At 68.0% G+C, this 57,671-nt stretch carries 51 protein-coding genes (2 of these 51 running past the window's edge); 30 read left to right on the forward strand and 21 right to left on the reverse strand.

All coding sequences use genetic code 11. The features are described from left to right. The 7 genes from ABN273_RS02265 to ABN273_RS02295 form a co-directional block, all read left to right on the forward strand. Window positions 1-950, forward strand: the final stretch of a protein-coding gene (locus ABN273_RS02265) for a TIM-barrel domain-containing protein (RefSeq protein ID WP_349446894.1). 1,339 nt of this gene lie to the left of the window's left edge; the window shows 950 of its 2,289 coding nt (coding positions 1,340-2,289); the start codon falls outside the window, past its left edge; the stop codon is at window positions 948-950. A gap of 17 nt (window positions 951-967) precedes the next feature. Further along, on the forward strand, window positions 968-2,275 hold the full coding sequence (locus tag ABN273_RS02270; protein WP_349446895.1) for an ABC transporter substrate-binding protein: 1,308 nt from the start codon (window positions 968-970) through the stop codon (window positions 2,273-2,275). Then, entirely contained in the window at window positions 2,276-3,139 is an 864-nt protein-coding gene (locus ABN273_RS02275) for a carbohydrate ABC transporter permease (RefSeq protein WP_349446896.1), read from the forward strand. Further along, the gene (locus tag ABN273_RS02280) at window positions 3,136-3,957 is read left to right on the forward strand and encodes a carbohydrate ABC transporter permease (RefSeq protein WP_349446897.1); all 822 of its coding nucleotides are present in this window, start codon (window positions 3,136-3,138) and stop codon (window positions 3,955-3,957) included. The genes ABN273_RS02275 and ABN273_RS02280 overlap by 4 nt, the downstream gene beginning before the upstream one ends. 14 nt (window positions 3,958-3,971) lie before the next feature. Beyond that, a complete protein-coding gene (locus ABN273_RS02285) occupies window positions 3,972-6,848 on the forward strand; it encodes a glycoside hydrolase family 3 protein (protein WP_349446898.1) in 2,877 nt (958 codons plus the stop codon). A 60-nt stretch (window positions 6,849-6,908) separates the two neighbouring features. Beyond that, window positions 6,909-7,340, forward strand: a complete 432-nt coding sequence (locus tag ABN273_RS02290; RefSeq protein ID WP_349446899.1) for a DoxX family protein — start codon at window positions 6,909-6,911, stop codon at window positions 7,338-7,340. 192 nt (window positions 7,341-7,532) lie between these two features. Next, the gene (locus tag ABN273_RS02295; RefSeq protein ID WP_349447176.1) at window positions 7,533-10,181 is read left to right on the forward strand and encodes a cellulose binding domain-containing protein; all 2,649 of its coding nucleotides are present in this window, start codon (window positions 7,533-7,535) and stop codon (window positions 10,179-10,181) included. A gap of 112 nt (window positions 10,182-10,293) precedes the next feature. On the opposite strand, the gene ABN273_RS02300 is transcribed toward ABN273_RS02295, so the two are convergent. Then, window positions 10,294-10,725: a MarR family winged helix-turn-helix transcriptional regulator gene (locus ABN273_RS02300; RefSeq protein ID WP_349446900.1), complete on the reverse strand. Its 432-nt coding sequence runs from the start codon at window positions 10,723-10,725 to the stop codon at window positions 10,294-10,296. 99 nt (window positions 10,726-10,824) lie between these two features. Between ABN273_RS02300 and ABN273_RS02305 the strand changes: the two genes are divergently transcribed. Together ABN273_RS02305 and ABN273_RS02310 are read left to right on the forward strand one after the other, a co-directional pair. After that, the gene (locus ABN273_RS02305; RefSeq protein WP_349446901.1) at window positions 10,825-11,571 is read left to right on the forward strand and encodes an SDR family NAD(P)-dependent oxidoreductase; all 747 of its coding nucleotides are present in this window, start codon (window positions 10,825-10,827) and stop codon (window positions 11,569-11,571) included. 46 nt (window positions 11,572-11,617) lie between these two features. Beyond that, on the forward strand, window positions 11,618-12,454 hold the full coding sequence (locus tag ABN273_RS02310; RefSeq protein ID WP_349446902.1) for an SDR family NAD(P)-dependent oxidoreductase: 837 nt from the start codon (window positions 11,618-11,620) through the stop codon (window positions 12,452-12,454). Between the two features lie 226 nt (window positions 12,455-12,680). Here the strand turns inward: ABN273_RS02310 and ABN273_RS02315 are convergent, their stop codons facing one another. Continuing rightward, window positions 12,681-13,751: a hypothetical protein gene (locus ABN273_RS02315; RefSeq protein WP_349446903.1), complete on the reverse strand. Its 1,071-nt coding sequence runs from the start codon at window positions 13,749-13,751 to the stop codon at window positions 12,681-12,683. A gap of 268 nt (window positions 13,752-14,019) precedes the next feature. Between ABN273_RS02315 and ABN273_RS02320 the strand changes: the two genes are divergently transcribed. Then, window positions 14,020-14,613, forward strand: coding sequence for a hypothetical protein (locus ABN273_RS02320; protein ID WP_349446904.1), 594 nt, complete (start codon window positions 14,020-14,022; stop codon window positions 14,611-14,613). A 136-nt stretch (window positions 14,614-14,749) separates the two neighbouring features. Here ABN273_RS02320 and ABN273_RS02325 read toward each other — a convergent pair whose 3' ends face one another. Beyond that, the gene (locus ABN273_RS02325; RefSeq protein WP_349446905.1) at window positions 14,750-15,070 is read right to left on the reverse strand and encodes a hypothetical protein; all 321 of its coding nucleotides are present in this window, start codon (window positions 15,068-15,070) and stop codon (window positions 14,750-14,752) included. Between the two features lie 1,112 nt (window positions 15,071-16,182). Between ABN273_RS02325 and ABN273_RS02330 the strand changes: the two genes are divergently transcribed. Together ABN273_RS02330 and ABN273_RS02335 are read left to right on the forward strand one after the other, a co-directional pair. Beyond that, a complete protein-coding gene (locus tag ABN273_RS02330; RefSeq protein ID WP_349446906.1) occupies window positions 16,183-16,560 on the forward strand; it encodes a helix-turn-helix domain-containing protein in 378 nt (125 codons plus the stop codon). Between the two features lie 40 nt (window positions 16,561-16,600). After that, the gene (locus ABN273_RS02335) at window positions 16,601-17,821 is read left to right on the forward strand and encodes a serine hydrolase domain-containing protein (protein WP_349446907.1); all 1,221 of its coding nucleotides are present in this window, start codon (window positions 16,601-16,603) and stop codon (window positions 17,819-17,821) included. 3 nt (window positions 17,822-17,824) lie between these two features. Here ABN273_RS02335 and ABN273_RS02340 read toward each other — a convergent pair whose 3' ends face one another. The 3 genes from ABN273_RS02340 to ABN273_RS02350 form a co-directional block, all read right to left on the reverse strand. Continuing rightward, window positions 17,825-18,745: a carbohydrate ABC transporter permease gene (locus ABN273_RS02340; RefSeq protein ID WP_349446908.1), complete on the reverse strand. Its 921-nt coding sequence runs from the start codon at window positions 18,743-18,745 to the stop codon at window positions 17,825-17,827. A gap of 88 nt (window positions 18,746-18,833) precedes the next feature. Then, window positions 18,834-19,820 (reverse strand): ABC transporter permease, encoded by a 987-nt coding sequence (locus ABN273_RS02345; RefSeq protein ID WP_349446909.1) that lies wholly within the window; start codon window positions 19,818-19,820, stop codon window positions 18,834-18,836. After that, a complete protein-coding gene (locus tag ABN273_RS02350) occupies window positions 19,807-21,429 on the reverse strand; it encodes a type 2 periplasmic-binding domain-containing protein (RefSeq protein ID WP_349446910.1) in 1,623 nt (540 codons plus the stop codon). Before ABN273_RS02350 ends, ABN273_RS02345 begins: the two co-directional genes overlap by 14 nt. A 176-nt stretch (window positions 21,430-21,605) precedes the next feature. Between ABN273_RS02350 and ABN273_RS02355 the strand changes: the two genes are divergently transcribed. The 11 genes from ABN273_RS02355 (at window position 21,606) to ABN273_RS02405 (ending at window position 30,196) form a co-directional block, all read left to right on the forward strand. After that, window positions 21,606-22,805: an ROK family protein gene (locus ABN273_RS02355; RefSeq protein ID WP_349446911.1), complete on the forward strand. Its 1,200-nt coding sequence runs from the start codon at window positions 21,606-21,608 to the stop codon at window positions 22,803-22,805. 104 nt (window positions 22,806-22,909) lie between these two features. After that, the gene (locus ABN273_RS02360; protein WP_502910926.1) at window positions 22,910-25,672 is read left to right on the forward strand and encodes a glycoside hydrolase family 3 C-terminal domain-containing protein; all 2,763 of its coding nucleotides are present in this window, start codon (window positions 22,910-22,912) and stop codon (window positions 25,670-25,672) included. Continuing rightward, the gene (locus tag ABN273_RS02365; protein ID WP_349446913.1) at window positions 25,669-26,673 is read left to right on the forward strand and encodes a LacI family DNA-binding transcriptional regulator; all 1,005 of its coding nucleotides are present in this window, start codon (window positions 25,669-25,671) and stop codon (window positions 26,671-26,673) included. Before ABN273_RS02360 ends, ABN273_RS02365 begins: the two co-directional genes overlap by 4 nt. Window positions 26,674-26,802: 129 nt before the next feature. Further along, the gene (gene gvpJ, locus ABN273_RS59365; protein WP_502910912.1) at window positions 26,803-27,210 is read left to right on the forward strand and encodes a gas vesicle protein GvpJ; all 408 of its coding nucleotides are present in this window, start codon (window positions 26,803-26,805) and stop codon (window positions 27,208-27,210) included. Between the two features lie 5 nt (window positions 27,211-27,215). After that, window positions 27,216-28,025, forward strand: a complete 810-nt coding sequence (locus ABN273_RS02375; protein ID WP_349446914.1) for a GvpL/GvpF family gas vesicle protein — start codon at window positions 27,216-27,218, stop codon at window positions 28,023-28,025. A gap of 6 nt (window positions 28,026-28,031) precedes the next feature. Continuing rightward, window positions 28,032-28,262 (forward strand): gas vesicle protein GvpG, encoded by a 231-nt coding sequence (locus ABN273_RS02380; RefSeq protein ID WP_349446915.1) that lies wholly within the window; start codon window positions 28,032-28,034, stop codon window positions 28,260-28,262. Between the two features lie 4 nt (window positions 28,263-28,266). Further along, entirely contained in the window at window positions 28,267-28,620 is a 354-nt protein-coding gene (gene gvpO / locus ABN273_RS02385; RefSeq protein WP_349446916.1) for a gas vesicle protein GvpO, read from the forward strand. A 1-nt stretch (window position 28,621) separates the two neighbouring features. Next, window positions 28,622-28,939, forward strand: a complete 318-nt coding sequence (gene gvpJ, locus ABN273_RS02390; protein WP_502910913.1) for a gas vesicle protein GvpJ — start codon at window positions 28,622-28,624, stop codon at window positions 28,937-28,939. Next, the gene (locus ABN273_RS02395; protein ID WP_349446917.1) at window positions 28,936-29,730 is read left to right on the forward strand and encodes a GvpL/GvpF family gas vesicle protein; all 795 of its coding nucleotides are present in this window, start codon (window positions 28,936-28,938) and stop codon (window positions 29,728-29,730) included. Before gvpJ (ABN273_RS02390) ends, ABN273_RS02395 begins: the two co-directional genes overlap by 4 nt. Next, window positions 29,727-29,918 carry a gas vesicle protein GvpJ gene (gvpJ, locus tag ABN273_RS02400; protein ID WP_349446918.1) on the forward strand — a complete coding sequence of 64 codons (192 nt, stop codon included), beginning with the start codon at window positions 29,727-29,729 and terminating at the stop codon, window positions 29,916-29,918. The genes ABN273_RS02395 and gvpJ (ABN273_RS02400) overlap by 4 nt, the downstream gene beginning before the upstream one ends. Beyond that, window positions 29,915-30,196, forward strand: a complete 282-nt coding sequence (locus ABN273_RS02405; RefSeq protein ID WP_349446919.1) for a gas vesicle protein K — start codon at window positions 29,915-29,917, stop codon at window positions 30,194-30,196. The genes gvpJ (ABN273_RS02400) and ABN273_RS02405 overlap by 4 nt, the downstream gene beginning before the upstream one ends. Before the next feature lie 52 nt (window positions 30,197-30,248). Here ABN273_RS02405 and ABN273_RS02410 read toward each other — a convergent pair whose 3' ends face one another. Both ABN273_RS02410 and ABN273_RS02415 read right to left on the reverse strand, forming a co-directional pair. Continuing rightward, complete coding sequence (locus ABN273_RS02410) at window positions 30,249-30,869, reverse strand: histidine phosphatase family protein (protein WP_349446920.1); 621 nt, start codon at window positions 30,867-30,869, stop codon at window positions 30,249-30,251. Continuing rightward, window positions 30,866-31,162, reverse strand: a complete 297-nt coding sequence (locus tag ABN273_RS02415; RefSeq protein WP_349446921.1) for a P-loop nucleotide/nucleoside kinase family protein — start codon at window positions 31,160-31,162, stop codon at window positions 30,866-30,868. The genes ABN273_RS02410 and ABN273_RS02415 overlap by 4 nt, the downstream gene beginning before the upstream one ends. 387 nt (window positions 31,163-31,549) lie before the next feature. Between ABN273_RS02415 and ABN273_RS02420 the strand changes: the two genes are divergently transcribed. Beyond that, window positions 31,550-33,034, forward strand: coding sequence for an ATP-binding protein (locus ABN273_RS02420; protein ID WP_349446922.1), 1,485 nt, complete (start codon window positions 31,550-31,552; stop codon window positions 33,032-33,034). Window positions 33,035-33,169: 135 nt separating this feature from the next. Here ABN273_RS02420 and ABN273_RS02425 read toward each other — a convergent pair whose 3' ends face one another. The 5 genes from ABN273_RS02425 to ABN273_RS02445 all read right to left on the reverse strand — a co-directional run bounded on the left by ABN273_RS02425 (window position 33,170) and on the right by ABN273_RS02445 (window position 38,322). After that, window positions 33,170-33,637, reverse strand: a complete 468-nt coding sequence (locus tag ABN273_RS02425; RefSeq protein WP_349446923.1) for a helix-turn-helix domain-containing protein — start codon at window positions 33,635-33,637, stop codon at window positions 33,170-33,172. Between the two features lie 19 nt (window positions 33,638-33,656). Further along, on the reverse strand, window positions 33,657-35,045 hold the full coding sequence (locus ABN273_RS02430; RefSeq protein WP_349446924.1) for a hypothetical protein: 1,389 nt from the start codon (window positions 35,043-35,045) through the stop codon (window positions 33,657-33,659). Window positions 35,046-35,173: 128 nt separating this feature from the next. Further along, the gene (locus ABN273_RS02435) at window positions 35,174-35,518 is read right to left on the reverse strand and encodes a zinc ribbon domain-containing protein (RefSeq protein WP_349446925.1); all 345 of its coding nucleotides are present in this window, start codon (window positions 35,516-35,518) and stop codon (window positions 35,174-35,176) included. A gap of 307 nt (window positions 35,519-35,825) precedes the next feature. Further along, window positions 35,826-37,574, reverse strand: coding sequence for an acetyl/propionyl/methylcrotonyl-CoA carboxylase subunit alpha (locus ABN273_RS02440; protein WP_349446926.1), 1,749 nt, complete (start codon window positions 37,572-37,574; stop codon window positions 35,826-35,828). A 28-nt stretch (window positions 37,575-37,602) separates the two neighbouring features. Next, window positions 37,603-38,322, reverse strand: a complete 720-nt coding sequence (locus tag ABN273_RS02445) for an SDR family NAD(P)-dependent oxidoreductase (RefSeq protein ID WP_349446927.1) — start codon at window positions 38,320-38,322, stop codon at window positions 37,603-37,605. A gap of 130 nt (window positions 38,323-38,452) precedes the next feature. On the opposite strand from ABN273_RS02445, the gene ABN273_RS02450 reads away from it, so the two are divergent. The 5 genes from ABN273_RS02450 to ABN273_RS02470 all read left to right on the forward strand — a co-directional run bounded on the left by ABN273_RS02450 (window position 38,453) and on the right by ABN273_RS02470 (window position 48,939). Then, window positions 38,453-38,725 carry a WXG100 family type VII secretion target gene (locus ABN273_RS02450; protein WP_026214895.1) on the forward strand — a complete coding sequence of 91 codons (273 nt, stop codon included), beginning with the start codon at window positions 38,453-38,455 and terminating at the stop codon, window positions 38,723-38,725. Between the two features lie 691 nt (window positions 38,726-39,416). Next, window positions 39,417-39,800 (forward strand): YbaB/EbfC family nucleoid-associated protein, encoded by a 384-nt coding sequence (locus ABN273_RS02455; RefSeq protein ID WP_349446928.1) that lies wholly within the window; start codon window positions 39,417-39,419, stop codon window positions 39,798-39,800. Beyond that, window positions 39,797-40,096, forward strand: a complete 300-nt coding sequence (locus tag ABN273_RS02460) for a hypothetical protein (protein WP_349446929.1) — start codon at window positions 39,797-39,799, stop codon at window positions 40,094-40,096. The genes ABN273_RS02455 and ABN273_RS02460 overlap by 4 nt, the downstream gene beginning before the upstream one ends. A gap of 6 nt (window positions 40,097-40,102) precedes the next feature. Next, on the forward strand, window positions 40,103-46,321 hold the full coding sequence (locus tag ABN273_RS02465; protein WP_349446930.1) for a WXG100-like domain-containing protein: 6,219 nt from the start codon (window positions 40,103-40,105) through the stop codon (window positions 46,319-46,321). 365 nt (window positions 46,322-46,686) lie between these two features. Next, window positions 46,687-48,939 (forward strand): serine/threonine protein kinase, encoded by a 2,253-nt coding sequence (locus tag ABN273_RS02470; RefSeq protein ID WP_349446931.1) that lies wholly within the window; start codon window positions 46,687-46,689, stop codon window positions 48,937-48,939. A 238-nt stretch (window positions 48,940-49,177) separates the two neighbouring features. On the opposite strand, the gene ABN273_RS02475 is transcribed toward ABN273_RS02470, so the two are convergent. From ABN273_RS02475 to ABN273_RS02510, 8 genes are all read right to left on the reverse strand, one after another. Next, window positions 49,178-50,353 (reverse strand): transglycosylase SLT domain-containing protein, encoded by a 1,176-nt coding sequence (locus ABN273_RS02475; RefSeq protein WP_349446932.1) that lies wholly within the window; start codon window positions 50,351-50,353, stop codon window positions 49,178-49,180. Beyond that, complete coding sequence (locus ABN273_RS02480; protein ID WP_349446933.1) at window positions 50,350-50,655, reverse strand: hypothetical protein; 306 nt, start codon at window positions 50,653-50,655, stop codon at window positions 50,350-50,352. The genes ABN273_RS02475 and ABN273_RS02480 overlap by 4 nt, the downstream gene beginning before the upstream one ends. A gap of 217 nt (window positions 50,656-50,872) precedes the next feature. Next, window positions 50,873-52,186 (reverse strand): hypothetical protein, encoded by a 1,314-nt coding sequence (locus ABN273_RS02485; RefSeq protein ID WP_349446934.1) that lies wholly within the window; start codon window positions 52,184-52,186, stop codon window positions 50,873-50,875. 9 nt (window positions 52,187-52,195) lie between these two features. Further along, window positions 52,196-52,672 (reverse strand): hypothetical protein, encoded by a 477-nt coding sequence (locus tag ABN273_RS02490; RefSeq protein ID WP_349446935.1) that lies wholly within the window; start codon window positions 52,670-52,672, stop codon window positions 52,196-52,198. 20 nt (window positions 52,673-52,692) lie between these two features. Further along, window positions 52,693-54,129 carry a hypothetical protein gene (locus ABN273_RS02495; protein ID WP_349446936.1) on the reverse strand — a complete coding sequence of 479 codons (1,437 nt, stop codon included), beginning with the start codon at window positions 54,127-54,129 and terminating at the stop codon, window positions 52,693-52,695. Window positions 54,130-54,146: 17 nt separating this feature from the next. Continuing rightward, window positions 54,147-54,611 (reverse strand): hypothetical protein, encoded by a 465-nt coding sequence (locus ABN273_RS02500; protein WP_349446937.1) that lies wholly within the window; start codon window positions 54,609-54,611, stop codon window positions 54,147-54,149. A gap of 79 nt (window positions 54,612-54,690) precedes the next feature. After that, on the reverse strand, window positions 54,691-55,014 hold the full coding sequence (locus ABN273_RS02505; RefSeq protein WP_349446938.1) for a WXG100 family type VII secretion target: 324 nt from the start codon (window positions 55,012-55,014) through the stop codon (window positions 54,691-54,693). An 84-nt stretch (window positions 55,015-55,098) separates the two neighbouring features. Then, complete coding sequence (locus ABN273_RS02510) at window positions 55,099-55,566, reverse strand: WXG100 family type VII secretion target (RefSeq protein ID WP_349446939.1); 468 nt, start codon at window positions 55,564-55,566, stop codon at window positions 55,099-55,101. Between the two features lie 399 nt (window positions 55,567-55,965). Between ABN273_RS02510 and ABN273_RS02515 the strand changes: the two genes are divergently transcribed. Next, a protein-coding gene (locus ABN273_RS02515) for a hypothetical protein (protein WP_349446940.1) crosses the window boundary here: on the forward strand, window positions 55,966-57,671 show its 5' portion. The gene runs 58 nt beyond the window's last position; 1,706 of the gene's 1,764 nt are visible here — the first part of the coding sequence; it begins with the start codon at window positions 55,966-55,968; its stop codon lies beyond the right edge, outside the window.

The following is a 57,671-nucleotide window of genomic DNA, read 5'->3' on the forward strand; positions in this document are numbered from 1 at the left end:
TCGCCTGCAACGGCATGACCGGCACCGACCTGCACAACGTCTACACCCTGCTGTTCAACGACGCCGTCGCCGCCGTCACCCGCGAGGTCCACGGCCACGACCTCGTCTGGGCCCGCTCCTCGTACCTCGGCGGCCAGCGCCACAGCGCCCAGTGGGGCGGCGACACCTACACCAGCTACGCCGCCATGGGCAGCACGATCAGGGGCGGCCTCGCGCACGGCCTGTCCGGCGTCCCGTTCTGGAGCCACGACGCCGGCGGTTTCACTGGCAGGCCCACCGACGACCTGTACGTGCGCTGGGCCCAGTTCGGCGCGCTCTCCCCGCTGCTGCGCCTGCACGGCACGACCACCCGCGAGCCGTGGGAGTTCCCCGCCGTCGAGGAGCAGGCCGTCGCCGCTCTGAAGCTGCGTTACCGGCTGATGCCGTACATCTACTCGGCGGCCGTCGAGGCCGCGCGCACCGGCGCGCCGATGATGCGGGCGATGTGCGTGGACCACCCGGACGACCCGGTGGCCTGGCAGGCCGACCTGCAGTACCTGCTCGGCCGCGACCTGCTCGTGGCCCCCATGACCGCGCCCGAGGGCACCCGTCAGGTGTACCTGCCGCGCGGCGCGTGGGTCGACTACTGGACGGGCGAGGTGCTCGAAGGCGCCCGGTACGTCACGGTCAGCAAGCCGCTCGACCAGATCCCCCTGTTCGTCCGGCACGGCGCGCTCATCCCGGTCACCACCACACCGGGGGACACGGTGGACGTGCCTGCCGAGATCACTCTCGTCGCCTTCGGAAGCGGCGACGCGACTGCGGAAATCCACGACGCGGACGGCGTGACGGTCGCCGTCGCCACCAGGGACGGCGACGTGCTGCGTGTCGCCGTCACCGGCCCGAAACGCGTCACCGGGGTCGAGATCGCCCCGGTGGCCGGAGCTCCCGTACGGGCCGTCATCAAGTAACACCCCCTGGAGGGATCATGGTCAAGTCAAGAGCCGTGGCGGTGCTGGCCGCCGCGGTCCTGGTTCTGTCGGCGTGCGGTTCCGGCGGCTCGGAGACGCCGGCCGGCCAGAACAGCAGTCAGCCGCGCACACTCAAGCTCTGGCACTACGAGTCGGCCGACAGCGCCATGGGCAAGGCGTGGGCCGAGGCGATCAAGAAGTTCCAGGCGTCGCACCCGAACGTGACCGTCAAGTTCGAGGAGAAGGGCTTCGAACAGATCCAGAAGGCGGCCAGCATGGTGCTGAACTCGGACGAGGCGCCGGACATCATGGAGTACAACAAGGGCAACGCCACCGCCGGCCTGCTCTCCAAGCAGGGCCTGCTCAGCGACCTCAGCGACGAGGCCACCAAGCGCGGCTGGGACAAGCTGCTGCCCGGCGGCCTGCAGACCACCGCCAAGTACGACGACCGCGGCGTCATGGGCTCCGGCAAGTGGTACGGCGTGCCGAACTACGGCGAGTTCGTGATGGTCTACTACAACAAGGACCTGTTCGAGAAGCACAAGGTCCAGGTGCCGACGACGTTCGAGCAGTTCACGGCCGCGATGGACACGTTCGTCAAGGCCGGGGTGACCCCCATCGCCACCGCCGGCGCCGAGTACCCCGCCCAGCAGATCTTCTACCAGCTCGCGCTGACCAAGGCGCAGAAGCCGTGGCTGGAGGCCTTCCAGTCCTACAAGGGCAAGGTGGACTTCCACGGCCCCGAGTTCACCTACGGCGCCGACACGTTCGCCGACTGGGTGAAGAAGGGCTACCTCGCCAAGAACTCGTCGGGGCTCAAGGCCGAGGACATGGGCGTGTCGTTCATCAACGGCAAGTTCCCCATGATGATCAGCGGTAGCTGGTGGTACGGCCGCTTCGCCTCGGAGATCAAGAAGTTCGAGTGGGGCCACTTCCTCTTCCCCGGCGCCACGATGGCCCCGGGCTCCAGCGGCAACATCTGGGTCGTGCCGGAGAAGTCGGAGAACAAGGACCTGGCCTACGACTTCATCGACATCACGATGAGCAAGGACATCCAGAACCTCCTGGGCAACTCCGGCGGCGTCCCCGTGGCCGCCGACCCGGCTGCGATCACCGATGCGAAGAGCAAGGAGCTCATCGAGACGTTCAACAAGCTCACCAGCGCCGACGGCCTGGCCTTCTACCCCGACTGGCCCGCGCCCGGCTACTACGACGTGCTGGTCGCCGGGGTCCAGAACCTCATCAACGGCAGCAAGGCCCCCGCCGCGGTGCTGGACGAGATCGCCAAGCCGTACGAGGACAACCTCGCCGACATTGGCAACTAGATGAGAGTGCGCACGAGGGGGTACTGGCTCTACCTGACCCCCAGCCTGCTGCTGTTCCTGGTGGTCATCGTCGTGCCGTTCCTCATGAACGTGGGCGCGAGCTTCACCCGCTGGTCGGGGGTGGGCACGCCCAGGTGGATCGGGTTCGACAACTACACCAGGCTGCTGAAGGACGAGCGGTTCTGGCAGTCGTTCCAGCACAACGTGGGCCTGATCGTGGCCATGGCCATCGTGCCGACCGCGATCGGCCTCGTGCTGGCGGCCGCCCTGTTCGACTACATCGGCAAGAAGTTCGGCCCGCGCACGGCCTCGGCGCTGCGGGCCATGTACTACCTGCCGCAGGTGCTGCCGGTGGCGGTGGCCGGCGTGGTGTGGGGCTGGATGCTGCACCCGTCGTACGGCGCGGTCAACCAGATCTTCGGCCTGGACCTCGACTGGCTCGGCGATCCCGACCTGGCGCTGGCCACGGTCATGGCGGTCATGGTCTGGTTCCAGCTCGGCTACCCGGTCGTGATCTTCATGGCCGGGCTGCAGCGGGTGGACCCGGCCTACTACGAGGCGGCCGAGATCGACGGGGCCTCGTGGTGGCGCAAGTTCTGGCACATCACGCTGCCGCAGATCCGGCCGGAGGTCTTCGTGGTGCTGCTGACCTGCACGATCGCCGCGCTGAAGGTGTTCGGGCCGATCTTCGTGCTGACCCGCGGAGGGCCCGGCAACGCCACCATGGTCCCGTCGTACTTCTCGTACCTGAACTTCTTCCAGAAGAGCAACGTCGGGTATGGCTCCGCCATCGCCACGGTGCTGGCCCTGATCATCATCGTGGTGACGTTCCTGTTCCTGCGCGTCCAGGAGCGTGACCAATGAGGGGGCCGGGGCGCTGGGCGGTGCTGTTCGCGCTGGTCGTGCTGGCGGTCGTGATGGTGTTCCCGTTCGCGATCGTGGCGATCAACGCGGTCAAGTCGCCCGCCGAGTACAGCTCGCAGGGCCCGCTGAGCCTGCCCGACGGGCTCTATCTCCAGGGGATCGTCGACTTCTGGAACCGGGTCGAGTTCGGCACGAAGCTCTGGAACAGCCTGCTGATCAGCGCCTCCGTGGCGGTGCTCGCCGTCGTCCTGTCGGTGCTCAACGCGTACGCGCTGGGCATCGGCAGGGTGAAGGGCCGGCTGTCGATCCTCGTGCTGTTCCTGGTGGCCAACACGCTGCCGCAGGAGGCGCTGGCCTACCCGCTGTACTACCTGGCCAAGGCCGTCGGGCTGTACGACACGAAGCTGGCCCTGATCATCGTCATGACCGTGATCCAGGCGGCGTTCGGCACGTACCTGCTGAGCGCGGTGCTGGGCCAGTTCCCGAAGGAGATCCTGGAGGCGGCGGCGATCGACGGCGCGGGGCGGCTGCGGTCGCTCTGGCGGATCGTGGTGCCGATCAGCCGGCCCACGCTCAACGTCCTGCTGATCTTCTTCTTCATCTGGACCTGGAACGAGTTCTTCCTTCCGTTGATCTTCCTCATCTCCAACGACACCCAGACGGTGCCCGTCGCGCTGGGCGTCCTGCAGGGCGAGAAGTACATGGACGCCACGATGTCCAGCGCTTCAGCCCTGCTCGGCGTCGTGCCGGCGATCGCCTTCTTCCTGATCTTCCAGCGCACGCTGACCCGTGGTGTGACGGTCGGCGCCATCAAGTGATGGAGAATCCCCCAATGCGAAAAATCCCGATACTGGCTACCCTCACCCTCGCGGCCGCGCTGCTGGCCGCGCCCCCCGCCCAGGCCGACGGCTACCCGTTCCAGAACCCGGCCCTGCCGGTGGAGCAGCGGGTCGACGACCTGCTCGGCCGCCTCACGCTCCAGGAGAAGCTGGGGCTGCTGCACCAGTCGCAGGCGGCCATCCCGCGGCTGGGCATCGCGTACCACAAGAACGGCACCGAGGCGCTGCACGGCGTCGCCTGGTCCAACGACTTCAACGACAAGTGGAGCCAGAAGCTCGCAAGCGGCACCATGTTCCCGCAGGCCGTGGGGCTGGCCAGCACGTGGGACCCGGCGCTGATCAAGAAGGTGGGCTCCGCCGTCGGCGACGAGGCCCGCGGCTACAACGCCGTGGACCCGACCGTGTGGGGCCTGCAGGTGTGGGCGCCCGTCGTGGACCTGCTGCGTGACCCGCGGGCGGGCCGTAACGAGGAGGGCTACTCGGAGGACCCGCTCCTGACCGGGGCGATCTCCACGGCCTACGGCAAGGGCCTGCAGGGTGACGACCCCTTCTACCTGAAGACCGCGCCCGTGCTGAAGCACTACCTCGCCTACAACAACGAGAGCAACCGTAGCCTCAGCTCCTCCAACCTGACGCCGAAGCTCAAGCACGAGTACTACGAGCCGGCCTTCAAGGCGGCCATCTCGGCCAACGCCGCGACCGGGGTCATGGCGTCGTACAACCTGGTCAACGGGCGGCCCAACCACGTCAACCCCGACCTCGGCACCACGGTCAGGTCGTGGACGGACAAGACGCTCTACAACGTGAGCGACGCCTGGGGGCCGCACGCGCTCACCGACCTGGAGAAGTACTACGACACCAAGCCCGAGGCCTTCGCCGCGGTGCTCAAGGCCGGGCTCGACAGCTTCACCATCGACGACAACAACCCCGGGCCGCTGGCCGAGCACCTCACGGCCGCGCTGAACCAGGGGCTCATCACGCAGGCCGACGTGGACAGGTCCGTACGGAACGTGCTGACCATCCGCACCCGGCTGGGGCACTTCGACCCGGACGGCGGGCCGTACAAGAAGATCACCAAGGATGTGATCAACAGCCCGGCCAACCAGAAGCTCAACCGGGAGGCGGCGGGCAAGGCGGCGGTGCTGCTGCGCAACTCCGGCGCCCTGCCGTTCAAGGGGCCGAAGTCGGCTGCCGTCGTCGGGCCGCTGGCCGGGACGCTGTACCACGACTGGTACGGAGGCACCATGCCGTACCAGGTGACGCCGCTCGACGGGATCAAGGAGCGCGTCGCCGACGTGAGCACCGGCACCGGGCTGGAGCGGATCGCGCTCAAGCACCTGGCCTCCGGCAAGTACATCACCGCCACCGGCACCGGGCCCGACGACAACGCGGCCCTGGTCGACACGGCGCCCACCGCGGCCTCCGAGTGGGACCTGACCGACTGGATGAGCGGCGTGTCCACGCTGCGCAACGCGGGCAACGGCAAGCTGCTCGGCGGCGACTGGCGCTCGCTCGACACCGACGACGACCAGCCCCATGGCTGGTACGTGCAGCAGCAATTCGAGCTCCAAGCACAGGCCGACGGCAGCTACCTGATCAGGTACGCGGGCTACGAGACCGGCGATGGCTGGTACGGCCTGCCCGAGCCGTACGTCACGGTCTCCGCCGACGGCGCGCTCGGCCTGGGCACCAAGGAGCAGGCGGCGAAGTTCGGCAAGGAGGTCGTCTCCGACGGCGTCGCCGAGGCCGCCGCGCAGGCCGCCAAGGCCGAGGTGGCGGTCGTGGTGGTCGGCAGCAACCCGTTCGTCGCGGGGCGCGAGGTCCACGACCGCGCCAACCTGCAGCTCGGCGAGGGGCAGCGGCGGCTGATCGAGGCCGTGCGCAAGGCCAACCCGCGCACGGTCGTCGTCCTGGAGACCAGCTACCCGGTCATCGTGGACGCACCGAACCTGCTGTGGACCACGCACGCGGGCCCGGAGACCGGCCACGCGGTCGCCGACGTGCTCTTCGGCGCCGTCAACCCGGCCGGCCGGCTCCCCCAGACCTGGCCCGCCACCGACAATCTGCCGAGCATCTACGACTACGACCTGGCCAAGACCGGGATGACGTACCTGTACGGGAAGGACAAGCCGCTCTACGCGTTCGGGCACGGCCTGAGCTACACCACGTTCGGCTACCAGGGGCTGAGCGTCAAGGGCGACAAGGTGAGCGTCAAGGTCACCAACACCGGCAAGGTGAAGGGTGACGAGGTGGTCCAGCTCTACACCCACCAGCACGAGTCCCGCTTCAAGCAGCCGGTCAAGCAGCTGCGCGGCTTCCAGCGGGTCACCCTGAACCCGGGCGAGACCCGTACCGTGACCTTCGCCCTGAAGAAGGCGGACCTGGCGGTCTGGGACTACACCCGGGGCAAGTGGGCCGTCGAGAGCGCCACCCACGACGTCCTCGTCGGCTCCGCCTCGGACCGGATCCGCGTGTCCACGACCCTGCGCGTGTCCGGCGAGACCATCCCCGTACGCGACCTGACCAGGACCACGCGGGCCATGGACTTCGACGACTACTCGGGCGTGGCGTTCGCCGACGAGACGAAGGCCGGCGGCGAGGCCGTGGAAGGGTCGGCCGGGGACTGGATCTCCTTCACCGGCGCCTCCTTCGGCTCCCGTTTCACGGCGGGGGTGTCGTCGGTGAGCGGCGGCGCCATCGAGCTGCGCTCGGGCTCGCCGACCGGCGCCCTGCTGGGGACCGTCCAGGTGCCGGCCACCGGCGGGATCTACCAGTGGGGTACGGCGACCGCCTCGGTCAAGGCGGGCACCGGCAGCCTGTACCTCGTGTTCAAGGGCGACCTGCGGATCAAGGACTTCGCACTCTCGTAAGGAAATTCCTCCTTGGATAGTAGTGTTATCCGATAGCATCGCTATCCAAGGAGGTTCGTAATGATCGTGATCGTGCTGCTCGTCGCCGCGCTGGTGTTCCGGCTCCTGGGGCGTTCGTGGCAGTTGAGTGCCGCTCGCGGGCTGGCCGTCATGCTGGTGGTGACGGCCAGTGCGCATTTCGTACCGGCGGGCGTGGCCTTCATGCCCAACCATGCCGACATGGTGGCCATGGTGCCGCCGTTCGTGCCGTTCCCCGCCTTGGTGGTCTACCTGACCGGCGTGCTGGAGCTGGCAGGGGCGGTCGGCCTCGTGCTCGAGAGGACCCGCAAGGCCGCCGGGATCTGCCTGGCGCTGCTCTTTGTGGCGATGCTCCCGGCCAACATCTATGCCACGCTCGCCGGCCAGGACGTGACGCCGCTGTGGCTGCGGATCCCTGAGCAGGTCGTCTACATCGCGATCGCACTGTGGGCGGCGCTCGGGAGCCGTCGTTAATTCGTTGTGTATCCAAACTATTGACCTTCAACGCGCCCGTGTGTGAGCCTTCTGGTAGAGCTCATGCGCGAAGGCGCGGTGACGGTCAGGGTCCTGCACTCTGCTCGTGCATGGCGGTCATCTGAAGCCTTTGGGGCGCCTGTCGGCGTGCCTGGAAAGGAAGAGCCGCGCATGCGAAGAAGATTATTCGTGATGCTGACGACCGCGGTCGTCCTGCTCGTGGCGGCGGTCGTGCGGATGTCGCCGGTATCGGCCGTCGCCTCGGACCCGTACGCGTACAAGAACGTCAGGATCGACGGCGGCGGCTTCGTACCCGGCATCATCTTCAACCAGACGGAGAAGAACCTCATCTACGCCCGCACCGACATCGGCGGGGCGTACCGGTGGAACCAGTCGACCAAGTCCTGGACCCCCTTGCTGGACTGGGTCGGCTGGGACAAGTGGGGCTACAACGGCGTGATCAGCCTCGCCACCGACCCCGTGCAGACCAACCGGGTGTACGCCGCCGTCGGCATGTACACCAACAGCTGGGATCCCAACAACGGCGCGATCCTGCGTTCGACGGACAAGGGCGACAACTGGCAGGTCACGCCGCTGCCGTTCAAGCTCGGCGGCAACATGCCCGGCCGCGGCATGGGCGAGGCGCTCTCCGTCGACCCGAACAACAACAGCGTCCTCTACCTCGGCACCCCCAACGGCAACGGGCTGTGGCGCAGCACCGACTACGGCGCCACCTGGGCCAAGGTGGCCAGCTTCCCGAACCCGGGCAACTACGCCCAGGACCCGAACGACCCCAACGGCTACCTGAGTCACAAGCCGGGCGTGGTCTGGGTGACCTACGACCCGCGCTCGTCCGCCAAGGGCACCACCACCAAGACCATCTACGTGGGCGTCGCCGACAAGGAGAACAGCGTCTACCGCACGACCGACGCGGGCGCCACCTGGTCGCGCGTGGCCGGCCAGCCGACCGGCTACCTCGCCCACAAGGGCGTGCTGGACACGGTCAACGGCTACCTCTACATCGCGACGAGCGACACGGGCGGCCCGTACGACGGCGCCAAGGGCGACGTGTGGCGCTACGCCACGGCGACCGGCACCTGGACCCAGATCAGCCCCGTCCCGTCCGCCAGCTCCGACGACTACTTCGGCTACAGCGGCCTGACCATCGACCGGCAGAAGCCCGGCACGATCATGGTGGCCACGCAGATCTCCTGGTGGCCGGACGTGATCTTCTTCCGGTCCACGGACTCGGGCGCGACCTGGACCCGCGTGTGGGACTGGACCTCGTACCCGAACCGCAGCTTCCGCTACAAGCAGGACATCACGGAGAACCCGTGGCTGACGTTCGGCAGCAACCCGCAGCCGCCTGAGGTCACGCCGAAGCTCGGCTGGATGACGGAGTCCCTGGAGATCGACCCGTTCGACTCGAACAGGATGATGTACGGCACCGGCGCCACGATCTACGGCACCGAGAACCTGGCCCAGTGGGACGCGGGCGCCCAGTTCACCATCAAGCCGATGGCCAAGGGCCTGGAGGAGACGGCCGTCCTCGACCTGATCAGCCCGCCGAGCGGCGCGTCCCTGGTCAGCGCCCTGGGCGACATTGGCGGCTTCCGCCACACGAACCTGGACGCCGTACCGTCGATGATGTTCACGGCCCCCGTCTTCACCTCGACCACCAGCCTGGACTACGCGGAGAAGTCCCCGTCGATCATGGTCAGGGCGGGCAACTTCACCGACGCCGACCGCCCGAACGACAGCCACGTGGCCTTCTCCACCGACGGCGGCGCGAACTGGTTCCAGGGCACGGAGCCGGGCGGCATCAACGAGGGCGGCACGGTGGCGGCCGCCGCCGACGGCTCCCGCTTCGTCTGGGCGCCGAAGGGCGTCACGCCGGTCTACTCGGTGGGGTACGGCAACTCCTGGCAGCAGGCCTCCGGCCTGCCCACGGACGCGGTCGTGGAGTCCGACCGGGTGAACGCCTCGAAGTTCTACGGCTTCAGCGGCGGCCGCCTGTACGTCAGCACGAACGGCGGTGCCACCTTCACCGCCACCGCGGCGACCGGCCTGCCCACCAGCGGCAAGTTCAAGGCGGTGCCCGGCAAGGAGGGCGACCTGTGGCTGGCCGGCGACGGCGGCCTGTGGCACTCGACCAACAGCGGCGCCTCGTTCACCAAGGTCTCCGGCATCACCAAGTCCGTGAACGTCGGCTTCGGCAAGGCGGCTCCCGGGGGCACGTACATGGCGATCTTTGCGGTCGCCACGATCGACGGCGTCACCGGCCTGTACCGCTCGGACGACGCCGGCGCGAGCTGGGTGCGCATCAACGACGACAAGCACCAGTGGGGCAACATGGGCGAGGCCCTGACGGGCGACCCCAGGGTGTACGGCCGCGTCTACGTCGGCACGAACGGCCGCGGCATCCTGTACGGCGACCGCACGGGCCCACCGGTGACCGTCACCCCCACCGTCACGCCCACGGTCACCCCCACCGTCACGCCCACCGTGACACCCACGGTGATGCCGACCACCGGGTCGGGCTGCTCGGCGACGTACAAGGGCACGAACGAGTGGTCGGGCGGCTTCCAGGCGGAGGTCACGGTCAAGAACACGGGCACGGCGCAGATCTCGGGCTGGAAGGTCACCTGGACCTGGGCGGGGGACCAGAAGATCAGCCAGCTGTGGAGCGGCACCCCGACCCAGACGGGCGCCAACGTGAGCGTCGCGAACGCGGGCTATAACGGCACCCTGGCCCCGAACGCGACGACCTCGTTCGGCTTCACGGCCAGCTACACCGGCACCAACACCCCACCCGCCACCCTCACCTGCACCCCAGCGTGACAAGGCACCCCTGGGAGGCCCCACGCCGGCCTCCCAGGGCGCTCACACCCCCTTCGACCCCGCAAACCCCCGCTCGCTCCGCTCGCCGGTCAGGCCGCTGCGACCATCGAGGTCATTCCTCGTGCACGAGGCGTCGCAGCAGGTCACGTAGCGTTTTCTGGTCGGCCGTGCTGAGTCGCGTTGCAGTGGGGTTGCCGGCCAGCAGGCCTTCCTGGAGCCGTCGCTTGACAGCGGCTCCCTCACGGCTCAGCCGTACGGCTCGCACTCGGCGATCTCCCACCTGCTCATCGCGCTCTACCAGCCCACGCCCCTGGAGCCGGTCCATGGTGATGGTGACATTGGAAGGATTGGCGCCGAGAAGGTCGGACAGCGCGCGCATCGACATGGCCTCCTCTGCAGACAGCAGCATCAGGGCACGCGCCTGCGGCATCGACAGCCCTGTCTCTGCGACCTTGGCCTCGTAGTGGGCATGCGTGCGGGCATGCAACCGCCCAGCCAGCTCGATGATCTCGCGGACGCACCCGTCGTCTCCAATCCCGGTCACCCCTCCAGTTTAGCTACTACTGCATGAGTAGCATCTTGCCTGCGCCAGAAAGATACTGCTACAACATAAGTATCTTCAGTTGCTCTAAGGAGACACGTCATGGATCTGGGACTCAACGGCAAGATCGTGTTCATCACCGGTGGGAGCGGCAGCATCGGAAGGGCGCTGGTACGAGTGTTCGCCGCGGAAGGGGCCCGGGTTGCGCTCACCTACCATGCCAACGAGGTGCGCGCCAAAGAGCTGGCCGAGGAGATCGGCGGGATGGCGGTTCACTACGATCTCGGTGATCCGGCATCCATCAAGGCCGCCGTGGAGGGCGTCGTCACCGCGTGGGGACGCTTTGACGTGCTGGTGGCCAATGCCGCGTTGATGAGGCGCCCAGTGCCTGGCCGAGCCTTCGAAGACATCCCGGTCGAGGAGTGGACCCAGGCTCTGCGGGTCAACCTGGAGGGCACCTTCCACACCGTGCAGGCGGCGCTGCCCTTGATGAAGGCCGGCTGCTGGGGCCGGATCGTCTTCCTGTCCTCCGACGGCATCCGCGTCGGCATGGTCGGGCGCGAGGAGTTCGCCGCGAGCAAGGCCGCCCTGGAAGGCTTCAGCCGCAGCCTCGCCGCCGAGGTGGGACGCTCGGGCGTGCTCAGCAACGTGGTCGCGCCCGGTGGCACCATGCCCGAAGAGCAGGCCGCGCTGATGGCGGCCAACCCCATGGCCGCCAAGATGCTCGACCGGACGGCCACCGGTCGCTTCTCCTCCCCGTCCGATGTGGCCAACACCGTCGCCTTCCTCGCCTCGGCCGCCAACGGCAACATCACCGGGGCCGTGGTTCCGGTCTCGGGCGGAATGTGAACACGTGTGGGGCCGAACCTCCACCACCGAAAGAATGGAAGACATCATGAGCAAGGTTTGGTTCATCACCGGTTCGTCCCGCGGCCTGGGCCGCAATTTCGTCGAGGCCGCCCTATCCCGCGGCGACAAGGTGGCCGCGACCGCCCGCAACACCGCGCACCTTGATGACTTGGTCGCCACCTACGGCGACGCGGTACTTCCGCTTGAGCTGGACGTGACCGAAAGAGTCGCGGTCTTCGAGAGCGTGAAGCGGGCCAAGGAGCGCTTCGGCCGCCTCGACGTCATCGTGAACAACGCCGGCTACGGCCTGTCCGGCGCCGTCGAGGAGCTGACCGAGCAGAACCTGCGCGACCAACTGGAGACCAACCTGTTCGGCGCGGTGTGGGTCGTCCAGGCCGCGCTGCCCTACCTACGCGACCAGGGCAACGGGCATATCATCCAGATCTCCTCGGTCGGCGGCCTCACCGTGTTCCCACTCGGCGGCGGATACGTCGCCTCCAAGTGGGCACTGGAAGGCCTGAGCGAAACCCTCGCCCAAGAAGTCGCCGCCTTCGGCATCAAGGTGACCCTGGTCGAGCCCGGCTCCTACGCCACCGAAGGAGCCGCCGGCGCCGTCCACGCCGACGCCAACCCGCTCTACGACGGTCTGCGCGAGAGCTTCGCCGAGTTCGCCAAGACGCTCGACGTCGGCGACCCGGCCGCCGCGGGCCGGGCACTGCTCAAGGTCGCCGACTCCGACAACCCGCCGCTGCGGGTGTTCTTCGGCACCCAGGGCAACCAGATCCTCCCGCAGGTCTACGCCGACCGGCTAAAGACCTGGACCGACTGGCACCACCTTGCAACGGAGGCACACGGACACACCCCCGCCGCCCCGGCCGCCTGACCCGGCGACCGATCTGCGGGAAGGCGCAGACCACACCACGGGAACCTCTCCAGCAGGACAACGGCCCCTCACCCCGGAGCGTGCGCACACCTCGACCGGGGTTGGGGGCCGTAATGGGGTCTCTCGTCATTAGCCGCGTTTCAGCCGACCGTCGTCATGGAGCACCGCGACGCAGGACATGCCGACACAAGTTTCCCTTCAACGGCCGTCACCCTCCGGAGTGCGGTCAGTCGCCTGCCACCGGCCTCCAGAGCACGGCGTGCTGCTGACCATCGGGATACATCGCGTTCCCGGCGATCTCCCCGTAGACGTTGATGGCGTTGGCGGCCGTCGCCGTGCCGCCCGCCGGGTCGGGAAGCAGGGCTGGTGCCTGCGATGGGTCGGCCCACACCGCCGCGCGGGCAGTGCCGGAAGCCGGGTCGCAGGTGTGCGTCCCGACGATCACGTCCCCGTCGTTGATGGCCTTCGGGCCGGCCACGCCGCCGCCGTCCTCAAGGCGCCGCATGCCCGTCTCGCGGTTCCACACGAAGCCGGCCTGGAGCACGCCGTCCGCGCCGAGCGCCGACTGACCGACGACTTGGCCCCGGTTGTTGAGACCGCTTGCCTCGCTCCAGATGCCGCCCAGAGTGCCCAGCTCGGTGACGGTGTCGTTCTCCCACAGGAAGGCGCGCTGGGTCTGCTGGTTCGCCGGCGCTCTGTCGGTGCGGCGATGAGTGCCGGCGATCTGGCCGGCTGTGTTGATGCCCGTGGCCTCGCTGCCGGCGACGACGTCGAGATCGGTCTTGACCCCGTTCCTGATCACGAAGGCGTGCCTGAGTGTGCTGGAGGAGTTGGGCAGCCAGGTGCGGTATTCGCCGACGATGACGCCCTGGTTGACGTCCCTGGGGAACGCGGCGAACCCTCCGAAGGTGCCCAGGTCCTGCATGGTCCCGTTGTGCCAGAGGAAGGCGTGACTTTTCTCCGACTCCGTGTAGCTGTTGCCGACGACATGGCCTTCCTCGTCGATATCGGAGGCGTAGCCTCTGGGGCCACCGAGGGTGCCCACGTCGATGACTCCGCCGTCGTCCCAGACGATCGCCCGGGTCTCGCCGGTCGCGGTCCTGCTGAAACCAGCGATCTGCCCGAGGTCGTTGATGTCGAGTGCGCCGCCGGTGACGCCGAGGTCGACGGCCTCCCACCGGTCGGTCGCCGTCAGGCACTCGTCCGCCGCGGCCGGGCTCGCGCCCAGCGTCTGCCCCGCCGATGTCATGAGGAGGGCGCTCGCCAGGATTGTGCGGCTCTTGCTCGTGGATCGCATGATCATCACCGCATATCGGATAGCCGGCAATTCAAAACGATCACAAAGATAAACGCGTCGGCAATTTTCGCCAAGAGTCGGCACTCGAGAATTCGCGAGAAAAGCATCGGGCGAATTAACGTTTCCTGTGCGAGCCGGGCCCCCGGTTCCCGCTCGTTGATCACGGAGGGAAAGGGGATCGTCACAATCTGTTTCCCCCACGCGGAAAGCAGAATCGAAAGTTGCGAACAAAGCCGGTCCCGTCAGCGTCCAACGCTTCGTGATCAGTGTGACACTCTCCTTGCTGCTGGCCTTTTCCCCGGCGACCGTGACCGAGATCCCGAAGAACTTCCTGCTCACCGAACGCGACGCGCGCAGGCCGCTGGCCCCCAACGAGGCAGAAGAAAAGGGCTATGAGATCAGCGACAAACTCACCACGCCACTGGAGCTGAACCCGTGTGTGCACCGGCGTGCCGTCGACCGCGACCGGCTGGCGGCCCGCACGATCACGCTCTGGACCAGCGCCCCCAGCAGCTCCTCCGAACAGCTCGTCATCTACAAGAGCCCCCGTGCCGCCCATGCCGCGCTCACCCGTCTGCGTGCCGAGGTCAAGCGGTGCGCGCGCAAGGGCGACCCGTCGGCGCCCGAACTCAAGATCCGGTGGCGGACGACCAAGGCCAAGGTGGGGGACGAGGCCGCGGGCATGGGCTATCAGACCTGGCAGGACGGCTACGTGAACCAGACGATCAGCGGTGTCGCCGCGCGCCGAGGCAGCGCACTGATGATCTACACGACCACCGAGGGAGCCTACGAACCCGGCGGGCTTACCAAGGCCGCCAGGAAGATGGCCGCCAAGGTGTGTAAGTTGCCCGGCGTCTGCTGACCCGGCCGCAGCGCCGGGGTTGCGGACCCCCCCGAGATGCCGCGGTCGGACTGCCGGCCTCTTCTCTCCGTGTCTCGAGTGGATCCGATACACGGGGCCGCGGGCCGGCCTGCCCGCGGCCCCGTGTCATGAGATGTCAGCAGCCGCCCCGGTTGTACGCCCTGAACACGTTGCTCCATCTGCCGACGTACCTTGCTTCTCCCGCTCCCACACAGAAATAGGTGTTTCCACCCAGCAGGTAGGTCACGAAGATGTTCTCCCCGGCGCCGGAGCAGTTCTTGTACATGGCCGCGTCACCGTCCCGGTAGAGGCCGCAGGCGGCCGTCACGTAGCTGCGCTCGTTGACGGTGCTCGTCAACGTGGCGGCGGCCGGGTTCGCGGTGACCAGGGTGGCGCTGATGGCCGCGAGGGTGACCGGCAGGGCGAACCGGGACAGCTTCTTGATGGTGAGTGACATGGCTTGGACTCCTGTTCTGGTTCATCGGCCGCCCTGTCCTGCTGGGGATGCAGAGCATCGGGTAGCGGCCTTTCCGCCCGGGGATCGCTGCCCGGGCTGGGTGCAGGGCTCAGCAAAGCCACCGCGGTCAGGTGTCCAACAGGGGCCCGGACGCACTCGGACAGAATCGGTCCACACGCCGGCCAGTTCCGGACGGTACGCCGCCGTGGTGCGCCATCCTCCGAATACGGAGGGTCACCGAATGACGTGAATCCTCCACTGGCCGCCACTCCTGGGGAGTGGACGGCCAGGCTGATGGGCGCGTCAGATGCGGTTCAACGGCGGCGGCGGCAGGAACGGCTGCTGCTCGCCCTGGACCTCCTGCGCGGCCTCAACCGATTCGGCGGTGGCGCGGCGGGCAGAAGCAGGCAGATTCTCGCGGCTGGCATATTAAGCGGGAAGGTCATGGTCTTGCCCCTTTCGGTTGGGCGTATCCCCGACCTGTCCATTTAGATATACCCCCCACTTATCCGCATTACGTCGAAAACGGGCATAACTCCCTTTGTGTACGAGTGTCGTAGGTGGCGATCCTGGGAGCTGTGCTTTGCGGCTGTCCGGGCCTTGGGCAGTAGGAACAACAGGACCGCCGCGATGGCGGCGGCGGTGAGGGTACTGCGCCGGGCATACCGAACTGGCCGCCCGCTCCTGGGAAGTGGGCGGTCAGGCCGACGCTTGCGTCAAGTGCGGTTCAACGACGGCGGCGGCGGCGGGCACGGCTGCTGCTGTCGCTGTCGCTGCCGGACCTGGTCGGCCCAATCGGATCGGGCGGTGGCGCGGCGGGCAGAAGCAGGCAGATTCTCGCGGCGGACATGTAGCGCGGGAAGGTCATGGTCTCGCCTCCTTCGACGTTGACGGGCGTGTCCCCAACCTCTTCCTAAAATGCCCCATCAGTTCCACATTACGCCGAAAGCGGGGCAAAACGGTCAGAAAAAGTTCGTCTCCCATGTAGACGACGATTCTCTCGATTGCTAACGTTGTCTTCGCCAGAGACGATGTTTAGGGATAGATTCGAACGTCGGGCGTGGTAGTACTGAGTTCCGCGAAGGAGGCCGGACAAACAAGCAGGTGCACCCATGACCGAGCGCTACCTCGGTGTCCTCGGGATCGCCGAGGCCCTGGGCGTGAGCCGTCATGCGGTGCACAAGTGGCGTAGCCGCTATTCGGACGACTCCGATCACCCGTTCCCGGTGCCGGACGTCGAGGTCGACGGAGCTCCCGGCTGGCGGGCCGACCGGCTGGCGGAGATCGCGCGGTGGCGCGAGGGGCTGCCCGGCCGTGGCGCGGGCGGGGGCCGTCCTTCCCTCGCGCGTCAGGAGTACCTCAAGGAAGCAGGGTTGCGCGGCCTGACCCGGGACGAGGCGATACGCGCGCTTGCCACGTTCGCCGAAGAGTTTCCCGAGATGACCGAGCCGGAGATCTGCGCCTGGCTCGTCGGGAAATGGCGCAGCTAGCCCTTCCCCCAAACCTCATCAGCACAGAAGGCGATGACGCATGCCCGAAATCGGCGGGGACACCGCACCGGGATTCGAAGCAGTACGTGAGGCGTTCGCGGCCAACCTGGCCGGCGGCCAGGAAACAGGGGCCGCGGTCAGCGTCTACCTGCACGGCCGGAAGGTCGTCGATCTGTGGGGCGGGATCGCCGACCCCGAGGCCGGCCGCCCATGGGGGCGCGACACCCTGCAGGTCGTCTACTCCACCACCAAGGCTGTCACGGCCACCTGCGCCCTCCTGCTGGCCCAGCGGGGCGAGCTGGACCTCGACGCACCCGTGGCCGAATGCTGGCCGGAGTTCGCCGCCAACGGAAAGGACCGCATCCCGGTCCGCTGGCTGCTCACCCACCAGGCCGGACTGCCCGCGATCGACCACCCCGTCACCCCCGAGGCGGCGATCGCCTGGGAGCCCGTGGTGACCGCGCTGGCAGCTCAGCGCCCGTACTGGGAGCCGGGCACGGAGCACGGCTACCACGGGCTCACCTACGGCTGGCTCGTCGGAGAGGTCGTGCGCCGGGCGTCCGGCCGCAGCATCGGCACGTTCCTCGCGGAGGAGATCGCCGCACCGCTCGGGCTGGACCTGTGGATCGGGCTGCCGAAAACCGAGCAGCACCGGGTCAGCCGGATCATCGCACCCCCGCCCGACTGGGAGGCCATGGCCGGAATCGAGCTGAACGCCCTTCCCGAACCCATGCGCGAGGTCATGGCGGCCTTCGCCGATCCGGCGTCGTTGACCAGGCGCTCGATCGCCGTCGTCACGCCCCCGCTGGACCACAACAGGCCGGAGGAGCAGGCCGCGGAGATGCCCGCCACCAACGGCATCTGTACGGCCCGCGCCCTGGCCCGTTTCTACGCCGCGCTCATCGGCGAGGTCGACGGGCACCGCATTCTCACCGCCGAGACCCTGGCCGCCGCGACCGTGGAACAGGTCAGCGGCATCGACCGCATCCTGCGCGTGCCCGTCCGCATCGGCACCGGTTTCGGCCTTCCGACACCGGACGCGTTCTGGTACTCGCCGACCGCGTTCGGCTTCCCCGGCCGCGGCGGATCGCTCGGCTTCGCCGACCCGGCCACCGGCCTCGCGTTCGGATATGTCATGAACCGCGTCCTGGAAGGCGTGCCGGACCTCAGGGCCGCGAACCTCCTTGCCGCAGTGCGGCGGGCGATGAAGGCGTCCTTCAGACATCGGCGAACAGCTCGTCGATCTATCGCAGAGAGTTGACAATCAGCCTTTGACTGCGCCGACGACGACGCCCTTGATGAAGTGGCGCTGGACGAACGGGTAGATGGCGGCGACCGGGATCATGGCCAGCACGAGGACCGCCATCCGGACGGAGGTGACCGGGACGGCGGCCAGGCCCAGGCTGCTGGGGTCCACCGTGCCCGAGGCGGTCTGCATGGGGGCGCCGTCCAGCACGTAGGTCCGCAGCACCAGCTGCAAGGGCCACTTGGCGCTGTCGTTGAGGTAGAGCATGGCGTTGAAGAACGCGTTCCAGTAGGACACCGCGTAGAACAGGCCGATCACCGCCAGCGCCGCCTTGGACAGCGGCAGCACGATCTTGCGGAAGATGAGGAAGTCGCTCGCTCCCTCGATCTTGGCGCTCTCGATGACCTCTCCGGGGATGCCCATGAAGAACGAGCGCAGCACAACCAGGTTGAAGGCCGAGATGGCGCCGGGAAGGATCAGCGACCAGTAACTGTCGATCAGGCCCAGGCTGTTGACCAGCAGGTATGAGGGGATGATGCCGGGTCCGAACAGGAAGGTCACCAGCACCGTGAACAGCAGTGGCCGATGCAGGAACGAGCCTGGACGCGACAGCCCGTAGGCGGCCATGGCCGTGACGCTCAGGCTGATGGCCGTACCGACGACGGTGACGCCGATGCTGACGAGGAGCGCCTTGATCACCACGCCGCCACCGAGCACCTCGGCGTAGGCCTGGAAGCTGAACCCGTCGGGGATCATCACGAGGCCGCCCGCCTCGTTGATGGCCTTCCCGGAGGAGATGCTCGTCAGCACCACGACGTAGATCGGGAAGACGACGACGAGCACCATGATGACGAGGCCGGCCGCCTTGGTGAGCTTGCCGGCGATGGACGGCTCGTCGTCCCAGGCGGGTCGGAGCCGCGAGCGTGTGATGGACGTCATGAGACGGCCTCCGGAGTGAGCATCGCAGGGAGTGCCGGCGGACTAGGAGCGGAGCGCAGGATGTCGTCGGGAAATTCGGGAAATACTGTCATGAGCGCTGATAGATTCCCTGTTCGCCGAGCCGGTGTGCGATCTTGTTGGAGATCAGGATGAGGACCAAGCCGATCAGGCCCTTGAAGAGGCTGGCCGCCGCCCCGATGCTGTAGTCGGCGGTCTGCAGGCCGAGCCAGTAGACGTAGGTGTCGATCACCTCGGCCGCGTCGGCGCCCACAGCGGACCGCTGGATCAGGAATTGTTCGAATCCGACGTTGAGCGCGTCGCCCAACCGCAGGATCAGTAGCAGGATGATGACGGGACGGAGGCCCGGCAGTGTGATGTGCCACATCCGCCGCCACCTGGACGCTCCGTCGACCGCTGCCGCCTCGTAGAGGTTCGGGTCGATCGTGCTGAGTGCGGCCAGGAAGATGATCATGCCCCAGCCGGCGTCCTTCCACACCGACTGCGCCGTCACCAGGAGGATGAACGTCTCGGGCTGGGTGGCCAGGTCGAAGCCCTCGAACCCGTGCTTGTCGAGCTCCTGCGCGATCAGCCCAGCCCCGCCCAGCATGTCCTGGAACACCGTGACCACCAGCACCCAGGAGAAGAAGTGCGGCAGGTACACGACGTTCTGGATGAGCGCCCGCAACCGTGGCCGCAGCACGCTGTTGAGCAGGATCGCCAGCGCGATCGGCACGGGGAAGTAGAAGACGAGCTGGAACGCGGTGATCGTGAGGGTGTTGCGCGCGGCGTGCCAGAAGGACGGATCGCCGAGCAGGTAGAGGAAGTTGCCGAACCCGACCCACGGGCTGCCCAGGATGCCGTCCACCGTCGAGTAGTCCTGGAACGCGATGACGTTCCCCAGCGTAGGGACGTAGTGGAACACCAGGAGCAGCGCGAGGGATGGAAGCGTCAGGAGCAGCAGTTGCCAGTCCCGCCGCAGCCTGCTGCGCAGGACCGCGGCTTTCCGCCTCCTGCGCGTGGTGGCCGCGGTGGGAACGGCGGTGTCCGCAGCTGCCTGGCCGCTAGATGCGGCCATTGTCCTTCAGTACCTTCGTGTAGAACGTCCGGGCCTCCTCGCCGCCCGCGTCCCGCCACTGCTGCACGACGGTCGACAGGTCGGACAGGGGGCGGCGGCCCTTGACGATGTCGAGGACCTTGTCCTCCAGCGGCTGCTGCGCGGCGGCCATCCGCGACGGGTCCTGGGTGCGTAGGCCCTTGAATGGGTAGTCCTCCACGCTCTGGTACCAGACGTCGAGGTAGTCCCCGTACGTCTTGATGTAGTCGGGCGTGTAGGGAGCCATGGGCTCGACCTGGTTGGCCAGGAAGAAGTAGGTGGGCGGCTGCGCCTCCTGCTGGCCCTTCTTGGTGTAGACGGGGAAGCCGTTGGCGTCCTTATCCTTCCAGTCCGTGCCTTCCACGCCGTACTTCCAGGTGTGGTACTCCTGCGTGCCGATGGGTGCGGCCAGCCAGTTCAGTATGCGGAGGAGCTCCTCGACCTTCTCCTTGGGCAGGTCCTTCTTCAGGAAGACGAACATCCAGGCCGGGTCGGAGTACCACCCGTATGGCTTGCCGCCGTCGGCGGTCCAGTTGTGGGGCTGCATGTTGAAGTCGGGGTTGACCGCCGCCTGGCGGCTGATGGCCTCGTGCCAGGCGCCGGTCCCGTCATCGAAGATCAGTGCCTGACCACCCTCGAACAGCTCCTTGCTCGGGTCGTTGGCCCATCCCGCCGCGACCACCTTGGGGTGGACCAGCTCCGCATCGAACAGCTTGCGCATGAAGGCGACGGCGTCGGCGTACTCCTTGGTCTCGTACTTGTGCTCGAGCTTGCCGTTCGCCAGCCGCCACTTCGACGGCACCCGGAAGGCCCGCTCGATCTCCTGATGGACCGTGGCGAACGCCCAGCGCTTCTTGGACTTGTCGGTGAGCTGCTTGCCCAGCTCGAACAGCTCGTCGGCGTTGTTCCAGAGCTTGGCGCCGAGCGTGTCGAAGATGTCCTTGCGGTAGTACGTCATGCGGGCCGGGCCCTGGCCCGGGTGCGGGACGGACATGAGCTTGCCGTTCCACACGCCGAACGCCCAGGCCTCCTCGGAGATCGCGGCGAGCATCGGGTACTGCGCCGATTTGTCGCCGGACAGGTAGGGGCCGAGGTCGAGGAAGAGCTTGTCCGCCTGGCGGTTGAAGTCGCCGAGCTTCTGGAGGATGAAGGCGGGGATGGCGGTGAGGTCACCGACGTTGCCCGCCGCGAGGATTGGCGCGATCTTGTCCGCGAAGCTGTTGCCGTCGATGATCTGGAGCTTGACCGTGGCCCCGAGCGACTTGTTGACCAGGTCGTAGTAGGGGTTCGGGCTCGGCGGCGGCGGTCCCCACAGGGGGATGATCGCCGTGTAGCTCCCGCCGGCTCCGGGGGTTTGCGGGACGGCCTTGACCAGGTCGCTCGGGTAGGTATTGAAGCCGATCGCGATCGGCGTGTTCACGTCGGGGGTGACGCCCTTGTAGGGCATGTGCTTGGGCAGCAGCTGGGCCAGCTTGTCGACGGCCTCGGCCTTCCCTGTGCCCTTGCGGGCCACGGGCTGGCTGCATGCGGCGGACATCAGCGTCAGGCCGGCCAGGGTGAGGAATCCGCGGCGAGTCGTGTTGGGGGCCATGGCTCGCTCCCTTCTTTCGGAGTAGGGATGGCCTCATAAAAATTAGTTGGTATTCCGGCCAAACAAATTAGTAGACTGTGACCGTAGCCACAAGGGATCGCGACGGTCACAGGTTGGTGAAGGGAGCCCACGATGCGGCATGCTGGGGTCATCTCTTGGCGGGAACGGGGCTGATATTGATCACTTCTACGACCGGCCCGCAGCCGGCCGACTTCGCCGACGTACGGGCCACCAACCTCGCGGTCGTGCTGCGGTTCGTCCGGGAGCACGCGCCCTGCTCGCGGGCCGACATCGCGGCCTCCACCGGGCTCAACAAGGCGACGGTGTCCAGCCTGGTCGCGGACCTCATCGACCGGCGGCTCGTGCGTGAGACGGGGCTGACGGAGAACCGGGTCGGCCGGCCCGCCACGATGCTGGTGCTGGACGGCTCGCCGTACGCCGCGATCGGCGTCGAGATCAATGTCGACTACGTGTCCGCCGTGGCCACCGATCTGGCGGGGGAGCGGCTGCTGACGTGGCGGCGCTCGTTCTGCGGCGGCGACTCCGTCAACCAGGGGATGGCGGGCGTCGGCGCGATCGTCAGGCGCGTGGTCAGCCGCATGGCCAAGGAGGAGCGCCAGGTCCTGGGCCTGGCCGTGGCCGTGCCGGGGCTGGTCGACGTGCAGGGCACCGTACGCATCGCGCCCAACCTCGGCTGGCGCGACGCCGACCTCGGCGGAGACCTGGCCAAGGCGCTGCGCGATCCCGGCTTCCCCATCCAGGTCGACAACGACGCCAACCTCGCCGCCCTGGCCGAGCAGCGCTTCGGCGCGCACTCCGGGGCCTCCGACCTGATCTACCTCACCGGGGAGATCGGCGTGGGCGCGGGCATCATCCTCGACGGGCGGCTGCGCCGCGGCCGCCTCGGGTTCAGCGGCGAGATCGGCCACGTCCAGCTCGACCCCGACGGCCCGGCGTGCCACTGCGGGCGCCGCGGCTGCCTGGAGGCCATGGCCGGGATCGGCGCCGTGCTGGGCAAGGACCCGTCCCCGGCCGAGATCCAGGTCGAGATCGAGGAGTCCGTACGCCTGGCCCGCGCCGGCGACGCGGGCACCCTGGCCACGCTGGAGTCGGTGGGCCGCAGCCTTGGCCAAGGAGTGTCCATTTTGGCCAACCTGCTCAACCCCGAGGTGGTGATCCTCGGCGGCTACTACGTCCCGCTGGCGCCGTGGTTGCTGCCCGCCGTGCAGGACGAGCTGGCCGACCGCGTGATCGCCGCGGAGGCCGGCGGCTGCCAGGTCGTGGCCTCGACGCTGGGCCATGACGCGGCGGCGCTCGGCGGCGCCGCGAGGGTGCTGGACTCCATAGATTCAGGAAGATTGCCCCGAGTCCCTTGACCTCGGTCACGGGGAAGTGCACTCTTCAGTCAATCTATCGAAATGTCCGCGTAACTTCCCCAGGCCGGTCGTCGAAGCGCTTCGACACTCTCAGAGGGATGACCATGCAAGAACCCTTCCTCGACCCAGCGGTTCCGATTCCCGACCGGATCGACGACCTGGTGCGCCGGCTCACCCTCGAGGAGAAGGTGGGGCTGCTGCACCAGTACCAGGCGCCGGTCGAGCGGCTGGGCCTCGGCGCGTTCCGCACGGGCACCGAGGCGCTGCACGGGCTGGCCTGGCTCGGCCCCGCCACCGTCTTCCCCCAGGCCGTCGGGCTGGCCTCGACCTGGGACCCCGACCTCGTGCGCAGGGTGGGGGAGGCGACCAGTGACGAGGTGCTGGCCTTCCATCACAAGGACCCGGCGGGCGCGGGCCGCAACGTGTGGGCACCCGTGGTGAACCCGCTACGTGATCCCCGCTGGGGGCGCAATGAGGAGGGTTACTCCGAAGATCCGTGGCTGACCGGCGTCATGGCCACGGCTTATGCACGAGGACTTAGTGGGAGCGCTCCCGAAATTCTCAAGACGGCCCCTACGCTCAAGCACTTCCTCGCCTACAACAACGAGACCGACCGCTGCACGACCTCCAGCAACCTGCCGCCGAGAGTGCTGCACGAGTACGAGCTGCCTGCCTTCAGGCCCGCCATCGAACAGGGCGTGGCCGTGGCGGTCATGCCGTCGTACAACCTGGTCAACGGCCGCCCGGCCCACCTCAGCCCGCTGATCGGGCAGGCGCTGCGCGCGTGGGCGCCCGACGACCTGCTGGTGGTCAGCGACGCGTACGCGCCGGGCAACCTCACCGCGCTCCAGGGCTACCACGACACGCTGCCCGAGGCGTACGCGCACGCGATCAAGGCGGGGATCGACAGTTTCACCCAGGACGACGACCGCTCCGAGGCCACGCTCGGCCATCTGCGCGAGGCGCTGGCGAAGGGCCTGCTGAGCGAGGAGGACGTGGACGGGGCCGTCCGCCACGCGCTGTCGATCAGGTTCCGGCTGGGGGAGTTCGACCCGGCGACGCCGTACGACGACGTCAACGGCAACGTGGTGAACTGCCCCGAGCACCAGGCGCTGGCCAGGGAGGCGGCGCGGCGCTCGTTCGTGCTGCTGAAGAACGACGGTGTGCTGCCGCTCGAAGGCGTGACGAAGATCGCGGTGATCGGGCAGCTCGGCGACGCGCTCATGGAGGACTGGTACAGCGGCACCCTCCCGTACGCGGTCACCGCCCGCCAGGGGCTGACCGAGCGGTGCGAGGTCATGTTCTGCGAGGCCGTGGACCGGGTGACGCTGTCGTTCGAAACCGGACCCGTGGCCGCCGATCCGGCGGGCGGGCCGCTGAGCGTCAACGGGGCCGAGCCGGGCACGTTCGACCTGTTCGACTGGGGCGGCGGGGCCTACGCGCTGCGGGCCGTGGCGACCGGCCGGTTCGTGTCGGTGGACGGCCTCACGCTGGTGAACGACCAGCCGGGGCCGAACGGGTGGGAGGTGCGCCAGACGTTCCGGATGGAGGAGCGGCCGCGCGGCACGCTCGCCCTGCGCCACATCTCGACCGGCTGCTACGTCGGCGCGGGCGACGACGGCGTGCTGCGCCTGGTGGACGACGCCGACCAGGCGGTCTGGCTGGCCATGGACGTGGTCAGGAGCGGGATCGAGCAGGCCGCCCGCCTGGCCGCCGCGGCCGACGTCGCGGTCGTGGTGGTCGGGGACCACCCGCTGGTCAACGGCCGCGAGACCGAGGACCGCATGACGCTGGCTCTGGCCCCCGCCCAGGACGCCGTGGTGCGGGCCGCGCGCAAGGCGAACCCCCGTACCGTCATGGTGATCTCCAGCGGCTACCCGCTCACCTGGACCGACGACGAGCTCCCGGCCGTGCTGTGGTCGGCGCACGGCGGCCAGGAGTACGGCCACGCGCTGGCCGAGGTGCTCTTCGGCGACGCCGATCCGGAGGGCCGCCTCACCCAGACGTGGTACCGCTCGGAGCAGGAGCTGCCCGATCTGCTCGACTACGACATCATCGCCTCCGACGCCACGTACCTGTACTTCCGCGGCGTCCCGCTCCACCCGTTCGGCCACGGCCTCAGCTACACCACCTTCGAGTACGCGGACCTGCGCGTGCACCTGGAAGGCGACGTGGTCAGAGCCGAGGCCACCGTGACGAACACCGGCGCCAGGCCGGGCGTCGAGGTCGTCCAGTTCTACACCCACCAGCAGCGCTCCCGCGTCAAGCAGCCGCTGCGCCGCCTGCGCGGGTTCGAGAAGGTACGCCTCGCGCCCGGCGAGAGCCGTGCCGTCACCCTGACGTTGCCCGTCTCCGAGCTGGCCTTCTGGGACGTGACCAGGGGCAGGTTCGTCGTGGAGAGCTCGTCGCACCAGCTCATGGTCGGCCGCAGCGCCACCGACCTGCGCCTGAGCGCCCGCTTCGAGGTCGACGGCGAGACCGTCCCGCCCCAGTCGGGGCTGCTGCGCGCGGCGGCGCACGACGAGTACGACGCGATCACGTTCGTGGACGAGACCAAGGTGGACGGCGACGCCGTCAGGTCCGACGCGGAGGGCGCGTGGCTGCTGTTCCGGCAGGTGGACCTCGGCACCGCCACGACCTGCGTGGCGACGGCGGGCAGCACGGAAGGCGGCGTGATCACCCTCCGCCGCGGTGACCCACTCTACGGCCAGGCCCTGGCCACGTTCCCGGTGCCCAGGACCGACCGCTACGCCTATCACGCCATCAAGGCAGCCCTTCCGGCAGTGGACGGGGTGCACGATCTGTATGTGGTGTTCGAGAACGACGGGGTGACGCTGGCCCAGCTCGACTTCGGAGCCGGGGCTTGAGCGGGCGCACGGTCACGATCGCCCAGGTCGCCAAGCACGCGGGCGTGGCCGTCAGCACGGTCTCCTACGTGCTCAGCGGAAAACGGACGATCTCGGCCGACACCAGGCGGCGGGTGCTCGACAGCATCAGCGCGCTCGGCTACCACCCCAACGCCGGCGCCCGCGCCCTGGCCAGCAAGCGCTCCAACGTGATCGCGCTGGTGCTGCCGCTGCGGGCGGGCATGCACGTGCCCGTCCTGATGCGGTTCGCCAGCGCCGTGGTCACGGCCGCGCGCCGGTTCGACCACGACGTGCTGCTGCTGACCGCCGACGAGGGCACGGCCGGCATCCGGCGGGTGGCGGCGAGCGCGCTGGTGGACGCGCTGGTGCTCATGGACGTCGAGCTGGACGACCGCAGGGTCCCGCTGCTGCGCGAACTGCCCGAGCCGAGCGTGCTCATCGGCTTCCCCGCCGAGCCGGCCGGGCTGACGTGCGTGGACCTTGACTTCGCCGCCGCGGGCGCGCGCTGCGTGGAGCACCTGGCCGAGCGCGGTCACGAGGAGATCGCGCTGCTCGGCGCCCCTTCGGTGGTGTACGAGCGGGGTACGGGGTTCGCCCGGCGGACGCGCGAGGGGTTCGTGGAGGCGGTGGAGGCCCACGGGCTCAAGGGCGTCGCGCTGCCGTGCGAGGAGACGTTCGACGAGATCTACGAGACCGTGCGCGACCTGCTCCACGACCACCCCGGCCTGTCCGGGCTGGTCGTGCACAACGAGGCGGCGGTCGGCCACGTGCTGGCGGCGCTGCGTCAGCTCGACCGGCGGGTGCCGCACGACGTGGCCGTGGTCGCGATCTGCCCCGACGACGTGGCCGAGCGCGCCAGCCCGCCCCTCACCTCGGTGCTGATCCCCGCGGAGGAGGTGGGCCGCGAGGCGGTGCGCCTGGTCATGGAGAAGCTGGAGGGCCGCGTGGTGCCGGACTCCACCCTGCTGGCGCCCCTCCTCGCTGTCCGCGCCAGCACCTGATCGAAAACATCCCCTTCGCCTCAAGATTCCGTAACGCAAGCAGGCGACTACGCCAAGCGCTGTCCGTTTTTGCGCTCTATGTGGTTCGGTGTCGCTTTCTTGGGCAGGGTGGCCGAGGCAAGGGGAGGAATGATGACTTCTGTGCAACCGGCGGCGACCGGCCAGATGGCCGGACGTCCCACACCGACGGGCTTGGCCGATGTCATCGACACGATTCTCGACCGGGGCCTCGTGATCGACGCCTACGTCAGGGTCTCGCTCGTCGGCATCGAGGTCCTCACGGTCGACGCGCGCGTCGTCGTGGCGAGCGTCGACACGTACCTGCGCTTCGCGGAGGCCGCGAACCGGCTCGACATGGCCGAGAGCGAGAAGGGCCTGCCCGAGGTCTTGGAGACCACGAAGGGCATTCCCAGCGAGGAACGCACCAAGAAGGTAGTCCAGGGGGTGCTGGAGGCTGCGGACGAGAAGCTGACCGACATCGTCGAGAGCCACGGCATGAGGAAGAAGGCTCCTCGCCGGCGCGAAGAGGAAGAGTGAGGGAGATGGCACGATCCACCAAGGTTTCCGGAGCCTCCGTGCCCAAACAGGCCGCGCGCCGGGAGCAGAACATCGCGTCATACCTCTACGGGATCGTGCCCGCGGACCTTGAGCTCGGGCCCGGTGCGCGCGGGCTCGGCGACCCGGCCGGCGAGGTCCAGCTCGTACGGCACGGCGAGATCGCCGCCCTCGTGAGCGATGTGAACGTGGACCAGCCCCTGGGCCGGCCGGGTGACCTCTTGGCCTTTGAGCGGCTGCTCGACTCCGTCGCCGCCGAGGCGCCCGTGCTCCCGTTCCGCTTCGGCGCGGTGCTCGCGAACCCGGAGGCGGTCGTGGAGGAGCTGCTCAAGCCGTTCCACGACCAGTTCCTCGGCGCGCTGCGGGACCTCGAGGGGCAGGCCGAGTACATCGTCAAGGGCCGTTACGAGGAGTCCGCGGTGCTGGCGGAGATCCTCGCGGAGAACCCGGAGGCGGCAAGCCTGCGCGAGGCCATCCGGGGCCGTTCTGAGGACCTGACCAGGAACGAGCGGATCAGGCTCGGGGAGCTCATCGCGGCCGGGATCGAGGCCAAGCGCCAGATGGACACGCAGACGGCGCTGGACGCGCTGGCCTCGCACTCATTGACGGCGGTCGTACGGGAGCCTTCCCACGAGCAGGACGCCGTGCACGTGGCCATGCTCGCCAAGACCGGCGAGCAGCGGGCGCTCGAGAAGGCGCTGAGCCAGCTTGGTGAGCGCTGGGCGGGACGGGTGAACCTCCGGCTGCTCGGACCGCTCGCGCCCTACGACTTCGTCGTCGCGCAGGAGCAGGGGTGATGACGCATGGGCCTGCTGGGGCTGGTTTTCGGGTGGCCGCTCGCGCCCTTCCGCGGGCTGCTCTGGCTCGCCGAGCTGTTCCAGGAACAGATCGAGATGGAGACCAGGAACCCCGCCTCGGTAAGACGGCACCTGGAGGAGATCGAGGCGGCCAGGGCGGCCGGCGAGATCACCGAGGAAGAGGAAAGTCAGGCGGTCGAGCGGGTGCTCCAGCTGATGGCCGCGGGGCGGAGGTAACCGCATGATCGAGAAACGCCCCACGGCCACCCGGCCTCGCGAAGCCCGCGAAGCCCGTGAGCCTCGGGAAGTCCGTGAGCCACGGCCGCGGGAGTTGACCGCCGTGACGGCCGGTGAGTTCGGGCTCCGGCACATCGCCGACCTGACCACGAAGCAGGTCGAGGGGGTGACGGCCGTCCAGCCGGTCGAAGACGGCTGGAAGATCGGGATAGAGGTCATCGAAGACCGCCGCATCCCCTCCTCAGGCGACATCCTCGCCCTTTACGAGGCCGAGATCGACACGGAGGGAAACTTGTTGTCATATCGGAGACTACGGCGGTACCGGCGCTCCAACGCCGACATCGGTGAGGCGTTGTGACGTGGACAGAGTAGGAACTGCCGCACCTGTAGTGCGCCAGCCGTACGGGGGCCCCAGCCGTGAGCCGGCCAACCTCGGGGACATTCTGGAACGCGTGCTCGACAGGGGCGTGGTGATCGCCGGCGACATCCGGGTGAACCTGCTGGACATCGAGCTGCTCACCATCAAGCTGCGCCTGCTGATCGCCTCGGTGGACACGGCCAGGGAGCTCGGCATCGACTGGTGGGAGCACGACCCGTGGCTGTCGGGGCGGGACCGCGAGCTGATCGAGGAGAACCGCCGCCTGCGCCGCCAGCTCGCCGCGAGGGGCGAGGAATGACCGACTCCGGCACGTACGTGTACGCGGTCGCCCGCTCCGCCGTCGAGTGCCCTGACGGCGTCGGCCCCGTGCGTACGATCGCCGGGGCCGGCCTGGTGGCCTATGTGAGCACGGTGCCGCTGGCGGAGTTCGGCGAGGAGCCACTGCGCCGCTCCCTGGAGGACCTGGACTGGCTGGCGGTGACGGCCCGCGCCCATCACCACGTGGTGGAGGCCGTGGCGGCCGCCACCCCGACGGCACCGGTCCGGCTCGTCACCGTGTACGCGGGCGACGACCAGGTGCGCGACCTGCTGGAGCGGCGCAGGGACGACTTCCTCGAGGTGCTCTCCCGCGTCACGGGGCGCAGGGAGTGGGGCGTCAAGGTGTACGTGAGCCCGGGCGCGTCCCCCCCGGAGACCAGGAATGGCGATGAGGGGGCGGCCTCCCCGGCAGTCGCGGAGGATGATGAGGCGGTAGCCGGAAGCGTGCGCAAGCCCGGGACCGCGTACCTCCAGCGCCGTCGGGCGAGCCTGCGCGACCGGGAGCAGACCCGCCGGCAGCTTGTGGGCCGCGCCGACCACATCCACACCACGCTGTCGGCGCTCGCCGTCGCCAGCTGCCGCCACCGCGCCCAGGACCCTCAGCTCTCCGGACGCAAAGAGGTGATGCTGCTGAACGGCGCCTACCTAGTGGACGAGGGCCGCGACGAGGAGTTCGCCGCGACGGCCCGCGGCCTCGGCGGGGAAGGCGTGGAGGTGCGTGTCACCGGCCCGTGGGCCCCGTACTCCTTCACGGTCATGGAGGCGTGTTGAGACGTGACGTGGTGGCCGACGACCGGATCCCGCCCGAACGCGTGGCCCTCGTGGACCTGCTGGACCGGCTGCTGGCCGGTGGCGTCGTGCTGACCGGCGACCTCGTCCTGTCGATCGCTGATGTGGACCTTGTACGCATCTCGCTCCGTACGATCATCGTGTCGATCGAGGGGGATGAAGCCGCGTGAGCGTAGAAGCGCCCCGCCTTCGCATAGCCGCCGACTCGGAGACGATCGAGCGCGACCTGACCCGCCTCGTGCTCACGCTGGTCGAGCTGGTCCGCCAGCTCGTGGAGCGGCAGTGTGTACGCCGCATGGAGCAGGGGAACCTGTCGGACGAGCAGATCGAGACCCTCGGGGTGACCTTGATGCGCCTGGAGGAGGCGATGACCGAGCTGTGCGACCGCTTCGGCCTGACGCCCGAGGATCTCAACCTGGACCTGGGCCCCCTCGGCACCCTCCTTTAGCGCCTGTATCCGCTGACGCCGACGGGCACCCGGCCTGGGGGAGGCAGGTCATTCATCGATCTTGTGTCAAAGAGGGCCAGGACACGCACCGCCAGGACTGCCCATCCCATTCGACCGGGAACGGCACGGCATGCGGGAGAGGCGCCCCCCACACCTGCCGGCCCAGCGCGCAAAGGGTGCTGAGTCCGACGGTGAGACTTCCCACGTGCCCGACCAGGGCCACCGTCTCGCCGGGGTGTGCTGTCGCGATGGAGGCGAGGGCGTCGACGACGCGTGCGGTGACCGCATGCCCGTCCTCGCCGTCCGCCACCGCCTCGTCCAGCCTGCCGTCCACGATCCAGGCGCGCAGAACCTCGGCCGTACGCACTCGGGTCGCCGGGTCGGTGGCGCCCTCCAGCCGCCCGACACCCATCTCGACGAGCCCCGGCAGCGTCACCACCTCCGCCGGGCCGAGCACGTGCGCCATGATCTCGGCGGTTTGCCGGGCTCGGAGCGCCGTACTGGCATATATCCGGGTGATTCCCTCTACTCGCAGCAGCTCGGCCGTCTCCGCCGCCTGAGCCTGCCCTTTAGCGGTCAACCCCGCGAGTGGCAGCGCGCCGGCCGCCCCGGCGACGACGTTCTCCGACTCGCCATGGCGCAGGCACAGCACTCGGACCCTATGAGTCGTCACGATCGCCCAAGTCTCCGGAACGGGGCGCCGAGCGACGCGTCCGGTGTCTGCCCGGAGGTGTCGACGACGATGCGCTCGTGCTCCCACGGATCGTATTCGCGGTCGGTGACCTCCTGCCAGTCGGGCAGCCGCAGGTCAGGAATGTCGGTCGGGCGGGAGGTCACGCGGTGCCGATGCTCGGCCAGGTCGGTGCAGACCACTTCCACCTCGGCCACCGGCACACCTGCCCTGACCCCGACCTCCCGCCACGCGTCACGGGTGATGGCCAGGGGATTCACCGACTCCGCGATCACGCTCAGCCCTTGGCGCAGATGCTCCTCGGCCAGGGCATAGCCGACGATGAGCCCGCGGGACCGACGGGCCGGCGGGCCAGCCCGGAGCGGACGATCGCCTGCTCGATGGTGTCGATACGCACGTGGACCGCGCCGAGGCGGGTGGCCAGGAGCCGGGGAAGCGTCGTCTTTGCCTGTCGCGGGGAGGCCGCCGATGACGATGAGCATGGGTTTCATGCTGCCTGAAATGCGCGGAAAGGTGGACGGTTCACCGCCGGACTCGTGCTCCTGCAGCGGCGCACCCCGACCTGAGCCGTCGACATCGATCTGTAAGTTGATTTACGCTTCTAGCTGTAACTTCATTTACATAAATCTGCGTAGATCAACTTCTCTGCCACCGGAGGTCCCATGAAAAAGCCGTCCCACATCATCGGGCGGGACCGGCAGTGGCGAGCCCTGGAGCAGTTCCTGCAAGCAGGAGGCTCGGATGCTCCCTTGCGGCTCGGCCTCGTCTCGGGACGCCGCCGCACTGGGAAGACACAGCTTCTGACCGCCGCCTGCGAAGCTCTCGGTGGCCTTTACGTTGCCTGCGTGCAGGACGAAGGCGATCTTGCGGCCAGGCGCAGGTTCGCCTCCGCGCTGTCTCGCCACGCCGGATTGGGAGAGACTGTGCGCGGGGAGCCCGAATCCTGGGAGCGCCTGCTGCGCGCCGCTCTGGACACGGTGGCCCGTGTGGCCCCGCCCGGTTTTCCCGGCCTTGTCGTCATCGACGAGTTCCCGTATGTGATGAAAGAAGCGCCTCAACTGCCGTCCCTCATCCAGCACCTGTACGACGACTCTCAACGAGGCCAGGCCCCAGGAGGCCGACTGATCCTTTGTGGCTCGGCGTTGAGCGTCATGCACGAGCTGCTGTCAGGCACGAAGCCGTTGAGGGGCCGGGCCATGATGGACATGCGTCTCAATGCGCTCGACTACCGAGAGGCGGCCCGACTGTGGAGCGTCGACAACCCGGAGACCGCGCTGCGTCTGCATGCCTGCGTCGGCGGCATTCCCGGTTACCGCCCACTGATGACCAGCGCCCCTACGTCCAACGACGACTTCGACAGCTGGATCATCGACAACCTCCTCGCCGTCGACGTCAGCGTCTTCACTCGTACCGAGGTCGACTACCTCCTCCGCGAAGACCCGAGGATCACAGCCCGCTCCCTTTACTACGACATCCTGAGCGCGGTCGCCCGGGGTGCACACACCCCTTCCAAGATCGGAGCGGCGATCGGCCGTGACAGCAACGCCGTCCGCTATCCCATCGGAGTTCTGGAGTCTGCGGGCTATATTGCCAAAGTCCACGATCTTCTCCGCAGCGGAAGGCCGACGTTCTCGGTCTGCGACCCCATCATCCGTTTCGACCGGCTCATCACCGCCCCATACCTTGGCCAGCTCGAACTCGGTCGCGCCGAGCAGGTATGGCGCGCCGCCGCTCCGACGTTCCGCTCCAACATTCTCGGCCCGCATTTCGAGGAGCTCGCCCGCGACTGGGTACACCGCTTCGCTCCGGATGAGTTGGGCCGGCCGATCGGCTTTGGCACGGTGGGCTTCGGCAGCGTTCAGGACCACGCGGGCCGCGCAAAACACGACATCGACGTTATCGCCACCGAGAACAACCGCGTCCACCTGATCGGCGAAGCCAAGGCCACCCTTGCTCGCCGAGGGCTGCCCGACCTCGAACGCCTCGACGGTATCCGCGACGTCCTCACCAGAACAGGCCACGACACGACCGACATAATCATGGCGATCTTCTCCACTACGGGATTCACCCAAGACCTCATCGGGGCAGCTGCCGCGCGCGCCGACGTGGTTCTCGTCGACCTGCCACGCCTTTACGGCCTGACCTGACGGGCTCTACGGCGTCAGGACCAAGTCACCGGTATCCCTCATTGAGCAGGGGACTGCGCCTTGCGCGCGAAACGCTCCCTATGGTCCTACGACCACGGCTGGCTGCACCGGTCGATGAGCGAGTGCCTGGCGGTGTCAGCCGGTCGCTCGACCGCTGTCCTGACTCTGGGGAGGCGATGGCGGCTGCCCTGTGCGACTGCGAGTAGTGCGTGCTTCTACTGGAAAATCAACCCGCTTCACGAAGCCGTTGGAACTGAACGCTGAGCCGCATCTCAAGCGCCTCGGCGAGGCGTTCCAGCATAGGAATGCTGGGCATGGTGCCCCCGCTTCGAAACGAGCGACCGCAGGTTGCTTGAGGCCGGCGCGTTCAGCCAGATCGGCCTGGGTAAGGCCCAGTTCCTCGCGGCGGAGTCGCACGGCACGTTCGATCTCAGCCGTCTCCCGCATCCGCTGCTTGCGGAAGACCGTCAGCAGGATTATGCGCCTGCCCGGAGCGATCCAGTACGTGATGCGCACTGCCTCGGGGCTTGCCCCGGGCTCACCCCCCTTGGGAGGCGCTGCCCGGAGCTGGTCCGCGCGTAGCGCCTCCCTGCGAAGGCCCATGCTTCTGGGCCCCTGGGGTTTACCAGTCGCCGCCGCCGAAGTCCCCGCCGCCGAAGTCGCCTCCGCCGCCGAAGTCGCCCCAGCCTCCGCCGGCGTCCCCGCCGCCGAAGTCGCCACCGAAGTCGCCGCCGCCGCCGCCGTCCGCGTAGCCCTCGGCGTAACCGGCGCCGTAGCCGCCGTAGCCCCAGCCGCCGCTGAGCATGCTGCCCATCATGGTGCCGATGAACATGCCGGTCATGATGTCGCCGAAGCCGCCGTAGTAGCCGTACGCGTACGGCTGGTACGCCGGGCCCGCGTCGTAGTACGGGCGGCGGTGGCCGTCGACCATGACCTCGCGCATCTGCGGGTCGAAGCCGCGCTCCACGGCCTCCGCGTCCATCCGGCAGGCCGGCACGTCGCGGAGCGCGCCGCCGGGCGGGGCCCAGCGGACGTCACGCATGGACGGGCCGTGCTGCGGGTTGAAGAAGCACGGGGCGCGCCGCTCCGGGACCGGCTCGTTGTTGACCTTGGCCTTCACCACGGCCAGCGCGTAGCGGCCGTCCTCGAGCGTCTGGGTGACGTCGCGGACCTGGTCGGGCCGCTGGACGGTGGCCAGCTGGGTCTTGGCCTTCTCGTAGGAGTCGAGCGCCTGCTGCCACTCGTCGATGTGCTTGCCGCCCTGGCCGGCGAGCGTCACGTCGGCGTCGAGGGCGGTGATCTCCTCGCCGAGCTTGGTGACGTCCTCGTCCACGGTCTGCTTGACGGCCGCCAGGTCCTTGGCCTCCTGGATGGCCCGCTTCTTCTTCTTGTTGCTGGAGTAGAGGAAGTAGCCGCCACCGCCGACCAGGACCAGCGCGCCCAGGGCCAGCAGCGCGGCGGTGCCGCCGGCGCCGGGGTTGGCCTGGCTGTCAGGGTCGAGCGCGGGACCCGACTTGCCCTTGACGGCGGAGTCCACGCGGTTGACGAAGTCCTTCATCCCGTCAACGACATTGCCCGAGTTCGCGGTGACCGAGAGGTCGGCCAGCCGGCCCGCGACACCCGACTGGCGGATGGCGCTGGAGGCCGCGAACAGTGTCTGGCCGTCGAGCACGGCGATGGTGGCGCGGTTGCGGCCCGCGGCGACCAAAGCGGAGTTGAGCGAGCTCATGTACGGCGCAATGCTGGTGTTGTCCACCGTGCCGTCGGGGAGCGCCACAGCGTAGATCTTGCTGTCGGCCCCCTTCAACGCGTCACTGATCTCGCTCTGCTGGTCCGACGTCAACGACGAGCCGGACACGACATAGAGCGGATCCTTCTTCCAGTTGGACACCACCGACTGAGCGTCAGGGGGGGCCGCCGCGTTGGCGGCAGGGGACAGCGCAAGAACGACGATTAGACCGGCGATCAGAGCCGCGATCGCGGCCCCTGCTCGGCGCAGCGAATGGGTCATTGGCAGCAAGCCTCCTTCGCCCATGAGGACGAACGGGCGGTCGGCAAAGTTCCTCACTGGGCACGTTACCCGCAGGCGAGCTCTTGACTTGCTCCCCGGCCTGAAGAATCCGAGGATTCCCGTGCCGCTCACGCGGCAGTTCGCGGCGCGTCGCCCGCGCCGTGAGCTGTGGTACGGGGTGCTTGACGCTTCACTGACCCGGTCGGGTCTCCACGCCCTGACACGACCAGCCCGGCCGCGTGTCCTCTGGCTTTGATGTTCTTGGCAGCGTTCACGTCGGCATGCTCGAGATGCCCACAGGAAGTGCATCGAAAGTCCGCTTGGCTCTCGCGAGACTTGCGATCCACCCTCCCACAGGCCGCCTTCGAGCAGGTCAGTGACGTGTACGCGGGATCAACGACCCGGGTGTCGGTCCCGGTATAGCGGGCCTTAGACCGCAACGCGGTCTCCAGCCCGTACCAGCCCTTATCCAAGATCGATCGGTTCAGCCCGGCCTTCGCCGCACGCCCGTTCGGCAGGTACGCGCCCGGCGTGCCGACTTCGCCGCCTCCTGCGGCGGAGCCCCACTATCGATCATCAAGCAGTACATCGAACAGCAACGCCGACCAGCCTGACCCCCCTGGGCCCGCGCTACGCACCCCGACCTGTCCCGGCCCCGCTGGGCCATCCCCTGACGGAGACCGCATTCATCCCCGGCCTGAAGACTGAAGGCCGAGGCTTTCTGCTGACCTTCGGTAAGCGCACACCGTCGCCCAAGAGCCTGGAGCCATGGATCGCCGGTCAGGTGTCCTTGATCTCGCAGATCGTGGCGCCGGAGGTGACGGTCTGCCCGATCGTCGCAGAAAGACCCGTGATCGTGCCCGACTTGTGGGCCGCCAGCGGCTGCTCCATCTTCATGGCCTCGAGCACTACGACCGTGTCGCCCTCGTTCACCACGTCCCCGTCAGTGGCCACGACCTTGACGATCGTCCCCTGCATCGGGCTGACCAGCGCGTCGCCGCCCGCCGCCGACGCCTTCCTGGAGCCGCCGCCCCGCCGCGGCGCCTTGCCGGGGGCGGAGCTGCCGGGGGCGGACGTGCCGAGCCCGGCGGGCAGGACGACCTCCAGGCGCTTGCCCCCGACCTCGACCGTCACCGTCTCGCGCGCGGCGGCCGGCCCGGAGGCGGCCTCCTGGTCGTACGGCGCGATCGTGTTCTCCCACTCCGTCTCGATCCACCGCGTGTGGACCGAGAACGGCGCGGAGACGAAGGCCGGATCGGACACGACGGCCCGATGGAACGGCAGCACGGTGGGCATCCCCGAGATCTCGAACTCCGCCAGCGCCCGCCGCGCCCGCTCCAGCGCCTCGCCCCGCGTCCGCCCCGTGACGATCAGCTTCGCCACCAGCGAGTCGAACGTCTGCGGCACCGTCATCCCCGCCTCGTACCCCGCGTCGAGCCGCACTCCGGGCCCGGAAGGCGCGCGCATGACAGTCAGCGTCCCGGGAGCGGGCAGGAAGTTGCGCCCGGCGTCCTCGGCGTTGATCCGGAACTCGATCGAGTGGCCGCGCAGCGCCGGGTCGCCGTAGTCGAGCGCCTCCCCGTCGGCGACCCTGAACATCTCCCGCACCAGGTCGATGCCCGCCACCTCCTCGGTGACCGGGTGCTCGACCTGCAGTCGCGTGTTCACCTCGAGGAACGAGATCGTCCCGTCCTGGCCGACGAGGAACTCGCACGTGCCGGCCCCGACGTACCCCGCCTCCTTCAGGATGGCCTTCGAGCTGGAGTAGAGGACCTCGACCTGCTCCTGCGACAGGAACGGCGCCGGCGCCTCCTCCACGAGCTTCTGGTGGCGGCGCTGGAGCGAGCAGTCGCGCGTGCTGACCACGACCACGTTGCCGTGGGAGTCGGCCAGGCACTGCGTCTCGACGTGGCGGGGCCGGTCGAGATAGCGCTCCACGAAGCACTCGCCCCGCCCGAACGCCGCCACGGCCTCGCGCACGGCCGACTCGTACAGCTCGGCGACCTCCTCCAGCCGGCGCGCCACCTTGATGCCGCGCCCGCCGCCGCCGTACGCCGCCTTGATCGCGATCGGCAGCCCGTGCTCCTCCGCGAACGCGACGACCTCGTCGGCCCCGGAGACCGGGTCCTTGGTGCCCGCGACCAGCGGCGCGCCGACCTTCTGCGCGATGTGCCTGGCCTGGACCTTGTCGCCGAGCGCGGCGATGGCGGCCGGCGGCGGGCCGATCCAGATCAGGCCCGCGTCGATGACGGCCTGCGCGAAGCCGGCGTTCTCGGCCAGGAAGCCGTACCCGGGGTGCACGGCGTCCGCGCCGGCGCGGCGTGCCACCTCGATCAGCTTGCCGACGTGGAGATAGGTCTCGGCGGGGGACTGGCCGCCCAGCGCGTACGCCTCGTCGGCGACCTTGACGTGCAGGGCCTCGAGGTCCTGGTCGGCGTAGACGGCCACACTGCCGATCCCGGCGTCCTTGCATGCGCGCGCCACACGTACGGCGATCTCGCCGCGATTGGCGATCAGAACCTTCCGCACCGACCCAAAGTCCTTCCTGAGAGAGAGTTCAGCGGCCCAGGTACGCGCCGCCGTTCACGTGGAGCACCTGCCCGGTGACATGCCTGGCTCCCGCGGAGGCCAGAAAGAGAACGGTATCCGCCACGTCAGACGGAGTGCCAGGGCGGCCGTTGCGCGTGTTCTCCACGCGGGCCCTGATGCCGTCCTCCGTCAGCCGCCCGCGGAAGAACTCGGTGTCCAGGACGAGCCCGGGGGAGACCACGTTCGCCGTGATGCCCCTGGGGCCGAGTTCGGCGGCCAGGTCGGCGGTCCAGGACTCCAGGGCCGCCTTGGCGGCGCCGTACGAGCCGGAGCCCGTGCCGCGTGCCGCGATCGAGCCGATGGAGATGACCCGGCCGCCCTCCCTGACGCGCGGCGTCAGCGCGGTGGTGACGAGGACGGCGGACATCAGGTTTGCGTTGAGGTTGGCCCACCAGGCCTCGGCCACGTCCATCAGCTGGCCGGACTGCCGGCGATCGAGGTTGGTGTTGCCGCCGGCGTTGTTGACCAGCACGTCCACGTGCCGCGGCAGGCTGTCGAGCGCCTCTTCCACCGCGACGGGGCTGGCGGCGTTGAAGGCCGCGTACGCAGCGCCGAGCCGCGACGCGGCCTCCTTCAGCACGTGTTCGCGGCGGCCGGTGATGGTGACGTGGTCGCCGAGCGAGACGAAAGCGGCGGCGACGGCGTATCCGATGCCGGTGCCTCCGCCGGTCACCACAACCTCGCGCATGAGACCGCCAGCTCCCAGGGACGAATCCGAACAATCCTCGGGTAGACCATAGCCGCTCGGTATAACGCGGGCGACGGCTGGTGTGCTCCCTTTAAGTTGAGGGCGCTTTCACGTGTTCCAGGAGGTATGCATGAGCCAGAGCATGCTCGGCGGCGACCCCGCGGAAATGCAGCAGATGGCCAGTCAGTTCACGCAGCAGTCGGAAGCGGTCCGCACCACCATGACCGCGCTCGACCGCGAGGCCGCCAAGGTCGGCACGGCGTGGACAGGGCCGGGCGCCCAGCGTTTCCAGCAGGCGTGGCAGAACTACCGCACGGCCTTCCAGCGCATGACTGAGGAGCTCCAGGAGGCTTCGCGGGTCATCGGCACCTACCGCCAGAACATCGAGTCCGCCACGAAGTGAGCAACGGGCAGGGGCCCTGGCAAGGGAGCCGGGGCTTCCTTCCGTTGATTCCGGCAGGCCACGCGATCGGGTGAACCCGGGTCGCGCCTTGGTGGCGAGCGCACTCGCCCTGCACCTCTCGGCCGCTCCGGCGGCAGCGCAGGAACCGGTGAAGTGCAACCCCAAGAAGTCCAGCCCCGCAATTGCCGAGTGCTCGAACTTGAGCTTGTAGGCGTTGAAGGTCGAGGACGGCCGTAGTCAAGGCGGGCGAGGAGCGCGGCGGCCGAGAAGGAGCCGGAAACGGACACCGTGCGACGTCATGGCGGCTACACTGACCCACAACACAGGTCCTCAGACAACCTGAGAGGTGCTTTCGATGCCGCTCGGCTCCCTCCGCCCCAGCTCGCTCGTCGAGCAGGCCACCGAGCACCGGCGCGAGCAGACCCAGCAGATCGCCCACCGGGAAGCTGTCGTCCTTCTGGGGGCGGGCGACCGACATCGTGGCGCTGGTGCTGCTGGCGCTGGGCGTCCTGGACGTCTTGTCCTGGATACGCGGCCTCGCCGGCTGAGGGCTCAGTCTGCTCTGCTGGTGCACGAGTTCACCTCAGTGACAGCTTTGTTAACAGAACGCAAATGTTGCAGACCCGCTTAAAGCTACGCGAAAAGGGCTACGTAAGATCTGTCTGGTATTGGATCTACGAAAGGTGCATCTGTGGCGGATGCGTTCGAGGCGGAGATCAGGGAGCTCGCGGGCGAGATCAACCAGCAGATGGCCCGCATTCGCGAAGCGTACGGAGAACTCTCCGCTATGGAGCACACAGCACGTTCCGCGGACGGGATGGTGAGCGTGACCGTTGGCCGGCACGGTCAGATTCGCGGCATCGAGCTGAATCCCCGAGTTTATCGCACCCTGTCTCCCTCGCAGCTGGCTGACGCGATCATGCAGCAGGTCAACGAGGGCACCGCCGTGGTCTCTGAGCAGAGCAAGCAGCTCTTGACGCCCCTCATGCCGGAGGGCGTGCCGCACGAGGAGATCTTCGGGGAGCACGCCACGCTCGACGCGTTCTTCCCCGGCCCCGTGGAGCCGGCCCCGTGACCGGCTACTCCGTGGCGTGGAAGGCGCTGCACCTCCAGGCCAGGGTCTACGACGAGCTCGAGCGCAACGCGAAGGAGACGCGTGACGAACTCCGCGCCGCCTTCGACCGGGACAGGAAGACGCTCGGCAACGACGAGTACGGCGCCGAACTGGCCAAGAAAATGCCCGAAATCGAACGCCGCATCTTCGACGACCTGAAGACGCACATCGACGAGCTCGAGCGCCTCGCCTCGGGCCTGAACGTCAACGCCCGCAACTACAAGGCGGTTGAGCGGCCCCTTACCGAGCGCAGCTGATCGTCCATGGGCTTCGACGGGTTCCTTGTGCCCGACTTCGCCAAGCCGTACATCGGCTGGGTGGTCGGCATGGACTGGCCGGAAGGGGACGAGGCCGGCTGCTTCCGGTTGGCCGACGCCTGCGTGATCGCCGCGCACCGGCTCGTCGAGGGCACGGCGGCCGACCAGCCAGGGAGCGCAACCAAAATCGGCTCCGACTGGGACGGGGAGGCCCACCTCGCCTTCGCCGCCCATGTCAAGGCGGTGGCCGGTGGTCAGGTCGCCGCGTTGGTCAAGCGGCTCGTGGACACCGCTGTCGCGCTCAACGGCGTGGGAGTGCAGATCCAGTACGCCAAGTACATGATCGAGGCCACCGTCTGGCTGCTGATCGCACAACTGGCGTATCTGCTGGGCGCAGCCCTGATCAGCGGCGGGGCGAGTCTGGCGCTCATCCCACCACGTGTGCAGCTCGCACGGATGACGGTCAGACAGATCACCAAGCGGTGCCTGCTCAACATAGCGCTGTTCGCCGGGATCGTGGCCGGCATGGACCTGGGCATCCAGATCCTGCAGATGGTGAAGGGCCGCAGAGACGACATCGACGTCCAGCAGGTCTTGATCTCGGCGCTGACCGGCGGCGCCATGGGCGGGCTCATGGGACTGCTCTCCGGCGTGCTGAGCCGGCTGGCCACGCCCGCCCTGCAGGCCGGCCTGACCAGGGCAGAGATGTCCACGGCCGAGAAGCTGCTGGCCGCGGCCACCTCGTCGTTGTACGGGCAGGCCGCGCAATATGCCCTGACCGGCGGCATCACGACTGCGGGAAGCCTGTTGGCCCAAGGGAACTTCAGCTGGGACATGCTGGCCAAGGGCATCACGTCCAGCGCGCTCGGCGCGGACGGGCAGCACCTGGTCACGACCCTGCCCCATGGTGCCGACGGCCCGCCCCATCCGACTTCTCCGTCCGGAGATCCTCCGCCATCCGGACATCCTCCGTCCGGCCCGGACTCTGGCCCCACGCGCGCACCCGGGACCAGCGGTGAAACGACCCTGTCGGCGGCGGTGAACCACAACCAGCTGACCACCATCAACTCGCTGGCCGGGGCTGACGGACCGTCTGTCTGGAAGAGCCCCGACGTGCCGTCCCAGCAGGCCGAAGTCACCGCGTCGTCCCGGCCCGACGGCCCGCCGGTGTGGAAGAGCGCTGAGGCGCTCACGCGGCAAGCGGGTGATGCGGCGTCCGGGTCAGCTGGTTCGCGGGCGGGGTGGAACGCCGCGCTGCCCGCGCAGTCAGCGTACGGGGCAGCGTCCCGGCCCGATGGTCCGCCGACCTGGAAGGACCGTGAGGCGCTCCTTCAGTCAGCGAAGGCCGCCATGAACAATGTTCAAGTCCTTCTGGCGGCGAAACCTGAGGCCGGCTCGCAGTCGGCTGACCAAGGTGTTCAGGAGATGTCGGCGGACCCGAGTCGGACGGCTCGCCCCGAGGGGACTACCGAAGGAAAGGGTGCCGAGCCGACTTCACGGCCGGATACCGCTTCACAGTCGGTCAACAGCAAGAACCCGGACACAGTGGCGAGCGCCGCTCCGCCGTCCCGGCCGGACGGCCCGGCGGCCTGGAAGGACAAGCCCGAGATCGTTCCACCTCCCGAGATTCATCCACCTCGCACCGTCGAGATCGACGCCATGGGCGAAACGGCCGTACACGACGTCAAGGTTCCAGAAAACGCGACGGCGTCGGCGCGGGCCCTGACCGACGGCATCACGGATGTCACCCCGCGGGAACGACGCGCGATCCGCGAGTGGCTCGGGGAGGCGCTTTCCGACGGCAACCGCGACACATGGACCAACCACCTCCAAAGGGGGGTGGCGCTCAGTGTCGAGGACAAGGTGATCTACCTCAAGCTGAGGCCGAGCGAGTTCGCGCACGTGGAGCACCCGAGCCTGGCGCCCGAGAAGCCGGTCGCGTTCGGCGGGGACGGTGTGGAAGGCAAGTCCTCGCAGGCCTCCTCGCTGGAGCGGACCGCAGGGCTGGTTCGCGCGCTGAACCACTCGTCGGACGAGGCCGAGGCGAGCGCCCTGCCTCGTTCGGGCATCACCAGCACATTGCGCACAACCAACACGAACGGCATCGAGGTCATCAGCGGCCACAAACCCGTCTCCCCGGTGCACGACTTTTTCGTCTCGGACATCTCCCTGGACGTCTACCGCGACGGTGAGAGGGTCACAAGAACCGCGGCAGTCCCCGAGCTGTCCGTGACCGTCCCCTTCCCCAAGCAGTTCACTCGTGAAGGGCCGCTGCTGGCCGCCGACCATCCACCGGCGCTGCCTCGCCACGAGGTCCCGGCCGGAGCCGAGCACAAGTTCCGTGATCACGGGGTCGCCATCACCGGGATGGACGTCACCCCTCTGGTGCTGGAGGTGCAGCGCCGGGCGTTGTCGGCGGGCGTGCCCGCGGGTGAGGTGGTCAAGATCATTGAGCACCTCACGTCCACCGTGCTCAACGAACAGGGGATGAAGAACCGCAGCCAGTCGTTGCTGTCGAGCGGGACCACCTCCGAGGCGGTCCGGTACAAGAGCTCCGCGCTGCGATCAGTGGAGGACTCCATCGAGATCACCGGCCAGATCACGCGGATCGAGCCCGTTGACGGAAGCGGGCGGCCACCGATCGAGACGATGCTCCGGGACGACATCGGGCGGCGCGAGAGCGATGGGACGACACATCGGCAGGGCGCCAGCGTCAACGTTCATGCGGGCGGCAAGATCGGTCTGGGCCTTGGCGACCGGGCGGAGGTCATCGGACGGGCCGTCGGCGGGTTCGGCTTCGGGTCGGACCATGTGACGACCTCCAACAGAGCACACGGCAACCACACCGTCCTGACCAGGCGCTCTGACGTCACCATGTACGACGCCCACATGCGGCTGCAGGTCGAGACCGAGAAGCTGGGCACCTTCGAGGTCGAGGTGAAGGCCGAGCTGATCGTACCGGCCCGCGACGCGCCCCGGATGGAGCAGGACATCTTCGGTCACGATCTCCAGTCGCAAGGGGAATTCAACGATATCCGGCAGAAACTCGCCGATCTCCACCAGGAAATCGACAACGTACGTGAGGAGTTCGTGCGGAGCGAACCGGTCGGTGAATATCCGCCAAGGGGCGAGCACCCGAACCGGGGCTACGACCCTCACGTGCTGGAGCCGGAGACGCTCGCGGCCGGGCGCGGGACAGGACTGGGCAGCGGCATCCGCGTCCACTCGGAGACGCTCCTCAGCACGGAGATCCGCCAGGCCGTCGATGAGGCACTGCCCGACCTCTCACCGGGGATCAGGCGGCAGATCATCCGGGACATCGAGAGCCGCTTCGGGGTCGGGGCCCTGGAAGCCGACCTGACGCATGCCCTGCACGGGATCAGGTACGAGAAGACGATCGGCGGCTACACCTTCGAGATCCTGGCCGAGGGCGCTCTGGGCCGGCGGCACGAGGTCGGCTCGACCGACCTGACGGCGAACGAGCGCAGGATCACGTCGCGGATCGACACCAGCCAGCGGGAGACCTCTGCCGGAGGTCGTGCGGAGGTGCGCGCCGTCGCGCGCCTCGAGGTGAACGAAAATCTCAAGATCGACCCTGCGAACCTGTCTCTCACCGGGAGCGGCACGAAGGCGGAGAGTACCGGCTTCTCCACTGGTCACACGAGGTACGACCGCACGGAGACCAGCGGCGGCTTCACCGTCACGCGGGATCTCTCCTTCGACGTCAGGATGAGGGTCTCGCAATACGGCACAGAGGTGACGAACGCGTCGTGGGAGGTGCACGGCAGCAAGGCGGAGGTCCTCGTACCGAATGCCCACCTGCCGGAGGCGCCGGTGCTCGCGCAGGACGTCGCCCATCTGGGTCGCATCGAGTCGTCGACCGAGCCGCCCCATGACGTATGGGCTCACGACGACCGGCTGCACGCCACCGTCCGCCTGGGTGCCATGCCTGACCTGGCTCTGACGGTGGCCAAGGCGCACGCCGACTGGGCGGAATTGCCGGTGCCGGCGGAGCGTCTGGACGTGCCGACGGTGTTCGAGACCGCCACCGACGTGATCAAGCTGGAAACCATGATCACATCTCACCCTGACGGCCTGCACTACACGGTGTCCGACCAAGGGGGATGGCGGCACGATGTGCATGTGAAGGCCGATGTGGCCGGGTTGACGCACGTCAAGTCGGAGACCGGGGTAGAGCACGAAATCTACTCGAACAGTAACTCGAAGATGACGGACAGCGAGCGCAGCAGACAGTCCCTGGGCGGGCACGCCCGGACCGGTCTGCGCGTCAGCTTCGGCCGCGACGGTGAGCACGGCGGTGAGACGGCAGGTCATACGAGAGGGGACGAGGAAACCACAGGAAACGAGCGAAAGGTCGTGGCGCGAGCGGGGGTGCACGCCGCCGCGAAGGGGATGACCCAGGAAAGCTCCTACCTGGGCGGCAGCGACGTCGCCCGGGTCACCTACTCAGACGGGAGTACCTCGCACTGGTATCGCGGAGACCTCGTCGTGGAGGTGACACCGACCAGAACCAACGGGGAAACGGTCGAACGGGGCCCGACCACATACGTCCGGGTGGGGGAGATCATGGACCTCGTCCTTCCTGACGAGGTGGCACGCCGTCACGGATTGGCAGGCCCGGAGGCCGTGGAGCCCGCCACGCAGGCGGGGGACACGACCCGCGCCTATTCCGCGCCCGAGGCGGCGATGAGCACCGCCGCCGTTCAGCATCTCGACGCGCAGACCGTACTCCCGACGATTGTCGAGAAGCTTCGCGACGAGGGGCTGCTCTTCCCGGACCAGGAGTTCACGAACCACCCGGTGGCCGAGCACCTGCGCGGCAACTACGGCCAGGATGCGCTCGCCACGAAATTGGGGGAACTCCGCGGAAACGGAGTGTCCACCTGGTTGTTCATCACAGATGAACACGACCGGGTCACCGAACGCGTGGGTATCCGGGTCACGGCCGAGGTCGGCGAAGGCGTATACGTCGGCGAGCGTTCTGACACCGGCCTCATGCTCCGCAGCGAGCGCCTCAGCGGCGATCTGAGCCTGCGCGAGGCGGGCTCGGACCGCGGCGCGGAGGTGCTCGCGCGCTACTCCGAGTCTTCTGACGGCCAGCTCAGGGGAGCCGAAGCGGCGTTCGCGAACTTCCGCGACTCCCACACCGTGGACGCCCGCGGAACGAATGTGAAAGACATCAACCGTTACCAGACGCGCGAAGCCCCGCAGGAGTTCAAGCATCCGGTCGCGTTCGAGATCACGCTCGAGCGCGCCCAGGTCCACCCTGTCCTGGAACCCATGCAGAGTGCGGCCCGCAACGTCCTGCTCAAGGTGGGCGAGGTGACCGGACATGACGGGGCCGTGCGGCTCTTCGACAGGCATGTCGGGGTCACCTCGACGTCCAGAGCGGTCGCGGACGGCGAACTCGGCGTATTGGTGCCGGGGCACCTCACCACGGAGGTCCCGCAAGGCACCCCGGTCGCGGCGCGTACGCCGGTCGTCGCCGCGGATCCGCGATGGGGGAGTACGAGGCCCAGCACAATGAGCACCACGCTCGGGAATGGCGTCCCCAAGGGCGACGTCAGCCAGGTCGCGTTCCCGGCCGCCACATTGGTGGAGCAATGGGCGCCGCTGGCCGCGGTACCGCCGAAGCTCAGGGAGGAGGTGCCCTCGCTGGACAACCGACCCAACGGATTCGAGCTCTCTCGCCCGGCCGGCATGTCCCTGACCGAGGCCACCAAGGAAAGGACCATGCGCGCGCATATAGAGCAGTTGCTCGCGCATGACTACGAGATCCCAGGGGTCGGCAGGGTGGGGATCGACGTCAACGGGGCCCGCGAGATCACCAGCGCGCTGGTCAAGCAACGCGTCTACGCGCAGACCATGAGCACAGCCGGGCACGGCCAGGAGCACGGCCGGGGCCGGGCCGGCCGAGTAGGCGGGTCCACCGGATCCACCGGCGAAGGGAACCTGGGCTTCGGCGGCATCGGTGGCAGCACGAAGACGGCGGACGAAGCCGCATCGCGGAACGCCAACATCGTCGAACGTAACTTCATGGAGGAGCAGCACGAGAACACGTACCTCGAATTGGACATCTCCGTCGTGCTCTATGGAGAGGGCCCGCCTCTGGTGCTAGACGTCGACAAGGGCCTCTACCTGAGGCTCACTCCTGAAGGGCTCGCCGAGTTCGACGCCGCGCATCCCGGGGTCATCGTGCGCTGACCTTCAATCGGAAGCGGTCCGCACCACCATGACCGCAGCCGGCGAGCACACCGACGCGATCACCGCGGACGGCGCCTCGGGCATGGGCACCGACGCGTTGACCCGTTTCTCGCGGTCACCATGCTGCCGTCCGAGCAGTTGGGGTCGTGGCCCTGGGGGTGCTCGTGCCGATGGGCCGCAGACGAGGCTGGCGGCCCGGTTCGCGCTCGGGCGCGGCGGCGCCCCGCGGCTCCGGCGCAAATTGCCGGTTAACAGTCAGGTCGCGGTAGCCGAAACTAGTGATACGTATGTGGCTTATTTGATTAAATGTCCTGCGATCACCAGGGATGCTCGGAAGGACGGTCATGGCCGAGAAGGACTCCTCTTTGCCTGAGCGCATCGGTGGCCACGAAATCGTGGACCGGCTCGGCGAAGGCCCTCGGGGCGTTGTCTACCTGGGACGGGAGTCCGAGGAAGCGGCACGCGTCGCCATCAAGACGTTGCAGGCCGACCCGGCCGACCCCGGTTTCGCGGGCAGGCTCAAGAGCGTCGCGAAGGTGTCGAGCTCGTACGTGGCCCGCACCATCGACGCCGGCACAGAGGACGGCCTGTCGTACGTGGTCAGGGAGCACGTCGAGGGCCGCTCGTTGGCCGAGACCGTCGCCGCCGACGGGCCCCTGAGCGGGGACTCGCTGGAGCGCGTGGCGGTCGGGATGCTGACCGCGCTGACCGCGGTGCACCTCGCCGGGTTCGCGCACCGCAGCCTCACCCCGTCGAACGTGATCCTCACCGACGAGGGGCTCCGCGTCACCGACATCGAGATCGGCGACCCCGTGGGCGAGATCGGCTACCGCGCCCCCGAGCAGATCAACGGGCTGAGGTACGGGCCGTACGCGGATGTGTTCGCGTGGGCCGCGACCGTCGTGTTCGCGGCGACCGGGTCCGCCCCGTTCGGCCAAGACGCCGAGTCCGTGCTGAAGGGCGAGCCCGAGGTGGGGGAGCTGCCCGAGCCGTTGCGACAGGTGGTGTTGGCCGCGCTGGCCAAGGACGTGTCCGGGCGGCCGACGACGTACACGGCCCTGCTGCGGTTGCTCGGCGACAGCAAGGCGCCGATGCCCACCTCGGCGATCGAGGGCGTGCCGGTGCCGCCGCCCACGCTGATCGGGGGGCAGCCGCTTCCCGTCCCGCCCGGGGCCCTGCCCATCCAGCTGCCGATCGAGGGCGCGCAGACGCCCGTGATGCCGTCCTATGGCCCCATGGCGCCCATGCAGCAAGGGCCGATGCAGGCCGGTCCCGCAGACCAGGCGCCCATTCAGCCCGGCCCGGTGGATTCCAGCCCGATGGCGCCGGGCCCGATGGCGCCGGGCCCGATGGCGCCGGGCCCGATGGCGCCGGGCCCGATGGCGCAAGGCCCGATGGCGCAGGGCCCGATAGCGCAGGGCCCGATGGATAATGGGGCCGTGCCGCCCCAGGTCTGGGGACCCCCGCCGGGCTCGCAGAGCCAGCCCCAGGGCTGGACACCGACGGTCGTCCCCGGCGGGCAGGGTGGCGGCCAGCCGCGCAAGCCGTTCCCGGTCGGCCTCGTGGCGGGCGTGACCGCGGTCGTGCTGCTGTCCGGGCTCGGCCTGTGGGGCGCGAGTGCATACTCGAACAAGGTCACTTTCGCCCCAGCTGCCGCGGCCAGCGGAGAGCCGACGAATCAGGCGAATCAACAGGGCGACGCCTTCGCGGCCCAGGGGTCCACGAGCGTGGCGCCCACCCAGCCGCAGGCGGAGGTTACGGCGCCGTGGGCTACTACCCCAACCCCTTACGACGACAACGGGGTGGGCCCCATGACGCTACCGACCGACGATCCCACGGCCGGCCCTCAGTTGCCGGTCCTCTCGACCGCGCCGACGCCGACGCTGATCCCGACCCAGCCGGTCCCCATCCCCACGGTCACGGCGACAGTCCAGCCGACTCAGACCCAGACCCAGCAGCCGACGGCGACCGGCAAGCCGACCAAGACCAGGAAGCCCAGGCCGACGGCCACGGTGACCAAGACCGTGCCGCCCAGCCCGACGCCGACCCAGAGCCCGACCCAGGAGCCCACCAAGGAGCCCACGAGGGAGCCAGAGCCCACGCCGACGCGGACGACGCAGCGGCCGACCCAGAGGCCGACCCAGAGGCCCACCCCCACCAAGACGACCGCGAAGCCGACGCCGACGAAGACGACGCCGAAGCCGACCCCCACCAAGACCACGCCGAAGCCGACTCCCACCAAGACGACGCCGAAGCCGACTCCGACGAAGACGACCCCTCCGCCGTCGAAGCCGAACCCCTACACCGCGACCCAGGTGTGCGGTAGCGGGTTCGTCGTCCAGCGGTCGAGCTCGTTCAACGGCGGCACCACGTACCAGCTCTGGAACAACAGCACGGGGCAGAACTGCGTGGTCACCCTCAAGTCGGGCCCGAACGTGGGCAAGGCCACCCCCGTCAGCGCCACGCTCGAGGTGAAGGAAGGCGGGAGCCGAACCGACTCGGGCAACTTCGAGTACTACGCGGGGCCCGTCAAGCTGCCTGCCAAGGGCAAGTGCGTGAAGTACTCCGGCAGCGCCGGCTCGGGCAGCACCAGCGTCGACTGGGCCAACTGCGGCTAGGAAGGCTGAAACCCACCCAGTAATCGACTCAGTATCCGCGGTAGCCGGCTGGGGTCTTCATACCTTCGACCCCCCGGCACCGCGGACACCGAGCTGTAGCGCTCGATGGCGGCCACGGTGTAGGTCATCGTCCGACGGCCGTCGAGCCGGTGGCCGGAGCCGGGCGGGCGACGGGGCGCCATACTATGGCTCCGAAGCCTCACAACCCACCTGAAGATCCGAACTCCGTACAGGCCCTCTAGTACGGTTTGTAGCCACCGTTGGGCTCGTTCTCCAGAGACCAGATGCCCGGGTGGTGGGCCAGGTCGCCGTAGCGACCGTAGGTGTACAGGACGCCGGCGATGATGTTGTCCACCGGGTTGCGGATCTCGTCGTGGCCGGGCAGCTTATGGGCGTTGAACGTGGGTGGGATGGTCTGCATCAGGCCCTGCGACGGTACGCCGTTCTGCGCGTTGATGTCCCAGTTGTTGATCGCATCCGGGTTACCACCGGACTCATGGAAGATGATCGTCCAGATGCGTTCGATGTCCTTGGGGTCGTTCGGGTCCAGGTCGCTGAGGTCGATCCCGCGGCGGCGCAGTTCGGCGGCGTAGCGGGGGTCCTTCATCTCCTTGATCGCGTCCTGGATCCAGTTGACCACCTTCTCCTTGGGCGCGGGCGTGCCGCCTCCGCCGGAGACGCCGCTGTAGGCGGCGCCGCCGCCCGTCCCCGTGCCCCCGCCCGCGTCGCCGCTGAGCGTGGTCCTGGCCGGGTCGGACAGCTCGTCGGGAGTCACTGGTGTCCAGCCGCTCCTCGTGCCGACGAAGCCCTCCTCCTCTGGAGGCTTGATGTCTTCGAACGTGAACGGCAGTCGGTTCTCACCCAGCCGTTGGTCGATCGATCTGGCGGCGGCGGAGACGGCCGTCTCCGCGTGCGACGCGTGGGTCTGGACGGGCTCCACATGCTTGTTGACTATGCTCTGCACACCGGGCTCGACATCGGAGGCCGGTTGATTCCGGTATTTGCTCCTGAAGGTAGCGACCTGGGCGAGCAGGGTCTCGCAGATGCCGTTCACGCCTCGCTTGGCACGATCGAGCGAGTCCGCGGCGTTCTCCAGGGACTTGGCACAGTCGTCGAGCGCCTCCTGCAGCGCCAGGCCCGCGTTGCCGTAACTTTTCATGTGGTCGATGAACGCCCGGGCCGAGTCACCGTTCCACGCGTCGTCCACGAGCCGCGCGGCGCCGGCGATGTCGCCGAGTGGGCCGGGCTTGGCCACCTCACCGCGGTTGGCAGGCTCCTCGAAGGAGGCGTTGCCCAGCAGACGCCAGCGGGCGGCGATCGCCCTGATCTTCTCTGGGTCGCCGTTGACCTTGTCCATGATGGCGGTCAGCTGGCCGCCGCCGGGGAGTGCGGCGATCTGGTCACGCAGGCTCACTTTTTGCTCTCACCCGGTGTGCTGTCGAGGTCTGCCTGGTCGATGTTCGTCTGGACCTTGCCGATCGCGCGCTCGACAGCCTTCAGGTTGCTCTCTGCCTTCCCATACTCGTCATTCGCGCGCTGCTCGACTCCGTTCACTGCCTTGGCCAGGATGTCCGCGCTCGCAACCGCACCGAAGATCGACGAATCGGGCGCCTTGTCAGCGAACTGGTCGCCGATCGAGCCCAGCTGCCCAGCAGCCTCGATCACGGTCCGGCGCATTCGCTCGAGCGCCTGACGGTTGAGGTCGATGCCTGCCACCGCGGTCGTCCTTCCTCCGGAGCCGCATACAGCGGAACATAGTGGGGAAATGCTAACTGAGTGTCGCTGGTCGCCGCCGGAGAGATTGCGCCGTGAGGACGCATGAGCTTTGTATGACTGTCGGCCGAGCAGACCTCGCGGAAGTGCGAGAGCCGTTTTGGACACGGCGGCTGATTCACCTACCCCCAGCCCTTCGTCCAAGGACCAGGGATTCGCCTCACACCGTGCGGTGGTCGATGTTGCTGGCGATGGTGTCGGGGCCGCCGCCGGTGTAGACGTCGTCGTCCTCGTAAAGAGGGGAGTTCCGGTTCGCTTGACCATCCTTCTGGGCGCCGCCCGGATGGGCGTTCATGGGCATGAACGGTGCGCCGTTCATGCCGGTGCCGCGGGTTACGGTCGCCGCCGTCGTCCCATTCCCCACGCCGCCGGAGCCGTACCCGCTGCCGGTCCCGGTTCCTGACGTGCCGTACCCGGTCGAGGTGTTCAGCGCGTTCGGATCCGTCGGTGCGATGTTCGGGACGTAATTCGCCAAGCCCGTTCGGTCGTTCAGGGGGTTGGGGTTCAGGCCGTTGGGGTCCAGGCCGTTGGGGTTCAGGTCATTGGGGTTCATGCCATTGGGGTTCAGGCCGTTGGGGTTCAGGCCGCTCGTGTCGAACGAATTGTCACCCATGCCGCGCTGGCTGAGGCTGTTCGGGTCGATCCCATTCCCATTGGCATTGAGACCGTTGTCATTGAGCCTGCCGGGATCCGTCGGGCCGGTGTTGAACCCGTCCGTCTTGATCGGGCGGGTGTCGACTCCGCCGTCGTTGATCCCGCCGGTGTCGAAGTTTTTCGGATCCAGTTCCCGCGGGTTGAGCGCGTTCGGGTCGTAGTTGGTGGAGTTCACCGAGTTTGGATCGAAGTTCGGGCTGTCGAAGGGGGACATGTCAATCTTCTGGAACGGGGGGGTGTCACCATTGAGGTTAGGGTCAGGCATGGCCTGCTGGATTGAGCGAGGAAGCCGGTCGTAGTGCTGGACGATCTCTTCGTTGACTTTCTTGAGCAGATCCTTCGCCTTGTTCTCCAGGTCGTGCATGCGTTTGAACGGGACTCCTTCAAAGAACCCGAGGTCATCGCTGGTTTTGATGTCCTGCTGGGCACGCGCCAGCGTTTGGGCGTAATCCTGGAGCGGCCTGCCCACCTCGCCGAACTTGTCCGCCAGCTCGCGGACGCTCGCATGAAAGTACCGCAACTGCTCCTGGGTCGTTTTGGCGGTAGGTCCCTTGTAGTGCTCAGCCAGCTCGATCGCCTTCTGCTTGAAGTCGTGAGCGAAGCGGTTGAGCGACCCTTCGGCGGCGAGGTAATAGCTACCGGCCCGCTGGACGGCCACCGGATCGGTGCTCTCGAACCACTCCTTGATCTTGCTGGCGGCCTCCGTGGTGAGCCAACCGGCCCCCGTCATCCAGGTGGTCTGCGGATTCTGGGTGCTCCCGGGCCGCATCCCCATGGACGCGATCGGCTCCGATGAAACGTTCTGCGGATTCCCGGCCATGTCGTCCTCCTAGGCCTGGTAAGTGTTGGCTTCGTTAGCTTCGCCCCAGCGCTTGCCCATTGTCCGCACCGTCTCGGCCAGCGGCCAGTTGCCTTTCTCGTTCTTCGCGGTCAGTTGCTCGTACTTGCCGGCGCCGCTACCTTGCTCGCCGACCAGGAGGACATAGGCGTTCATGATTGATCGGGCGAAGCCGTTCGCCGTCGTCCACATTGGGTCGCTGCCACCCATCTGCGTCTCGGTGATGGCGCATACCCGTTGTAGATCGGGGAGAGTCCCGGCGCCTTCTGGAAGTTGTGGAGCGGCCGGCAGCTCGTCGCCAGGCTTGAACTCTGCGGATTCGGCGGAGGCGGTATTTCGGGTGAGGCGGTCCAGCAGTGCTTCCATGTCGCCGGCGATGCGCTTCATGTGGATGTCATCAACGTCGTGGTCGTCGACGCTCGGTTGGTCCTTGAGCCCAGGCCAGTCAGGATCGAGGCGAAAAACCATGATGGTTGCCCTTTCTCACATCAACGGATCGTGTCAGACACCGGTGTGTGCTCATCGAGCTGCGGGTCCCATATGCTTCGATCCTGGGGAAGGCTGACGGTCCGTACGAGTTCCTCGCCCTCCTCGCCGATCATGCCGGCGTGGCCGAGCGGCGCGTACGGCATGCCCAAGAACGGCGTGGCTCCGGACCCCCGCATGGCGGCGGACGGGATGGCGGCGGGGCGGCCGGACATCGGCTCGCCGATCACCGTGACCGGTCCGTTCGTCGTCGGTGTGATCGCCGGGGTGGTGGGTCGCGTGGTCATCGTGTTCTGGTTCGGCGTACTGGTGGTCTGCGAGATCGTGGGGTCGTAACCGACGTTCTCGGTACGGTTCGGGTCGATCTGGCCATCGGTGTCGCCGAGTCGTGTGTGCTGCTGTTCGTCCTGGCCGATCACCGGCGGGACGGTGTCGCCCTGCTGGCGGCTGTCTGGGCCGCCGTTGCCCCTGTCATCCTGGTCGCCTGGGGGCTGGTCCCCCGGGGTCTGGTCACCCGGGGTCTGGTCACCCGGGGTCTGGTCGCCTGGGGTCTGGTCGCCTGGCTGGTTGGTCTGGTCGTCCTTGCCTGGCTGGTCCGTGCCGTTTCCGGTGCCGCGGTCGTCTTCGCCGCGTTCGTCAGGTCCGCCCGGCCGGTCGCCGCGCTGATCCCCGCCCGTTGTGTCGTCGTAGTGCCCGGTGTTCCCACCGCGGTAGCCGCCCCCAGCGGAGTCGCTGTTCCCGCCACTGTTCCCGCTACCGCTGCCGCCCACGACGATGTCGCCCGGGCGACGCCCGCCGTACGGGTTGGCCGGGTCGTGGCCGTCGCCGGCGCCAAGGTTGATCACCGGCAGGTCGACCTCGATGTCCACGGGAATGTGCGCGGCCCAGATGGAGTTGAGCTCGCCATTCAGCGTGCGGAGTGCCTCACGCGCCTGGCGGTTCTCCTCCTCGGCCGCGGCATTGGCAGCCTGCTGATCGGCGGCCTGTTCTGCCTGCTGGCTTGTGCTGTAGCCGGAGACACCTCCGGCGGCGCCCTCCTGGCCCGAAGCCCCGGGATTGACGTTGATCGCGTTGACCTTGCTGATCGCCTCGGGGAGATTCGTCTCCGCATAGGTTCGGACGCCGGTGGACATCCGGTCCATCTTGGTGGAGATCTCCATCCCGGTGGAGTACAACATGCGCAGGGCTTCCTGGACCTGGGTCGCGTCCGGACCCTTCCATACGCCGGCGAGCACCTGCGCCTGGGCCTTCAGCGCTGCACAGGCGTCCTTGATGGCACTGGCCGCGTGCATGTAAGCGAAGCCGACGTCCGAGATCATGGCGGGTGAGGTGTCCTGCAGGAGGTTCTGGATGGTCGCCTTGTTGTACTGGTCCTCACCACCGGGCGCCGGCACGACCCCCGGAGCGATCTGCAGCCGTTCCCGCTTGCCAGTCGCCATCGTCGCGTCCTTTGAACTCAGTTGCCTTCGTTGGCCTGTCCGGTGATGTCGTGGATGTCGGCGTTCCTGTTGATGGCCCGGATGGCTGCATCGTAGGTGTCGACGAACCACTCGTACGCCGTGCCGAATTGCGTTCCGGCGCTGTTGAGGATGGTGCCGAGGTCCTTGGCGGCGTCCCACTTGCCGACGATGGCGGCCGCGCCCCTGCCGGCCAGGTCGCTGCCTTCGCTTCCCGACGGGTCGATGGTCTCCCTGATGCTCGAGACGGTGCCCGTCGTGTACCCCTCGGAGAAGGCGTCACCGGTCAATGGCCCTCTTGCACGGTCCAGTTCCCTGGCCACGTCCCGCATGCGATCGGGGTCGTTGACGCGATCCTCGCCGACGCCTTTGACGTCCTCGATCCAGTCCCAGCCGCTGTCCGCATCGGGCCCCGGAGGGTTATAGCCGGACCCGGCGTAGTAGGGGGGATAGTCCTCCGCCACATCTCTCCTTCAACGCACAAAGACGGGCATTCTCGGCCGCGGCATGACAGCAATGGCCGAGAATGCCCGACAGCTCTAGTCAGGCCGTTGACCAGATTCTGCGGTTCGCGTCTTCGGCCGCCTTGTAGTTGTCGTTGGCCATGCCGAGCGCCTTGGCCGCCGCGTGGAGCTGGTCACCCATCTCCTTCTCGGCCAGGTCCCAGGCGCGGCGCCGCTCGTCGAAGTATGTCCTCGCGTGGCCGTCCCAGTTGTTCACAGCAGGGTCGCTGCTTTCCTGACCGAAGTCCGTCATGATCTGCTTGTAAAGGGCGTCGGTGATCTGGTCGAGCTTTGTCACCACGCCGAGAAGCGCGATGTTGGCCTCTTCCATCATCCCGAAGTTGACTTGTGTCCTGCCACTCATGGCATCCTCCGTTGTCTAGCTCATGCTGCGTGCTGCTCAAGCGGCAACCGAAGATCAGCGGGTCCTGACGGTGCCGGTGATGGGTCAGCGAGAGGCTGCAGCGTTCTCGGGGTTGGTCCCAATGGGCTCGTACGTGTTGATGAGGCTGTCGATGTCCCCCCGCCCCCCGGGGACGTTCGAGTCCTGGAGGTTGAGCGCGTCGGTCCGGCCGTCCCCGTCCAGGTCGGTGAGGCCGAGGCTGTTCAGGTTGTTGTCGGCCTCGGCGTTGGAGTAGACACCTGCGGTGACGTTGAGGTCGTCAAAGATCTTCTCCAGATCCCGAATGATCTTGTTCCGGCAGATCTGGTCCCACTTCTCCATGTGCACCCTGTACTGGTTGGCGGCCTGCCCACCCCAGCCTTGGCGGCCGCCGGCCATCTGGGTGAGCTGCTCGATCGCCGTGCCGACGCTTCGGCGCAGGCTGTCGATTGCCTCGGCCGCTTCCTTGACGTGGCCGGCAGCCACGATCATCTGCTCTGGTGTTGCTGTGAAGCTGCGAAGGTCTTCAGCCACTTCAGGTCTCCTCTGGCGAATCTGTGCCCTGCAGTCTCTTCAGGGCGACGTCTGACTGCGTCCGTCCGCTCCCGATCTGACCAGGGTTGTCAGCTCGGAGGATCTCCACAAGTAAGATCAAAGGTCACTTGGGGAGTATCTTGCCACATACGTATCATGCATGCACGATTACGGCTTCATATCAGTTCGTCCTGCTGGTGGAGTCTCTGCGTGCGAGCGGCTGACTACGAGTGCTTAGGTGATCTTGTTGCCTCTGTGGCAGTCACTCATCCTCCCAGAATGATCGACTCTGGGTCGTATGTCTGTGTGATGTTCGGTGGTGTTCGTCCTGTTCTGTACGGCAGGCAGCTGGGTCGGCTAATGTTCCCGATCAGTATGGGCGTTTGAACGGGGGCCGCAGTGACTCAGGGGCCAGGCATCGAAGCGCTACTCAACTGGGGCGACGCGCCACATGACGACGCGGCGCGCGGGAGCGTGGTCTCGATCCCGTCGGGTGGTGGTGCCGAGATTCCCGCGTCATCCGGACCTGGGGCCGAGATGGTCGTGGGCGATGCCTTGGACGGTAACGGGACGGCGGATGTTCTCGACGCCTCTGACGTCACGACCGTCTTCTCGACGCCGAACTCCGCAGGTGAGCGGCTCACGGCCGACGGGTCCGGCGACGACGATCCGACGGTACTTCACGACATTGACGACCGCACCCGCGGTGGCACGGAGCTGGCTGTGTCCGCCGAGAAGAACGAGACCCCCGAGCCCCAGGAGTCAGGCGAACAGAATGGCGTCCAGGTCGACCAGACCGACGCCGACGGGGACGGAACACCCGATGATCAGGACGGTGACGGGGTCAAGGACGTCGAGGATCCCAACACCAGCGTGGAGGACACCGACGGCAACGGAGTCGCGGACGGTCGTGATGACCCGGCGAACGGCAAGCCCGACGGCGAAGAGGACATCAACGCGAACAGCCAGCCGGACGGGCGGGAGGACCTCAACCAGAACAACACCCCCGACGGGCAAGAGGACCAGAACAGCGACGGTATCCCTGACGGCGAGCAGGACCGAGGCGGACTCCCCGGCCAGGAACCCCCGCAGGACGCGGGTAACCCCGGCGACCAGGGCGGCACCCCAGCGGAGCCCGCACCTGGCGACCAGACTCCGGGTGACCAGGCTCCGGGTGGCCAGACGCCAGGAGACCAGACGCCAGGAGACCAGACTCCGGGTGACCAGACCCCAGGAGACCAGACCCCGGGAGAGGAAAAGCCGGGCGACGGCACGACGGGAGACCAGGACAAGGATGGCAAGCCTGACGACCAGGACCCGGACGCGGACGGTGACGGCGCCAACGACGTCGACACCGACAAGGACGGCACGCCGGACTGGCGCGACCCCGACAAGGACAACGACGGCAAGAACGAGGACCAGGACGGCGACGGCACTCCAGACGTTCAGGACGCCGATCGCGACGGAGACGGACCGGACCCGGACACCGACAAAGATGGCATCCCCGACTGGCGTGATCCGGTAACGGACAAGGACGGCGACGGTAAGCCCGACGACGCCGACGGCGATGGCAAGCCGGACGACCCACGCGACGACGCTCTGCAGCCCGAGGGCTCAGGCGATGCCGCGTCACCCCCTGCCGGCGATGGGTCGGGCCCTGGCAGCGCCGGAGGCTCAGGGGGCCCGGGCTCCGGCGGTTCGGGGAGCCCTGGCTCTGGCGGCGGCACTCCCGGCTCAGGCGACTCCGGCGATAAGTCTGATGGAAAGGGCCGGCAGGGCGACGGTGGCAAAGACCGCGACGGAGGCGGCGACAGCAAGCGGGCCCGCGACCAGATACTCAAAGATGGTGGTGTCTCCGGCGGCTGGCGGAATGCGACCTCCGATGTGATGCGCGAAACGGCCGGAAAGTTCGACAAGTTGAGTGGTCCTGGCGGCATGCTGACCAATGCACGAGAACGAGCGGAAACCATTGATGTCGGTTTTCCTGGCTTCGGGATGCTCGGGAAATTCGGGTTCGACGCCGCGTATCACTCGGTGAGGGGCAAGATGGCGAAACATTTTGCTGCGGCGGATCAGAAGCTGGAATCGTTTAGCGGCAAGCTCGT

Origin of the sequence: Nonomuraea sp. B19D2 (genome assembly GCF_040137845.1) — a bacterium.
In the GTDB taxonomy this organism is placed as follows: domain Bacteria; phylum Actinomycetota; class Actinomycetes; order Streptosporangiales; family Streptosporangiaceae; genus Nonomuraea.

Bases quoted from the DNA above. Each gene is read 5' to 3' on its own strand.
- ABN273_RS02425 (WP_349446923.1), bottom strand. From the start codon at position 33,637: ATGGGCCTTCGCAGGGAGGCGCTACGCGCGGACCAGCTCCGGGCAGCG.
- ABN273_RS02420 (WP_349446922.1), top strand. From the start codon at position 31,550: ATGAAAAAGCCGTCCCACATCATCGGGCGGGACCGGCAGTGGCGAGCC.
- ABN273_RS02360 (WP_502910926.1), top strand. From the start codon at position 22,910: ATGCAAGAACCCTTCCTCGACCCAGCGGTTCCGATTCCCGACCGGATC.
- ABN273_RS02350 (WP_349446910.1), bottom strand. From the start codon at position 21,429: ATGGCCCCCAACACGACTCGCCGCGGATTCCTCACCCTGGCCGGCCTG.
- ABN273_RS02505 (WP_349446938.1), bottom strand. From the start codon at position 55,014: ATGAGTGGCAGGACACAAGTCAACTTCGGGATGATGGAAGAGGCCAAC.
- ABN273_RS02380 (WP_349446915.1), top strand. From the start codon at position 28,032: ATGGGCCTGCTGGGGCTGGTTTTCGGGTGGCCGCTCGCGCCCTTCCGC.
- ABN273_RS02310 (WP_349446902.1), top strand. From the start codon at position 11,618: ATGAGCAAGGTTTGGTTCATCACCGGTTCGTCCCGCGGCCTGGGCCGC.
- gvpO (WP_349446916.1), top strand. From the start codon at position 28,267: ATGATCGAGAAACGCCCCACGGCCACCCGGCCTCGCGAAGCCCGCGAA.
- ABN273_RS02445 (WP_349446927.1), bottom strand. From the start codon at position 38,322: ATGCGCGAGGTTGTGGTGACCGGCGGAGGCACCGGCATCGGATACGCC.
- ABN273_RS02490 (WP_349446935.1), bottom strand. From the start codon at position 52,672: ATGGTTTTTCGCCTCGATCCTGACTGGCCTGGGCTCAAGGACCAACCG.
- gvpJ (WP_502910912.1), top strand. From the start codon at position 26,803: ATGATGACTTCTGTGCAACCGGCGGCGACCGGCCAGATGGCCGGACGT.
- ABN273_RS02340 (WP_349446908.1), bottom strand. From the start codon at position 18,745: ATGACGTCCATCACACGCTCGCGGCTCCGACCCGCCTGGGACGACGAG.
- ABN273_RS02395 (WP_349446917.1), top strand. From the start codon at position 28,936: ATGACCGACTCCGGCACGTACGTGTACGCGGTCGCCCGCTCCGCCGTC.
- ABN273_RS02450 (WP_026214895.1), top strand. From the start codon at position 38,453: ATGAGCCAGAGCATGCTCGGCGGCGACCCCGCGGAAATGCAGCAGATG.
- ABN273_RS02295 (WP_349447176.1), top strand. From the start codon at position 7,533: ATGCTGACGACCGCGGTCGTCCTGCTCGTGGCGGCGGTCGTGCGGATG.
- ABN273_RS02270 (WP_349446895.1), top strand. From the start codon at position 968: ATGGTCAAGTCAAGAGCCGTGGCGGTGCTGGCCGCCGCGGTCCTGGTT.
- ABN273_RS02375 (WP_349446914.1), top strand. From the start codon at position 27,216: ATGGCACGATCCACCAAGGTTTCCGGAGCCTCCGTGCCCAAACAGGCC.
- ABN273_RS02335 (WP_349446907.1), top strand. From the start codon at position 16,601: ATGCCCGAAATCGGCGGGGACACCGCACCGGGATTCGAAGCAGTACGT.
- ABN273_RS02330 (WP_349446906.1), top strand. From the start codon at position 16,183: ATGACCGAGCGCTACCTCGGTGTCCTCGGGATCGCCGAGGCCCTGGGC.
- ABN273_RS02495 (WP_349446936.1), bottom strand. From the start codon at position 54,129: ATGGCGACTGGCAAGCGGGAACGGCTGCAGATCGCTCCGGGGGTCGTG.
- ABN273_RS02465 (WP_349446930.1), top strand. From the start codon at position 40,103: ATGGGCTTCGACGGGTTCCTTGTGCCCGACTTCGCCAAGCCGTACATC.
- ABN273_RS02285 (WP_349446898.1), top strand. From the start codon at position 3,972: ATGCGAAAAATCCCGATACTGGCTACCCTCACCCTCGCGGCCGCGCTG.
- ABN273_RS02290 (WP_349446899.1), top strand. From the start codon at position 6,909: ATGATCGTGATCGTGCTGCTCGTCGCCGCGCTGGTGTTCCGGCTCCTG.
- ABN273_RS02325 (WP_349446905.1), bottom strand. From the start codon at position 15,070: ATGTCACTCACCATCAAGAAGCTGTCCCGGTTCGCCCTGCCGGTCACC.
- ABN273_RS02485 (WP_349446934.1), bottom strand. From the start codon at position 52,186: ATGGCCGGGAATCCGCAGAACGTTTCATCGGAGCCGATCGCGTCCATG.
- ABN273_RS02430 (WP_349446924.1), bottom strand. From the start codon at position 35,045: ATGACCCATTCGCTGCGCCGAGCAGGGGCCGCGATCGCGGCTCTGATC.
- ABN273_RS02305 (WP_349446901.1), top strand. From the start codon at position 10,825: ATGGATCTGGGACTCAACGGCAAGATCGTGTTCATCACCGGTGGGAGC.
- ABN273_RS02275 (WP_349446896.1), top strand. From the start codon at position 2,276: ATGAGAGTGCGCACGAGGGGGTACTGGCTCTACCTGACCCCCAGCCTG.
- ABN273_RS02345 (WP_349446909.1), bottom strand. From the start codon at position 19,820: ATGGCCGCATCTAGCGGCCAGGCAGCTGCGGACACCGCCGTTCCCACC.
- ABN273_RS02315 (WP_349446903.1), bottom strand. From the start codon at position 13,751: ATGCGATCCACGAGCAAGAGCCGCACAATCCTGGCGAGCGCCCTCCTC.
- ABN273_RS02280 (WP_349446897.1), top strand. From the start codon at position 3,136: ATGAGGGGGCCGGGGCGCTGGGCGGTGCTGTTCGCGCTGGTCGTGCTG.